Here is a 57,170-nt window from a genome sequence, read left to right as displayed (position 1 = left end):
AAACGCCGAGCTGACCACTTGCGCGCCGCCGGCCATGCCGAGGTAACGGTTAAGGATCGGGCCGAGGATAAAGCCCATGAAACCCGTCAAGGCAAACGCCGACACCAGACCCCAGGCCGAGTCACGCAGCTTGTTGGTCAGGAAAAACAGACCGTAGAAACCGATCAACACGACAAAGATGTTCGGGTAGCCAACGCGCATTTGCTGCGCTACATACGCCATTACGCCGCTGAATGCGAGGGTAAGGGCGAGCAAGCCGTACGTATTGCGCAACACGCGGCTGACTTCAAGCTGCTCAGCCTGCGCGTTACCATTCACTGCGTAATTCTGTTCGCGCATGGCGACACTCCTTCAGTTTTGAAACGTTCAGTCGCAAAGATCATAACAGACGCTCTGTAACAAGCGATGCCGAGAGTTTGACAGTGTGTTTCATTCGGGTATTATGGCGCCCGCTGACACGGGATGGGCTACTATAATCCTGTGATGCAAAAGGGAAATTGGCAGAGTGGTTGAATGCACCGGTCTTGAAAACCGGCGAACGTTAATAGCGTTCCCAGGGTTCGAATCCCTGGTTTCCCGCCAAGATTTACACAAAAGCCTCGCGAAAGCGGGGCTTTTGCGTTTCCGGGGTTTGAGAATCAAGCAGCCTAGCTACTGATCGTTTTCGCATCATTTCAGGCGGTTTCCGCAACTCATTGCAAATTGCGGTCAGCGGGTCGGCTTAACGATCTGCCCGACGCGCTGATAAACCATCTCTGTTATTCGCTTGTCCGTGTGCCCGAGCAGGTGGCTGGCGTCGCACTGCTTTAATTTACCTTTCAGGCCCGGCAGTCAAATGCTGGGCCCATCCGCCGCATCGGCATCAGCGCACTCATTCGGCTGTTCGACGCGCGGCGATCACGACGTAGCGGGCTGTCACTGATCTTCGAATGCATGGCGATTCTAGGCAGGAACTAAAGCCCTCGCTTACCATTCGTGGCTTACCGCCAACATTTGGTGGGAGAGTGGAGGACGTGCAAAATCAGCACAAACCGTTTGATTGACAGTCTTGCAGTGTTGATCATCAAGCGCTGGATCAGAATGGAGCAGTTATGACTCGAGTATGGAAGATTTCAGCACTTGTCTGGTTGGCGCTCCTTAGCGCTTGCACGATCACAGGGCCAACATTTACACCTCTTAAAAACGTGGATTCACAACAGGGTGTCATCTATGTCTACAGGCCCAGTAACTACGACATGGGCTTAATGTCTGCCTTGATTTCTTTGGATGGCAAGCAAGTAGCGTCTCTGGAGAACGGTGGTTACATAGCCGTACCTGTTGCACCCGGTGAGCACAGGGTCACTCAGAAATGGAAAGCTGGAATCCTGGGGAATTCTGATCTTGAGGGCGGCACCACCGCCGTTGTCATCGACGTTAAAAGCTCAGATGCCTCGTACATCAGCCTCACGTCCAGCAGCGCCAGAGTGCGTGTAAACCAATCAAACGCTGTCAAGCTGCATTGGCAGCTTAATAAAATCTCTGCCGACCAGGCATTGCCCGAGATTTCTCAATGTAGAAAGGTTGAGGCGATCTAGTTCCAATCGGGTCGCAATATCAACAGCCAAATTGCGCGCAAAGAAAAGCCCGCGATGGGGATCAGCGGGCTTAAAGGGATGTTCACCAGGAGCTTGGGTTAACCATAGGCGCTTGACTGTGAAAAGTTTGTGAGTGTCTGGCGAGGTCACTGCCTGGATTGCGATATAACGGCAATGGCGTCCACCTAAAATCCGTGGGCAGCCATGCCAAGGGCTTTAGGCGGCCTACGGTGCAACACCGCGCCGTGATGACATAAAGGCGTTATTCTGGGGACAGGCGACGCAGCGTGGTGCCGCCGCTTCGCTTGTATCTGCCGGTTAGCATCAGGAGATCCTGTGTCCACTTCCAAGCTGACTTCGCACATCTTCAGCACGCCCCGTCATACGACGCACTATGTGGCGTCGGGACCTGCCGAGGGGCCATTGATGATGTTCCTGCACGGCTGGCCGGAGCTCGGTCTGATCTGGCGCGCGCAGATGCAAGCGTTCGCTGCCCAGGGCTGGCACTGCGTTGCACCCGACATGCGCGGCTATGGTGGCTCTTCGGTGCCGGCGGACACTCACGCGTACACCATTGAAAACATCGTGGCGGACATGGCAGAGCTTCATGACCATCTCGGTGGAATGCCCGCCATTTGGGTGGGCCACGATTGGGGCAGCGTTGTGGCGGGTGAATTGGTCGCTCATCAGTCCCAACGCAGCCGCGGCGTTGTGCTGATTTCGGTCCCGTACTTCCCCACCACCAACGCGTTGCCGACGCTCGTCCCGCTGGTTGACCGGACAATCTATCCGGCAGACGAGTATCCAGACGGTCAATGGGACTACTACCGCTATTACAACACGCACTTCGCGTCCGCCGTTGCCGACCTTGATGCAGATAAAGGCGCATCACTGGCTTCGATCTATCGACGAGGCGACCCTGCGAGCATCACTAAAGTCGCATTAAACGCCCAAGTCACCAGCAAAGGAGGGCGGTTTGGCGCAGCGCACCGAGCCCCGCCCACCCAGCCCGACCCTGCGCTCTGGCCGCAGGCGGACTTCGCGGCACTGGTGCGCAGTTTTGAGGAGCATGGTTTCCGCGCGCCCTGCGCGTGGTATTTGAACGACGATGCCAACATCGCTTATGCCCATCGAGCGCCCAATGGCGGCCGCCTGTCCCTGCCCGTACTGTTTGTGAACGGCGACTACGACCCGATGAATACCATCAAGGGTAATCAGTTGGGCGAGCCAATGCGTGCGGCCTGCGCAGACCTCACTGTGACGAGCTTATCTGGCGGCCATTGGTTGCCGGTGGAGTGCAAGAACGAACTTGTTGAGGCAATCAGTACCTGGCTTCAACGCAGAAACTTACGATGAGTATCGAGACATTGATGTTGCGGTGCGCCGGCTAAGGTTTGTGAACGTTTCGGCATGGCTCGTGAACACGGCCATGATCACCGGCCGGTTATTGACAGGCCTCACTACCCGGCAAACTGCGCGTCTGCCGGGCTTGAAGAGCGTTTAAGGCATCAAGACCGAGTCGACAACGTGGATCACGCCGTTGGACTGCATCACGTCTGCGATGCTGATACTTGCCTTGCCGCCTTTGGCATCTATCACCCAAAGCTTGCCGTCGTGCAGCTTGATATTCAGCGACTCACCTTGAACTGTTTTCAGCATAACGGTGCCGCCGTTCTTTTTGGCGTCGGCCTTAAGTTGTGCCGATGTATGAGTGCCGGGTACGACATGGTAGGTCAGGATTTTAGTCAGGTCGGCTTTGTGTTCAGGCTTGACCAGCGTATCGACGGTGCCTGCGGGCAGCTTGGCAAAGGCTTCGTTTGTCGGCGCGAATACGGTGAATGGGCCTTTGCTATTAAGCGTATCAACCAACCCGGCAGCCTTGACTGCTGCAACCAGCGTTGTGTGGTCCTTTGAATTGACCGCGTTTTCCACGATGGTTTTACTGGGGTACATCGCTGCGCCTCCGACCATCACAGAGTCGGCGGCGAAGCTTGCGGTTGCAGTTACGGAGAGAATAGCGAAGCAGGCTGCTGCAGCAATTTTTTTGTAAAAGGCGTGCATGGTGTATCTCCTTGGCTCGTATGCCCTCCGAGTGAGGGTATTGAATCTACGCGCCAGCGATCAAAGTGGATGCACCCGTTCATACAATATTCTTGTGAGCGTCTCGCGTGTTCGCTCAAGTTTCTTCCTGACGTGGCAGCTAATGGCCGAAGACTTCAAGGTTTGAATGCCGAACGAATATTTTCCGCTGTAGTACAACCCTCGCCAGGAGCGCGTGTTTTGAGATTACAAAACCGACTTTTCTGAGCGGAACAAGGTTTCTATAAGGACCTTGGCTGGGCGTAAAACACACTCAGTAGTTGGCTTTTCTGTAGCGCTGCTCGCCGATAGGGTTTGGCGCGCTCACCCGGTCGAATCCGGCGGGGGGCAGGGGCGCCTGCAGCGTGTCGACCCGTTGCGCACCCTACGCAGGTGGTGCCCGACAGATGCGTTTTTACCCAGTACCTGCCCATCCAACTGCGCCATGAAAAGGCATGAGAACTGCTGTCAGGCCGTTCCCGCACTCTTGTACTGCGCTGCCAACCGCTACATAATCCCACCGCTGAGGTTGATGTCTTTAGCAGCAAGGACGAAGACTGTGCCGCTTATGAGTCGTGCATTTTTCGAGCTGCGCCGATTGCACTGCCAAGCATTTATATATTGAAGAAATCAACGCTACACACATTGACGCCCCTCAGGAAAAAACATGTACAAGATGATTGCGGCACTGAGCTTTCTCGCTATAACTTCAGCGACAATGACTGGATGCAATGAAAAGGAAGGAAGCAAGGAAAACGCGGCAGCTACCAAAACCACTTATAACCCATCTGATAAATGCGCCATTGACACCATCGCCGGAAAGACCGGTGCAAGTATTTACGTTCCGCGCAGCGTTGTTCAATTCAACGGCTGGGCTTTCGATAGCGTGAACCAAAGTGCTTCGAAGGAAATCAAACTTCGCCTGAACGGTTATAAGGGCGATCCTGTCGCATTCAAGGATCATACTGTTATTGATCGGCCGGACGTGGCAAAGGCATTCAACAATCAGAAGCTCTTGAAGTCAGGTTTCTCCTTCAATGCTGATTTGTCTTCGTTGGAACCAGGTGGCTACAGCATCTCCATTGAGATCCCTGGAGAGAACTCCTCTCTGCTATGCCAATCCAAGGTCTTGCTTGTAATCGAATAACCCCAACATTCGCTGCCAGCCTCGAAGCCACTTCAAATGAAGCCGTTCAAATGAAGTCGCGAGCATGAGCGTTGAGGCTCGCAGCGCTTGATCTAAAAGTCTTCAGCCGATTGAAAAGCTGAATTCAGCACGACAAAAACGCCCTCCTGGTACGCGTAATATTGCTCACTTAAGCGCAGCAATCCTACGATCCCGCCTCGGACGGTCCTTCAGAAGCGTCCCGCTTACACCGACCCACAGCCTTCACCATTCGCAAAAATAGTATTGCTGCGGTTTCAAAGTGCATGAGAAAGGCTCTTGCTTGACTCATACAAAAGCCCCGTTCAAGCGGGGCTTCTGCATTTCTGGGATGAAAGACGCTCGACGCAGGAGCCTCCGATTATTTCTTCTTACTTGAACAAACCACCGATGGCATTGATCGCATCCGCAGCCTTGTTCACGTTTTGCTGGCGTTGAGGGTGGGTGTCCACCTGCGCCTGAGCGTTGTAGTTGGAATTACTGCAGCTTTTGTTGGTTTGCGTCAGCGCCGCCTGGAAGGCCGTCGCGCGCAAGGTGTCACCCTTGGCATTGGCCGCGTTTATGTTTGCCTGCAGGTCGCGGATCTGTTGCTGGCAGGAGGCGTTAGTGGTGTTGAGGGTGTTGCTGTTGCTGGCGCCGCCCAGGGCAGACGACAGGGCGCCCGTCAGGGCGGTCAGGTCGGCAGCGTGGGTGGGCAGGGTAAACAGGCTGAGCAGGGTGGCGGCTGGCGCGAGTTTGGAAAGACGCATGGCAAACCTCAATGTTTGATTGCCTGCGCTCAAGTGGGGACCCGAGCTGGCGCAGAACAATATCCGTATAGAGTGAGCGCTCGGGTGAAGCGAAATATAGGTTGGTCAATTATTGACCTTCAATATCGGCGTTGCATAAATGTGAGTTGTTTCACGTTGTGCGTCGCCATCGCTGGCGGCCCACCAGGTTTAAAGCGGCTCTACCTGCGTGCGGTAGTAAACATCCAAAGCTGAAAGCCTGAATGCCGAGCGCTGATCGGCACCATTCGTCTAATGCTTTGCACTCTGAATGCTGCGCCGTCTCTCAAGCTTAAGTGCGCATTTCCCGTGCGCCAAAGCGGAGAGTCATCATGGAAATCAACGAGAAGGCGCCAGGAAACCTTTCCCAACAAGCCGTGACGCGCGGCACAGACAATGAAACGGGCCACGATCCGCGCCAAGATGAGGGCGCGCTCCCATTGCCGCCTGACGACGACGCGCCGCTGGAAGAGGATATGTCGGATGTGGACGCGGCTGATTCAGTCGCGAGTGAACACCCCGATAATTGATCATTTCACTTCAGCGAACCCGGCCACTGTGCCGGGTTTTTATTGCCTGCAGAACGTGATCACCCATGCAACCCGTCTAGATCAATGGTTTTAAGCCGACTCGGGGTTGCCAGGCGTGGTTTTGGCGATTAACCTGAAAATGTTCGAATTGTTACGAATAATTTCGGGTGCGACCGATTTCGGTTTGCACGACTTCAGGATGAGGAACGAAAAATGTTTTCACACGAAGGTCCCGCACTAGAGCTGTTACTGTTCGTTTTTGGCTTGGCTGGCCTGCTTCTGGTCGTCTGGTTCTGTCATCACCAATACGAGCGAAAAACCGGGAAGGGCGTTAAAAAACAACAAAATCGTAACGAAAGCCGCTCGAACTAGGGTGATCAACGCGGTGCCAGCGGTCGGCCATTAAGCCTGACCGCCGGCAAAATGCAGCGTTACGCGACGGTGCAAATCCAGCGGTGATTTTGCCGATACGGCGCGCGGGTGAAGTGCACATCTGAAACCAGATTCAGGCCGCGCTCCTGAAGCGCTTCGGTCAATGCTACGAGTGTCTCTGCTTGGATAGTCATTGCTGTTACCTCGTCAGATTTACTGCGTTCATAGTTCTTGACCGGGCGGGCAACTGACTAATTCAAATTATCTATGCGCGTGCTTAACCTCTTGCGCTGGGTGGCGATTGGTTCAGCGTCATCGCTCATTCATCCAGTTCAATAAACAGGTGAAATGGAGCAAAAAAACCGCGCAGCCAGTGCTGTGGTACGACGATAAGGCGAGTATCCAATGAGAATCGCAGACAAAGAAAAGCCCACGATGGGGGCGCGGGCTTAAAGGTGTTCACTTAGGAGCTGAGTTGAGCCTATGCGCCCGACTGTGAAAACCGTGTGAAATGCGCTCCTCGGTTAGGCTTTTTTGCACCTTGGCGGCGTGCTCACGTACTGTGCGGCTTCCTTAATCAACCTTTGCGGTGGTGTTTGCATGTCAGATGAAGTGCGGCTTGTCGTCATTATCAATACGCAGCCCGGCAAGGGCGCCGAGCAACGTGCAGCGTTCGCCAAACTGGCCCCATTGGTCAGGGCTGAGCAGGGCTGTCTGCAGTACGATTTGCACCCCGTGGTCGGCAAACCCGACAGTTTTGTCTTGATCGAAAAGTGGGCTTCGAAGGACGCCCTGACCGCCCACCATGAGGCCGCTCATATGGTCGAAGCAGCCAGGCACAATCCGTCTTTTCGCGCCGGCCCCGCGACCGTTCTGCTGTTAGAGGATGCGCTCTAGCCTCATAGCTGCACCCGCCGCAGCCTGCCACTGAGCGGCGCCACAGTGCCGTCGGGTGTCGGCAGCGGTCGGCCCGTCAAGCCCATGCCTTCGCTCACCACTACCGCGTCCTGCACCACACACAGGTTGGACGGCGTATCCAGCCCGCGCGCGAGCACTTCCACTGTTGCGTTGCGCAGGTCACAGCGCAACAGTCGCCCGGTAAAGCGGGTAAAGCCTCCGTGCAGCGGCTCGCCGTTCCAATCCGGCAGCAAGGGCTGTTGCAGATGGCTGCACAGCTCCAGCACCAGCAGATTGCCTTGCGGGCACAGCGCCAGCCCGGTGGGCAGTTGCAGGCCGCGAATCACCACTTCGATTTGCCCACTGGCCGGGTGAACTCGAATCACTTGCCCGGCGTAGTCGGCAAAGTCGATGCCTTTGCGCCCGGGGTCGCCGTGCAATTCCCCAGAGAACAGGCTGATCAACACGGCGTCTGTGTGCGGCTCGTACACCAGGGTGACAGGAACAGCTTCCTGATCCTCATCCAGAACGGGCAATTGCGCGAGCACACGTTCTTGCTCGCCGTGGCTGAACTCCACCAGTTGATTGGTATCCGGTTTCACCGCCAGCCAACTGCGTCGCGTCGGGTGGTAGCACAGCGCGTTCAGGTTGCCACGGCTGTGGAACACCGGCTCGGGCGGGCTGTATTGCAGGTCGAGCAGTCTGGAACCGCCGACGTAATCGGTTTGGCTGGCCAGGCAACGTCCGTCACCACAGGCGATGTCGGACAGGCCCATGATTTCATCGCGTAGCATGCGCGCCTGCAGGTTCATGCTGCGAAAACCCTGGGCGAGCACTTCGCCGGGCAGATAGGCCCCAGGCCTCAGCGGGTCGGGCTGCAGTCGACTGATGCGACTGCTGAAAGGCTGGTCCGCCGCGCCTGAGCCGGCTTCGGCCACCCACAGGCTGCCATCGGCTTGCAGGCACATGCCACGCGGGTTGAGCAGGCCTTCGGCGATAACGCTGCTCGGACGCAAGGCTTCGATGGGCTGTGCGGGAATATGAAGTGTCATAGCGTTTGCTTCCTATTGCGGTGGCTGCCACGGGCTGCCGGTGAGATAGGCCCGCAGCAGTGCGCGCTGAGCGGGGGACATCGAGCGCACCACCGGCATGAACAGCGTGGTGCCTTTGTAGGCGTCCGAGGTGCGCGCGAGGATGGCGTTCTTCGCGCCCATGATCGCGTCAGGCTGGTTCAACGGCACGTAGCGCGACATGGCGGGGAAGGCCAGGTAGTGAAAGCGCAGCACATTCGGGTACACCTGTTGCCAGGTAATGACGCTGCCCTTGGCGATGCCAAAGTCGGTCTGAGCGTATTTTCGGAAGTTGGTGAAAAAGGCGCCGTTGTCCACGCCATTGGCCGTGTAGGTCAGGGCCACGAAGCCCGCCTGGGCGGCGCTGCCGGACTTGAGCGTAACGGGGAAACTCACCGTCTGTTGGCCAGCATTCACCGTCAGCGAGGCCGGAAAGTTGAGAAAGTCCGTGTATTGCTTCTGCTCGTAAACGCCCGGTGCACTCGCTGCCAGGCTGACTTTGGTGGCGCTGGGCACCGGCCCGCCCAGGTAGCGAACCTGCAAGGTGACCGTCAGGCCGTTGGGGTAATCCTCCAGGTACACGTTGCGCTGATCCGCATACACCCGATAGGTCGACTCGGTCGCCTGCAACTGAGTCCCGGCCACCTGGCCAGGGGCGTTGATCGCCAACGGCGTGGTCCTGACGGCCTGCTGCTGGCTGGTGGTCAGCGCCACATCGACGATGCCGCCATACACGTAGTAATTGACCAGCGGGCTGGCAGTCGGGTTGAGGGTGATCAGCGGCGCGGCACCGGCCGAAATGGTCACCGGCCCATAATTCGCGTTCGGCCCGATCGGGCTGGTGATGTCGTCCCGTACCGCGCGGAAGGTTTGCTTGGGAATCACATTGACCATGTCCAGGCTCAACAGCCCGTTATTGCCCAGCGCCGCATAGGCGGCGTTGTTCGTGGCCGCATTGACCAATTGCCGCCCCGGCTGGCAGCTCAGCGGCTCGCCGGCAAACGCCGGGGCCAGCGTACCGATGACCCGGCCGATGCTCGGGTTGGGCGTGTATTTACCGGCAGCATAATCGGCATCGAGCTGCGCGGTGGTCATCTGCGGGCACATCTCGAACATCACGAAACGCAGGACGATGCCCGTCGCGCCCGGCGCCTGGATGATCGCCTTGAGGCCGCTGCTGTTCGGGTTCCAGCTGACGATACTGCTCAGCGGGAACGTCAGCTGGAACGTGCCGCTGGCATGGAACGATCCCGGAGCGTCCATCTTTGCCGGCTCGAGCACGCGCCCGGTCACGTCGAAACTGCTGCACACCGCATTGCAGCGAATCAGCAGCTGGATATTGTCGTTGCTGCCGATTTGCAGGCCGCCGACAAAAATCTGCGTGGTGGTCGAGGCGCTGGGGTCCAGATCCACCATCATCGGCCCGGACACCGGTGCCTGGCCGCTCACCGGGTCCACCGAACCGAGCAGGTACACCGGCTGACCGACCTGGTCACCCGTGGTGCTGATATTGCCGGGGCTGCCTTGGGAACTGATCAAGGCGTTCTGCATGTCCACCACGTGCTGGCCGTAGTGGTTCCAGCCGCCGGCGGTGTAGTAGTTGCCGTCGGGCGCGTTGATCATGCTGTTCAACTGGTCATCGGTGTAAGACTGCGCGCCGGGTGCCAGGGTCGACGTGGTCAGGTCGAAGAGCGGCCATTGCTTGTTGCCATTAAAAGGAATGGTCGGCGAGTTGTTCGGCAAGCTCACGTCCGTGCGGATGCCGCCCCAGAAATTCAGTCGTGGTCCGTTGAGGATGCTCATGGTCTATTCCTTGCCCGTGGCGTGTGGGGTGATGGGGCTGTTGGCAAATTTGAACAGGTAGGAGAAGTCGGACTTGAACGGGCTCTTCACCGGTGTCGCCATCGAGTGGCAGTTCATGCAACTGCTGGTGGGCTGGATATAGCTTTCCATGGTCACGTTGGCCGACAGCGCGGGGGTCGGCTGGCCCAGTGGGTTGCCTGGGTTGTTCGGCATCAGCGGGCGCTGGGTGGTGATCAACTGGTAGTACTTCAACACGCTGCGTTGCAGGCCTGGATCGTTGCGGTAATTGTTGTTGACCCAGCTCGTCACATCCGCAATGGGCGTCACGCGGTTCAGCGGGTTGGGCGTCTGGAACGTGGTGCCGGGCTTGGGCACGCAGACCAGCTGGGCGCCTTGTGTTTGCCAGTTGCAGGGTGACTGGTTCAGCGCGGCGGCGGGCGCGGCTGCATTGAAGTACGAATAGGCCGTGCCGGGCGCCGGTTGATCGACCCATTGACCGTTGACTTTGGCTTTGGGCGGCACGTTCTCGACCTGCTCGAAGGTGGACCAGATCCACTGCGGGTAACCGTTGACCTTGGTGATGATGTGCAAGCCCACCAGGCCCAGGTACGCCTCGCCGACGCCAATGCGCTGCCCCTGGCTGTTGAACCGCGCCACGCGGGCAAACTGCGTGAGGTAATGGCTGGCATTGTCACGGGCGGTGAGCACGCGCCAGCTGGATTTAACCTCGATCACGCCATTGGGGAAGTTGATGGTATTGGCCCTGGACACCACATTCGCGTTGTAGAAGTTATTGCCGACGATGTAGTTGTAGGACGCCTGGTTGGCCGAAATATCGTAGTAGGTCGGGTTGCCTGCCTGATCGATCAACCAGCCGCCCACCGCCTGGTCGATGGAGTTGACCAGTGAGCTGTTTTTCAGCGCTGCGATGTTGATGATGCCCAGGCTTCTGGCGGTCAGCGGGCTATTCCACGGTCCGGGGTTGGCGGCCCCCGGCAGGAAAATTTCGCTGACGGTCTTGTAGGTCTGCCACACGGTGTAGCCGGGGTCGCCGGGTTGTTTGCTGCAGTTGGGCGCGCCGCGCTGCCCGTCCTGTGCTGGCCAGTTCAAGGCAACAAAAAGCTGCCAGCTGTATTGATCGAACTGGTCCTGGCTGGCAGTGGTCGCGGGCGCGCTCGTGGGCGGCTGGCAATTGAGTTGCGTGGCCAATGCCGAGGGCTTGCCGCTGTCGTCCCTGGCAAAGGCGCCGGGGCTGAGCAGCATCAGCAATAGCAACAGTCGGCTCAAGAGGCTGGCGTTCATAACACACTCCTTTGAAAACCGGGTGACAGGGGCGTCACCCGGTGGTCCTGTGCGTGGCTTACGCGTAGTCGTTCATGCTCAGCGGGACGGGTGGATAGTTACGCTTCACCAACGCCTGCGCCCACAGTTCCAGCACGGCGCGACGGCTTTGCGGCATGTCCCGCGTGATGGGCATCGCCAGCGTGCTTTCCTCCTGATACGCCTTGCTGATCAACACGATCAGTTGGTCGACGGCGCCCTCGATGCGCGTCAGGTTATTGAGCGGCATGTACTTGCTCATGATCGGGTAGAGGTAATAGAACGGCTGCAGGATGAACGGGTAGATGAAGGTCTCCCAGATCAGCTGGCCGGCATTTTCACGCTGATAAATCAGGTTCCAGGCGTCGACGAAATCCTGCTGCATCTGCGGTTCCAGCGGCAGCACACGCAGCGGCGCGAGAAAATCGGTAAAGGCCTGGTTGAGCGGAAAGCTGAAAGGAATCTCCGGTTCCTGCTGGCCTTCCTGGACAAAGAAACGCAAGGTCGGAAAGCCCGGCGCCTGGGCCGTGACCGTCAGGTTGGCGATGCCATTGGCGTCGGTCTGGATCTTGGTCAGGCTAAATTGCACCGGGCTGTTCAGCGGGTCTTGCAACGTGCGTTGCAGGGTGATCGGGTTGGCGAACGTCAGCGTCGGGCTCAGGGCGACAGCGGCGGGCGTCGGCAGAAATTGCTGGTAGGTCACCGGCACGGTTTGATCGGCGGGCACCGCCAGCCGGGTTGCCATGAGCTGGCGGCCCGTGCCTTCAGTGATCTGGCCGGCCAGGGTCTTCGCACCGACGAATTGCGGCAGGCAGGGGCTGTTGTTGGCCGGGTTCTGCGGGTCGTTGTTGAACAGCGAAAAGTCCGCTGCGTTACTGAACGCCAGGTAGTAATCGGTGGTGCACAGCATGTAGGCATTACCGTATTCGGCCACCCACAATGTGGTGCCGGCCGGTGCGGGCTGGCCGTCGTATTGCACCATCACCTGCAACGTCTTGGTGTCGCCCACGTCGATAAAGCTGGCGCTCTCTACCACCTCGGCGGTCCACAGTTGCTGGGTCGCGGCGATGACCGGCGTGGTGCCTTGCTGTTGCAGTTCCAGCGTGCCGGATTGCAGCTGCGCCTGGGCCTCGACGGTGAGCGGCAGGTCGAGGATGCCGGCGCGCTTGTCGAACGCCAATTGCTGGTAATCGTCATAGCCAAAGCTGGCCAATGGGCTGAATTGCGTGCCTTGGCGGATACCGATCTGGTAGTTGCCGGCCTGGTACTTGGCCGCGACCGGAATGTCGGCTTTGCTGTCGATGGGGTAGAACGGAAAGGCGTTGCCCAGGTCCAGCGACAAGGTATTGCCATGGGCCTGGGCCGAGATCACGCCCAGTTGAACCTGGCTGGTGGTGCCCGGTGAGGTTTTGTAGATCGCCACCTTGGCGGCCGGCACCAGGCGCCTGCCTGCCGGCGCGGTGGGAAATTCATCCTCAAACCACAACCCCAGGCTGCCGACGGTACGGCTATAGGCCGGGTTGAAGAAAATATCCCCGACGTTATCCAGCGCCTGTTGATACATGGCCTGTACCTTGGCCTGGGCTTCGGGCGTGGCGCTGTGGGTGTTGATGGGTGGATAGTTGTTGAAGATGCCGTTCTTGTCGTAGCAGGTCAGGTAGGTGGTAAAGCGGAACATCAGCCCCTTGGCCTGTTGTTGCGCCATCTGCGCCTGCAGGTTTTGCAGCAAGGCCGAGTTGCCGATCACCCACGTCAGGTTTTCTTTCGGGAAGCAGGTCTGCCAGGTGGTGGTCACGTACGCCAGGCCGCCGAGGTTGGCCCAGTTGAAATTGAGGAAACGGTCGAGCATGCGGTGCTCGCGGTTGAGCGTCAGGCCGCATTGCGCATTGCCCAGCACCAGCTTGTCGAAGTACAGCGCGGTGAAAGTGTTCTGCCACGGGCTCACGTCGACAAAACGCGCCGGCGACGTCGGCGCGCCGCCAAACGGATTGCCGAGCAGCTGATAACTTTGATTGATCAGCGGGTCCTGGCTGACGTAACCACCGTCGGGCAACTCGCCGCCGGTGATCACCGACTGGGTCTGGTTGTAGCTCACGGTGCCGCAGGCGTTATCGCCGAACAGGTTCCATTCGCCGGGAATCATGGGGGATGCCAACTGCCCGGCATTGCCCGGCACCTGCATCACGTAGTCCGGCACGGCGGCCGGCGCCAGTGGCGCGATGGTCCACGGCAGCAGTTGGCTGGCAGCGTTCAGCGGCGTGATCTTGAAGGCTTCCAGGAACCGCCAGTTCATCTGCATTTTGACCGCATCGTAAAGCGGGTACATGTCGTTGTTGTTGGCGGTCGGCGGGTTCCAGAACATATGGCCGCCCAGGTAGATACGCGGGAAATTCAATACGCTCATGTGAGGCTCCTTAGCGTTGCCACTGGGCGCGTTTGAGCGACCAGACAAAGTCCAGTTTGTGATACCCGACAAAGTCGGAAGCCGGCAGTGCGGCGGTTGGGTAGACGATGCCGCCGTTTTGTTTGAGGGCGAAATTGAAGTAGCCCTTGGTCGGCGAATACGCGGCGGTGCCGTGGCAGGCGAAACACGACGACTGGTTCTGGAACGCCGATTCCAATTGGGAGTTGGCGAGCAGCGTGGGCGTGGTATTGGATTGCACGCCGATCAACTCGTATTGCGCCAGCGTCGGGTTGCTTGCCTGAAAACTCGTATTGACCGGTTGCGCCGCCGGGGTCGGCCCGGTGCTGTTGGTCATCGGCGTGGGCGGGATCGCGTTGGTCACGGTGTACTTGCTGTTGTTGCGGTTTTCGAAGGTGGTCCACACCCAGTCGGGGTTCAACTTGTTGATCACATGCAAGCCGCTCAACGCGGCATAGCCGACCACGTACTCACTGCCTTGCTGGTAGTAGGTCTGGGCGATGTAGTAGCCATCGTTGGTCAGTTGCTGCTGGTAGGTCGGGTTGTTGCCGATCCACAGCCAGGCGGCCTTCAGTTCCCAGGCCGTGGAGGGAAAGTTGAGGTCGCTGGTCAAGGCGGCCTGGCCATTCACGTTGTAAACCTTCTGCTGCACGATGTAGTTGAAGGTGTCCGGGCCCATCAGCAGCTGAAACCGCACCGCCTGGCCTTGCTGGGCTTGCGGCACCTGGCCGCCCATTTCCAGGATCAGCCCGTCCACCTGTTGCGTGGCGTTGAGGTTGTGAAACAGACGATTGACGTTCATGCCCATCGCCTGGGCTTGCGTCAGCACCGCAGCGGGCACGGGTGTGCGCTGGGCGTAGGGCAGGGGTTGCGTGCCATTGGCCAGGTAAACCTGGTCTGAAGGCTTCATGGTTTCCCAGGCCCGATCAGGGCTTTGTGCCGCAGCCGGTTGGTTGAGGCAGACAAACCAGTTCCAGGCCAGGGTCTCGGGGCTCTGGGTGAAGGTGGCTCGCGTCTTGTCGAGGTTGCCGCCAAACTGCAGAAAATTCGTGCAGTCGAAGGCCGTGCTTGCGCCTTGGGCCTGGGCCAATCCGGCCAGTGCACTCAGGACAGTGATAGATAAGGCTCGCCGCATGGAAGCTCCTTGGCATTGGCCAGTTCGAGGTGTGGGCGCCCCAGGAAATGTTCCAGGAGCAGTTGCTTGACTGCCGTCGCCGCAAGCTGCTGCGGTAACGCCAGGTCGCAATTGGTGATCAGCAATGGGCCGGTCTGTGCGCTGCTGGGCAGGCGGCCGTGGCTGCCACGCACCAGCGTGGTGTCCAGCGCGATCAGGTCCATGTAGTAGCGAAAGCCGAGCTTTTTTTGCAGCAGGCGGCGCGCCATTTTCAGTTTGGGGAAGCGAATCGCCGGGTCGATGAACAGCTCGACCGGGTCGTAGCCAGGCTTGCGGTGGATGTCCACGGTGCGCGCAAAGTCCGGCGCCTTGCGCTCATCCAGCCAGTAGTAGTAATCGAACCAGTACCCCGCGGCGGCCACGGCCACCAGCTCGCCGCTGCGCGGGTGATCGAGCTGCCAGGTGCGTTGCTCGGCTTTATCGAGCACCTGCTCGATACCGGGCTGGCGCTGCAGCAAGGCTTTGATCCGCGCAATGTCCTGTGCCTGCTTCACGTAGATGTGCGCAACCTGATGATCGGCCACCGCAAACGCCGCACTGGCGCCCGGGTCGAGCAATTCCCAGCTCAAGGATTGGCGCACCTGCAACAGGCCTTCGGCGCGCAGCACGCGGTTGATCGACACCGACTGCTCGACCGCTTCGATGCCGTACTCGGACAGCACCATCACCGCTGCCCCCTGCGCCTCGGCGAAGGCCAGCAGGCGCCCCACCTCGGCGTCGATGGCGCGCACTTCATCGGCAATCGAGGGGTGCTCAGGCCCCACGCGCTGCAAGCTGTAGTCGAGGTGAGGCAAGTAGATCAATTGCAGGTGAGGGCGATTGATCTGGAACTCGGCCATTGCGCAATCGACGATCCAGCGGCTTGATGCAATGCCCGCCGCCGGCCCCCAGAAGCCATGGAAAGGGAACTCGCCAATCTGCGCCTCGATCTGCTCATGCAGGCCGGGCGGTGACGAATACAGGCCGAACTGTTTGCGCCCATCGGCCGGGTAATGCGGGCGCGGGGTGATGGCGGCGTCTACGTCGGCGTACATGTTGTACCACCAGAACAACTGGCTGCAGCGAAAGCCCGGCAGCTCGCGCTTGAGCGTGTGCCAGACCTTTTCGCCCTGGATCAGCGCGTTGGGTTGCAGCCAGAAACGCACCTCGGCCTGATCGCGAAAGTACCAGCCATTGCCGACAATCCCGTGCTGCGACGGCGGTACGCCGGTGAGGATCGAAGCTTGCACCGTCGAGGTCACGGCGGGGAACACCGGTTGCAGGCTGGCCAGCTTGGCGGTCTTGAGCAGGGTGTTGATGTGCGGCGTCGCTTCGCCCAGCAGCGAGGGCGTCAGCCCGACCACATTGATCAGCAGCAGCGGTTGTTCAGAGGGCATCGGCGTAGGCCTCCCGCACATGCAACAGGTTGCGCTGGCGCAGTTGCTCTTCGACCCAGCGCAGTTCGGCGGCGATGCCGGCCAGTTGAGCGGCCTCGGTTGCGGGCCGCAATTCGACGGGCAGCACGCCCCAGCTGTAGGTTTCCACCTCCAGCACCGGGCGAAAATCGGCATGCGCCGCCAGGTAATCGAAGGTCTGCGCCAGGGCAACCTGGCTGCCGCTGAGTTCGGGCAACAACAGGTGGTCGCTGAACAGCGGGATGTGGAAGTGGATGCGCAGTTCGTCGAACCCGGCGCAGTCATTCAGGGCGGCCGGCAGGTCTGGCCAGGCCACTCGATGGCCCTGGGGCGTGAGCGCTTTCACCTGGTGCAAGTAGGTGAGTTCGGCGAAGGTGCTCAGGGTCTTGAGCACGTGTTCGCGCCGGCTGGCATCGTCCGATGGCAAGCGGCAAATCATCGCGTTGGACAGCTGGACCTTGCCCACCGGCACCCCGGCCGCGCGCAGCCGTTCCAGCGACTGGTAGCAGTCTTCGAACATCACCGCCTGGTGGCACACATCGAAGCACAACGCCAAGTAGGCATGGTTGGGGTCCATGGCGTGTCGGCGCTGGAAAAACGCGATGGCCTGCTCGGTGTTTTCCAGCACGCAGTCCGGTTCCATTTCCAGGCAGAACACGATTTTCTTGCCGGTTTGCCAATGCAGGTGGGCGAGTGCGGCGGTGAGTTGGCTCAGATGCTCGTCGGCGCGCGCCTGCAATGCCGGCGTCCAGGTGGCGGCATAGCCCAGCGGTACCGTGGAAATCACGCCGTGGCGGCAGTCGTTTGGCAAGGCATCGGCGAGGATGCGCGCCAGGTCCAGGCTGTAGACCAGGCGTTGCGGGTCGGCCCAATTGGGCAGGTAGACGTCGGCTTTGACGGCGCCCTGATGAAATTCGCCATAGGGAAAACCGTTCAGCGAGGTCAGGCGCAAGCCGCTTTGCGTGAGCAATGCCAGGAACGGCACGCGCGCCGATTCCTGCTGCAGCTGCGCCGCCGCATGAGCGCAAATCCACAGGCCGCTGTCCTGTTGCCGCAGCCCGCGCAAACTGCGCACGCCCTCAAAGTGCTGCTTGATCGAGGCACGTAACCCGGCCAGGTCGCGGGTCGGGTGCACATTGCTGCAATACCCGAGTTGGGCGGCCGTCCAGCCGCTGCCGGCACTCATTTGACCACCGGTTCCTGGCCGCGCAGGGCGGAGTTTTCCTGCCATTGCTTGCGCTGGTCGATGGGCAGCGGCGTGCTCACCAGCGCCTTGTCGAGCTGGCCACTTTGGGCAAAAAAATCCACCGGGTTATGGAACAGCACCTGCTCCACCTGGGCTTCGCTGAAGCCTGCGGCCAACATCGCCTGGCCGGTCTTGGGCACTTTGAGTGGGTCGCTGATGCCCCAGTCGGCAGCGCTGTTGACCACCATTTTTTCGGTGCCGTATTCCTTGAGCAGCGCGACCATGCGCTGCTCCGACATCTTGGTGTTGGGGTAGATGGAATGGCCGCGCCAGCACTCGCTGTCGAGCACCAGCGGCAAGGTCAGTTCGTTGAGGTGGTCGATGATCACCAGGTGCTCGGCGATGCCTACTTCACGGATCACCGCGAGGGTGCGTTTGGTGCCGCCGATCTTGTCGCGGTGCGGCGTGTGCACCAGCACCGGCAGGTTGAATTGCTTGGCCAGCTCCAGCTGCGCGGCGAGAAAACGGTCCTCTTCAGGGGTGATGTCGTCGTAGCCGATTTCGCCCACCGCGACTACGCCGTCCTTGACCAGGTAGCGCGGCAGAATCTGCAGCACTTCATTGGCGATCGACAGGTCATTCGCTTCTTTGGGGTTAAGGCCGATGGTGCAGAAATGATGAATGCCAAACATGCTCGCGCGAAAGCGTTCCCAGCCCAGCAGCGTGTCAAAGTAGTCGACAAAACTGCCGACACTGGTGCGCGCCTGGCCCTGCCAGAACGCCGGTTCGATCACGCCGGTGATGCCGGCGGCGGCCATGTTCTGGTAGTCGTCGGTGGTGCGGCTGACCATATGAATATGCGGATCGAAGTACTTGAGCATGGTGAATCCTCGTCAAGGGCAGGGGCGGCGTTGTGCGGTGTCAGTTCAGGCAGGCGCGCCATTGCGGCGGCAGGTTCAGGCTTCGCAGGCGCTGGTGTTGCGCCGGGCTGAGCAGGTCAAAGGCGATGACGGTGGGCAGCCCGGGGGACACGGTTCGCTCGGCCGCGAGCTGTTCATCGAGCAGGTCAAGGGCCAGCTGGTTGAGCGTGACGCCCTGGCGCTGCGTGAGGCCCATCAAGCGCCCGACGTCGAGGCCCATGCCGAGCGCTTTGAGTACCAACTGGTGAAAGGCGCGCTCCGGGTAATGGCGTGACGGGTAGGCCGTGTCGAGGGCAAGGGCGGCAAATACCTGCGGGTTGCTGGTGCGCCCGGCCTGCAGGGCGAGCTCCACGCAAAGGCCTTCGCTGTCGAGCCAGTCGAGCGCACCCAGCAGGGCGATTTTTTCCTGGTCATCACCCCACAGGAACAGCTGGCGCAGCAACGGTACCTGCTCGGTGGCCGGGGTGTGTTCGAGTGCCTTGGCCGCTAACAGCGCACGTGCCAACTCGACGGCCGGCGGGGGCAGCAGGCGCTTGCATTGGCCGCTCAACAACGCCGCCAGTGTGGCGCTGGGTTGCTGGGCAAGCTGCGCCTGCGCCTGCTGCCACCAATCCAGTTCGGCGGCGTTCAGTTGCTGGGTCAGGGCTTGAAGGTGTGCGGCGAGGCCATCCTGGCGCATGTTCATGTCGGCTTGATCCAACGCTGAAAATGGGGAAGCAGGAAAAACACCAGCACACACAACAGGCTGCCCAACGGTTGGTTGGCCACCGCCAGCACCAGCGCGTCGAACAGCGGCAGGGCGGCCAGGCCAGCGCCGATAAAGGCACGCACCTGGCGTTGTTGCGGGTTGGCCAGGTGTTTCCAGTAATGCCAGCCCAGCCAGCCGAGCCACAGCAGCAATACCGGCCAGAACCACAGCGTGTTGGAGTAGAACGCCAGGGCCAGTGGGCTGAGCATCAGCAGCAATGGCAAGCGGCTGATCAGCTGGTTGCGATGCTCCTGGCGCGCCAGGTAGGTCAGGCCGCTGATGTACACCCCAAGCAGCATCGCGCACAGCCAGATCGGCTCCGGCGGCACCGCCAGGCTGGCCGCTGCCGTGAGGTACAGCGCCGAGCGACAGGCGCCCATCAGCCACACGCTGTGGGCGTATTTCTTGTGCAGCAGGTTGTAGCCGACGATGCAGCCCACCAACAGCACCACGCTGCCAAGCAACCAATGCGGCTTGTCGATCAAGCGGCTCAGGCCCAGTACCGCTGCGGCGGCGAGTATCAGCAGCAGCGCTGTGGCCAGGCCGACTTGTTGCCGGCTGGCCAAACCCAGGGTGATCGGACGCGGGTTGTGGTGTTGCCGATCCCAGTCGGCGTCGAGCCAGTCGTTCAAGAGCATGCCGGCCAGGTACAGCAGCGACAGCGTGATCAGCAGCAACCCCCACACCAGCGACGACGGCGGTGCCAGGGCGCCGGCGCTGCTGGCGAGCAGGGCCGCAGCGAGGGTGTTGGTCCATACCGTGGGCAGGTTGGAGACGCGGCCCAGGGTCATCCAGGTTTTCATCGGGCTCATTGTGCGTAACCCTCGCCCAGCGTCAGCGCTGCTTCGCTTGCGGTCGACAACCGTTGCAGCGCGACCTCCATCGTCGCGCTGTCGATTTCATGCAGGTCCACCGACTGGCCGATGCGGTTGAGCATGGGGATCGACAGTTGCCCGCCCAGGTGCTGGCGGAACTCCTCCAGCCCCAGCAACAGCGGCGAACGACCCTGCGCATCTTTCAAGGCCAGCTCCGGTGGGCACAGGTTGAAGCCCAGTTTGCGCAGCAGGCTCATCACACGCTCAGTGTCGGTATCGCTCAACAACCCCAAGGCATTCGCATACAGCCCATCCAACGCCATGCCCACCGCGACCGCTTCGCCATGGCGCAGCCGGTGGTGGCTGAGGTTTTCCAATTTGTGCGCGGCCCAGTGGCCGTAATCCAGCGGCCGGCCGTTGCCGCGTTCGAACGGGTCGCCGGCGCCGGTGATGTGCGCCAGGTGCAACTCGGCGCAGCGGCGAATCGCATGGCGGCTGGCCGGGTGATCAAAGCGGGCGAGGGCATCGGCGTGTTGTTCCATCCACGCGAAGAACGCCTGGTCCTTGATCAGCGCCACCTTGACCGCTTCGGCCAGCCCGGCGATCTGGTCGCGGCGGGTGAGGCTGGTGAGCAGTTGGAAGTCGTTGATCACCGCCGTGGCAGGGTAGAAGGCACCCAGCAGGTTCTTCTGGCCGAAGGCATTGATGCCGTTTTTCACGCCGATGCCGGCGTCGTTCTGGGCCAGCACCGTGCTGGGGATACGGATCAGGCGAATGCCGCGGTGGAAGGTGGCGCAGGCGTAACCCACCGCATCCAGGACCGCGCCGCCGCCCAGGGCCAGCACGTAGCAATGCCGGTCCAGGCCATGTTGCAGCATGTCGGTGTAGAGCTGCTCCAGCACGCGTGAGGTTTTGCTCAGTTCACCCGCCGGCACGGCAATGGGGGCGGTTTGCAAATGCAGGTCTGCATGGGCGGCGAAATAGGCGTCGATTTGCGCCAGCAACTGTGGGGCGCTGTGCAGCAGTTGCGCATCGGCGAACACCATCACCGTCACCGGCGCCTCGTGCTGGGTGACGAGCGCGCGGTGCAGGCACGGGTTGAGCGGATCAAACACGTGATCGGTGAACATCACCGGGTAGTCGTAACTGACCTCGAACCGTCCGCGTAGCGGCTGCTGCCCACCGGGTTTGCGTTTGAGCAGGCTGTAACCGGCCATAAACCCCAGCGGCAACACCATGCTGGCGAGGAGGGTGACCAGCAGCGAGTTCTGCTCGATCAGCAGCGTGCCGATGGCGGTGTAAGCCAGTGCCAGTCCGGCGTTGGCCAGGGTGGTGATCAGCAAGAATGCGCGCAGCGGGTAGCGTTGCATGCCGGCGGCCACCACCGAGGTTTCCGCCAGCACCGGCACGCCGCGCAGGCAAATCAGCGACAACGTGCCCAGCCGATACGCCAACTGCCCAGGCTGGCGCTGAGGCAAGCCAAGGCGGCCGGACAGCAAGCGCAAATAGCCGGCGCCAAGCGCATAGCCCAACCCGGCGCCCAGGCACAGCCCAATGAAAATCACCAGGTAACCGCCAAGGCTGCCGAGCATGGCCACCGCCAGCAACGCCACCAGGCTTGACGGCACCGGCAACACCACATCGAGGGCGAGCAGGGCGAGCAACAGCAGTGCCAGGTTGAATGCCTGGGCAGGCGTCGAAGGTTGGTACAGGTTGAGGTGAATCAGGAAGTCCTGGATCTGTTGTTCAAACAACAGGAAGCTGGCGATCACCAGCACGGCAAAGCCTATCAACGACAGCCAAAAATGTTCGGCTGGCCCCTTTTTCGAGAACGCACGGTACCACCGGCTGCGCTTCATCAAAGCATCCCTTTTGAGAGTTAAGACTAAGTTCCGTGTCAGTGTTAAGCGCTGTTTTCAGAGCAATAGAGTTCCTCGCCCGTCGGGCTGGTTGTGTGCGTAATGGCTGATGGCTTTCACGGTATTCATGAACGTAGCCGGTTGTGGTTTTTTTGCAAGTTTGCGCCGCAAGGAGTTTAAAACCGGCAGGTTGGCGAGGTTTACGCAGCGATATTTATCTACGTTTTACAAGTAGTTGTATGGCTTTTTTTAAAGCGTCAAGAACCCGTTGTTGCAGGCGTTGGCAAGTAACAAGTTCAATACAAGGTCTTAACGTTGGTTATTTAGATTATTGCCGCTGGCTATAAGTCGTTCGGCACTAAGTGCTTGTCGAGAATGGTTCCGCTTAAGTCGTCTGCATAAGTGCGTTACTTACCCATGAACCGAAAACCGCCGGACAACTTATCCTTTAGATAGCCAACTAACGTACTGACCGATTTAGGTACATGGGGCGAGTACGGTCGAATCAGGTATATCTCATCGGCAAACGCGCCCTTAAGCGTCCAGCCCTTGAGCACCTGCACCAACTTGCCATCGGCCAGTGCGGCCTGCGCGCTGAAATCCGGGAGCAGGGCGATGCCCAGGTGGTTCACCGCCGAGTCGCGCAGCGCTTCACTGTTATTGGTCGAAAAACTCCCAGCGATCGGCACGGTCAGCCGTTCAACCTGTTTGCCGCCGCGTTCAAAGGTCCATGCCGGCTGGTCGGTGCCCCGCGGGTAGTACAGGCAGTTATGCGCGGTGAGGTCGCCAGGTTCGCGCGGTTCGCCGTGCTGTTGCAGGTACTCGCGCGTGGCGACCAGCACCGAGCCGGTGTCGCACAGCTTCCACGCCACATGGGTTTCCGGTACCTGGAAGCCGTGCCGTACCGCCAGGTCGTAGCCTTCGGCCGCCAGCGAACTCAAGGCATCCGAGACGTCCAGCTGGATGCGCACCTGCGGGTAAAGCTGCAGGAACTCGGACAGGTGCGGCACCAACTGCTGGCGGGCAAACGCCACTGGCGCGGTGAGGCGCACCAGGCCGCGAATTTCCCCGGCAGCGTCGCGCACCGACGAGAAACTACGCGCGATGTGCGCATAGGCGCTGCGCACTTCGCGGGTCAGTGACAGGCCCGCATCGGTCAGCCGCACGCTGCGCGTGGTGCGGGTGACCAGCCGGGTGCCGGTGGCTTTCTCCAGGTCTGAAATGCGCTGGCTGACGGCGGACTTGCTCACCCCCAAGCGTGCGGCGGCGGCGGTGTAGGTGCCTTGCTCCTCAAGCACCGACAGCCAATGAATGTGGGTCCACAGCCCTTCGATCTCAGCCTTTTCCATGATTCTATTGTTCGCCTGTGAGGACAATAAGTTCTGGATTCTGCTCTGGTTCGGAACAAACTGAAAGCCTATCGTGGGCTCCAACGTTACCGACCTGGGACCAATTGCCATGCGCACCATCGAGCATTACATCAACGACCAGCGCGTTTCCCGCGATGATCGCTATCAGGACGTCTACAACCCGGCCACCGGTGAGGTGACCGCTCGCGTGGCCTTGGCCAGCCGCCAGACCGTGGGCGAGGCCGTCGCCGCCGCCCAGGCCGCCTTGGCCGGTTGGGCCGACACCCCGCCGATCCGCCGTGCCCGCGTACTGTTCCAATACCTGCATCTGCTGCGTGAACGCAAAGACGACCTGGCGCGCATCATCGTCGCCGAACACGGCAAGGTGTTCACCGACGCCCAGGGCGAAGTCGACCGGGGCATCGACATCCTCGAGTTCGCGTGCGGCATTCCCAACCTGCTCAAGGGCGAACATTCCGACCAGGTGTCGCGTGGCATGGACAACTGGACGATGCGTCAGCCTTTGGGCGTGGTGGCCGGCGTGACGCCGTTCAATTTCCCGGTGATGGTGCCGATGTGGATGTACCCGATCGCCATCGCGGCGGGCAACACCTTCATCCTCAAGCCCAGCCCGACCGACCCGAGCGCGTCGCTGTTCATGGCTGAGTTGCTGCGCGAAGCCGGCCTGCCCAACGGCGTGTTCAACGTGGTGCAGGGCGACAAGGAAGCGGTGGATGCCCTGCTCGAACACCCGGACGTCAAGGCCGTCAGCTTTGTCGGCTCCACGCCGATTGCGCAATACATCTACGAGACCGGTGCGCGCAACGGCAAGCGCGTGCAAGGCCTGGGCGGCGCGAAAAACCACATGGTGGTGATGCCCGATGCGGACATCGAAAAAACCGTCGACGCGCTGATGGGCGCCGCCTACGGCAGTGCCGGCGAGCGCTGCATGGCGATATCGGTGGCGGTGCTGGTGGGTGATGTGGGCGATAAAGTCATCGCTGCCTTGACCGAGCGCGCGAAGACATTGCGCATCACCGACGGCCGCGATTTGAAAGCCGAGATGGGCCCGATCGTCTCGCGTGCCGCACTGGAACGCATCAGCGGCTACATCGAACAAGGCGTGCAGGCCGGCGCGCAATTGCTGCTCGATGGCCGTGACTACGTGCCCACCGAACCGGGCCTGGAAAACGGCTTCTGGCTCGGCGCAACCTTGTTCGACCACGTGACGAAAGACATGAGCATCTACCGCGAAGAAATCTTCGGCCCGGTGCTGGCCTGCGTGCGCGTGAATGACTTCGGCGAGGCGATCAAGCTGGTCAACGACCACGAGTTCGGCAACGGCGTCAGCTGCTTTACCCGCGACGGCAACATTGCCCGCGAGTTTGCACGGCGTATCGAAGTGGGCATGGTCGGCATCAACGTGCCGATTCCGGTGCCGATGGCCTGGCACGGCTTTGGTGGCTGGAAGAAGAGCCTGTTTGGCGACATGCATGCCTACGGCACTGAAGGCGTGCGCTTTTATACCAAGCAGAAATCGATCATGCAGCGCTGGTCGGAGAGCATCGAGCAGGGCGCGGAGTTTGCGATGCCGGTGTCCAAATAGTTCGATAACACCGTAGATCAACTGAGGGAAATCCACTGTGGGAGCGGGCTTGCTCGCGAAGGCGGTGTGCCAGCCAGCTCATGTGTCACTGACCCAACGCATTCGCGAGCAAGCCCGCTCCCACAATTTGACCGAGTTCAACTGCCAGCCCCGTGGTGCTCTGCTTTTCTGTGGGAGCTGGCAAGCCAGCTCCCACACTTTTTTGACCGCGTTTATTCAGGCCGTGGTTTTTGTCGGGTTCAGGCACTCAATGGAGCGATCCACCGTCGTCCTGGCCATCTCCAGCAAATGCCACACCGCCAGAATCTTCGCCCGCTCGGGGTTTGGCAGCAGCTCGCTGCAATTGAGGGTGGTGGCCGACGCGCTGTCGAGCAGGCTCGCGGTGTAGAGCAGGGCGTCTTCGAAGCTCAAGTCTTCGATGGGAACACCCTGGGCGGGCAGGTAATGGTCGATGGCGCGGTTGAATGCGGCGCGGGCCTTGGCTGAACTGAGGGGTGGGTCGGGGACGACTTTATTCATGGTGTAACTCCGTAATGGCTTAGGAGTCGACACCCGTCGCGACTAAACGAATGGGTGGCGGCTGTACGCAGGTTAGTCGACCGGCCATCACGGAAAATCCGGCGCACCCGAAGGTGCCCTACGCACAGCCACCATAAAACTGATGGAAGACCGTGCACGTGATGAAGGTCGGGCGACTAAACCCGATCACTGATGAGCAGCGACGGACCGCAGACTAGCCACCGATTCCAACAGGCACAAGGCGGCGGGGATTGTCTAGGAAACGTCCTGCGATTAAAAGCGACGCGCCTTGCTGGCCTTTTAAAAACCAGAAAAAAAGCTATTTCCTACTCATTGGTGGTGCTCGTGGGTTGACCGCGTACTGAATGTCCACTACTGTATATAAACACAGTGTTTAAGCGCTGATCAGCCAAACCCGGCATTACCAGCCATGCCGAACACTGTGTGCAAGTTAACGGATTAACTTGAATCACCGGCTCGCACTGTCGAGCCGCTTTTTATGAAAGAGAGGGAACTCATGTCGTATCCAGAAAGCAAGCTCATCGGCTTGACCGGTTTCGCCCTTGCGGCAAAAGTCACTGGTGGCTGGGCGGGCCAGGTGGTCAGTATCACCACGCTGGACCAACTCAAGGCCAATATTGGCGACACCACCCCGCGGGTGCTGGTGATCAACAGCAATATCTCGGCGTCGAGCCTGACCAAGGTGAACATGGGCGCCAACAAGACCCTGATCGGCTCCTTCCAGAACCGTACGCTGGAGAACATCCACCTGCGTGCCACGGCGCAGTCGCAGAATATTATTCTGCAGAACATTATCTTCAAGCATTCGGCAAGTATTAAGGCCAATGACGATATCCAGGTGTACCTGAACTACGGCAGTAAATACTGGATCGACCATTGCTCTTTTGTCGGCCACACCTGGTCCACCACGGACGGCAGTGAAGATAAACTGGTGTATATCGGCGAAAAGGCCGACTACGCCACCATCAGCAACTGCTTTTTTGGAAACCACAAATACGGCTTGATCTTCGGCCACCCAGCCGATGACAACAACGCAGCTTTCAATGGTTACCCGCGTCTTACGCTGTGCCATAACCGCTTCGACAACATGGAAGTGCGCGCGCCGGGTTTGATGCGTTACGGTTATTTTCACGTGTATAACAACTACGTGAATAACTTTCACCTGGGTTTTACCCTGGCGCAGAACGCCAATATCCTTTCTGAAAGTAATTACTTCGGCGAGGGCAGCCAGAATAACGGCATGTTGGACGATAAAGGCACTGGTACGTTCACCGACACCAACAGTGTGCCCAGCATCACCAACCAGAAGTCGCCTAACGCCCAGTGGACAGCGCGTTCCAACTATAACTACACCTTGAAAACCGCAGCGCAGGCCAAGGATTTCACGCAAAAGAATGCTGGGGCTCAGGCGGTAGCGCTGGTGTTTGGTAGTTGAGCAGCTCACTGTCTATTGATCGATCATTTATGAAGCGTGCCACTGTATTTATATCAAGGATATAAATACAGTGGTGGCACTTGTGACTTAAATAATTCTTAATGTTGTCATCAATAGGCTTCATGTTAAACCTTGTTTCGCACATATAGAGCCAACTACGGCTCGCTCTTTTCAGTCGCAATGCAGTTGCCGGCTGTCAGTATTATTTAATCTTCGCTTGTCACTAAAGCGTCAGTAAAAGGACATCATCATGAAACCTGCGAATCACACACCCACTCGTTGGACTCGGGCCGATGCGCTAAAAGTTAATGAAAATGACCCGACGACTACACAGCCGTTAGTGAGTCCTGACTTCCCTGTCATGAGTGACACCGTGTTTATTTGGGACACCATGCCATTGCGTGAACTGGACGGCACGGTGGTATCGGTTAATGGTTGGTCGGTTATCTTCACGTTGACCGCAGACCGTCGCCCGCATGATCCACAATTTATCAATGCCGATGGCCGTTACGATATCAAGCGTGATTGGGAAGACCGCCACGGCCATGCGCGCATGTGCTACTGGTATTCGCGCACCGGCAAGGACTGGATCTTCGGTGGCCGCGTGATGGCCGAAGGGGTTTCGCCGACCACCCGCGAATGGGCAGGTACGCCGATCCTGCTCAACAACCACGGCGATATCGACCTGTATTACACCTGCGTAACGCCGGGGGCCACGATTGCCAAGGTCAGGGGCCGGGTCGTCACGTCGGACAGCGGCGTTACGCTTGAGGGCTTCACTGACGTCAAGTCGCTGTTCGAGGCGGATGGCACGTATTACCAGACCGAAGCGCAGAATGCGACGTGGAACTTTCGCGACCCCAGCCCGTTTATCGACCCCAACGACGGCAAGTTGTACATGGTGTTTGAAGGCAATGTCGCGGGCGAGCGCGGTACTCACGAAGTAGGCCCGGATGAACTCGGCCTGGTGCCACCTGGCCATGAAGGCGTCGGCGGTGCGCGGTATCAGGTCGGTTGCATTGGCATTGCCGTGGCCAAGGACCTCAACGGTGACGAATGGGAAATCCTGCCGCCACTGGTGACGGCGGTGGGCGTGAACGATCAAACCGAACGCCCGCATTATGTGTTCCAGGACAACAAGTACTACCTGTTCACCATCAGCCACAAGTTCACCTACGCCGACGGCGTGACGGGGCCGGATGGCGTCTACGGGTTTGTTGGCGATCATCTGTTTGGTCCCTACACGCCGATGAATGGCTCGGGGCTGGTACTTGGCAACCCACCATCGCAACCTTTCCAAACCTATTCCCACTGCGTGATGCCCAATGGCCTGGTGACGTCGTTTATCGACAGCGTGCCCACCACCGGCGATGACTACCGTATCGGCGGCACCGAGGCGCCCACCGTGAGGATTGTATTGAAGGGGGACCGTTCGTTTGTGCAGGAGGCCTACGATTACGGTTACATCCCGGCAATGCGTGATGTTGTGCTGAGCTAGACCGGCCAAAAAGAAGCCACTCATTCGAGTGGCTTTTTTTATGGCTGTGATTCAGCGCCGCCCGGCCCGCGTACTCACATCCACCCACACCGCCAGCACCAGAATGCTGCCCTTCACAATCATCTGCCAGTAACTGTCCACATCCAGCATCGACATGCCGTTATCCAGGCTGGTAATCACCAGCGCGCCGAGCAGCGCGCCATACACCGTGCCCGAGCCACCGCGCATCGAGGTGCCGCCGATAAAGCACGCGGCGATGGCATCCAGTTCGCCCATGTTGCCCGCCGACGGTGAACCCGCCGCGAGGCGCGCGGTGTTGACCAGGCCGGCGAGGGCGCACATCACGCCCATGATACCGAAGATCCACAGTTTCACCGCCTGCACGTTGATGCCCGACAGGCGCGTGGCTTCCATGTTGCTGCCCACCGCATACACGCGGCGGCCGAACACGGTCTGGCTGGTGACGTAGCTGAATACGCCGAGCAGCACCAGCAACAACAGCACCGGCACCGGGATGCCGTCGTAGCTGTTGAGGGTGGTGACGAACCCGGCGAGCACCGCGCCGATCAGCGCCACGCGCAGCCCATCACGCATCAGGGAGTGCGCCGCCAGGCTGTGCAGGGCGCGGTTACGCCGTTGTTTCCAGGTGAGGAACAGGGTCAGAGCGAACAGCAAAATCCCAAGGCCGATACCCACGCTGTGCGGCAAATAGCCTTGGCCCACATACACCAGCGACGGTGACACCGGCGCGATGGTGGTACCGCCGGTAATCCCCAGCAGAATCCCGCGAAACGCGAGCATGCCGCCCAGGCCGACGATAAACGACGGGATGCGCAGGTAGGCGGTCATGTAACCGTTGGCCAGCCCGAGCATCAGGCCGCAAAGTGCCACCAGGCTGAGGTTGGCCAGCAGCGGGATGTGATAGACCACATCCAGAATCGCCGCGAGCCCGCCCAGCAATCCGAGCAGTGAACCCACCGACAAATCGATCTCGCCGCTGATGATCACCAGCACCATGCCGCACGCCAGGATGCCAGTTATCGACATCTGCCGCAGCAAGTTGGAGAGGTTGCGTGGCGTCACGAAACCGCCCTCGGTCTGCCAGCTGAAAAACAGCCAGATAAACGCTACGGCAATCACCAGGGCGAGCATTTTGTAGCGGGTAAACAGCTGTTTGACGTGGTTCATCTACGCGGTCTTCCGATCATTATTGTTATGGCTGAGCGCGGCGGCGAGCACCTGTTCCTGGGTGAGGCCCTGGTTGATGAAATCACCGCGCAACTGGCCGTCGCCGATCACCAGCACGCGGTTGGAAACCCCCAGCACCTCGGCCAGCTCCGAGGAGACCATGATGATCGCCACGCCTTCGGCCGCCAGCGCGCACATCAGTGTGTAGATCTCATACTTGGCGCCCACGTCCACCCCACGCGTAGGCTCGTCGAGGATCAGCACCTTGGGCTTGGTCATCAGCATTTTGGCCAGCACGGCCTTTTGCTGATTGCCCCCGGACAGGCTGGTGATCGGCAAAAACGGGCTGGCGGTCTTGAGGTGCATACGCGCGATTTGCTGGTCGATGCTGCCCAGTTCGGCCTCGGCGTCGATGCGGGTCAGGTGCGCATAGGTATCGAGCACCGCCAGGGTGATGTTCTGGCCCACACCCAGGTCGGGAATGATGCCTTGGCGCTTGCGGTCTTCGGGCACCATGCACAGCCCGGCGCGGATCGATTTGAGCGGTGTGCGCGTGTCGATCACCTGGCCATCGAGCCACACTTCGCAGCTGTAGCGGCCGGGGTACGCGCCGAACAGCGCCGACACCAGCTCCGTGCGCCCAGCCCCCACCAGCCCGGCAATACCGAGGATTTCCCCGCGCCTGAGCACAAAGGAAATATCGTCGACGCGTTTGCGCTTGGGGTTGTCCACGTCATAGCAGGTCACGTTACGCGCTTCGAAAATCACCTCGCCGACCTCGTGCGGCTCGGTGGGGTAGAGGTTGCTCATCTCGCGGCCTACCATCTGGGTGATGATCTGCGGGATATCCATGTCGGCCATGGCGGTGGTAGCGATGTGTTTGCCATCGCGGATCACCGCGATGGTGTCGCACACCGCTGCCACTTCATCGAGCTTGTGCGAGATATACACGCAGGCCACACCCTTGGCTTTGAGGTCACGGATGATGTCCAGCAGTACGTCGATTTCCGAACGGGTCAGGGCCGAAGAGGGCTCGTCGAGGATCAACAGGCGCGCCTGTTTGTTCAGGGCCTTGGCGATTTCCACCAGTTGCTGGTAGCCGCCGCCGTACTGTGAAACCGGCAGCGCCACGTTCATGTCCGGCACCTTGAGTTCACGCATCAGTGCCTGCGCACGATGAATCATCGCCGGGTAGTTCATGCGCCCGCCGGGCAGGGTCAGTTCGTGGCCCATAAAGATGTTTTCGGCCACCGACAGGTCCGGCACCAGCGTCAGTTCCTGGTGGATGATGACGATGCCCGCGGCCTCGGTTTCGCTGATCGACTGGGCCTTGAGTGGCTGCCCATCCCAGAGGATTTCACCGTCCCAGGTGCCATACGGGTAAACCGCCGACAGCACCTTCATCAAGGTGGATTTGCCCGCACCGTTTTCACCGCACAGGCCGACACATTCCCCCGGCCGTACCTTGATATCGATGCCGTTCAGCGCCTTGACACCGCCAAAGGTTTTGACGATGCCGTTCATTTGCAGCAAGTAGTCGGCCATGGCGGTCACTGCCCGGCAATCTGCTCTTGGGTATAGAACCCGTCTTTCTCCAGCAGATCGATATTGGCCTTAGTCAACGGCGTAGGCGTGAGCAGGATGGTGTCGACCTTCTTGCTGCCGTTGTCGTATTGCGAGCTGTAGGTGGGTTTCTCATTGCGCGCCAGTTGCACCGAGAGTTTCGCCGCTTCTGAGGCGATCAGTTTGAGCGGCTTGTACACGGTCATGGTCTGGGTGCCGTCGATCACGCGCTTGACGGCAGCGAGGTCGGCGTCTTGCCCGGAGATCGGCACTTTGCCCGCGAGTTTCTGCGCGGCCAGGGCCTGGATCGCACCGCCGGCGGTGGCGTCGTTGGAGGCGACGATGGCGTCGATCTTGTTGTCGTTTCGGGTCAGGGCGTTTTCGACAATGCTCAGGGCTTCGGTGGGGTTCCATTCCTTGACCCACTGCTGGCCGACAATCTTGATGTCGCCCTTGTCGATGGCCGGTTGCAGCACTTTCATCTGGCCTTCGCGCAGCACCTTGGCGTTGTTGTCGGTGGGCGCGCCGCCGAGCAGGAAGTAGTTGCCTTTGGGCGCCGCTTGCAGCACGCCGTTGGCTTGCATCTCGCCGACTTTTTCATTATCGAAGGAGATGTAGGCGTCGATATCGGCGTTGAGAATCAGGCGGTCATAGGACACCACCTTGATACCGGCCTTCTTGGCTTCGGCGACGGCGTTGGTCAGCACGGTGGCGTTGAACGGCACGATAACGATCACATCGACGCCTCGGGAGATGAGGTTTTCGATCTGCGAGATTTGCTTCTGTTCATTGGCATCCGCCGACTGTACGAAGACCTTGGCGTCGAGTTTTTCGGCCGCGGCGACGAAGTAATCACGGTCACGGGACCAGCGTTCCAGGCGCAAATCGTCAATGGAGAAACCGATTTTTGGATGGGCGGAATCGGCCATCACCGGCAGGGCGAGCAGGGCCAGAGCGGTGGCGAGCAAGGTGCGTTTAGATGACTTCATGGTGATGCGTCCTTTTATTGTTGTTGGAAAGACACGGTGTGACGACTGTAGGCGAACAGTGTAGTTGTGGCGAGCGGGCTTGCCCTGCGTTGGGCGGCGCAGCAGTCCCATTCCAGGCGACCCGTTCTACCTGAAATACCGCGGTGTCAGGTTTCAGGGCCGCTTCGCGCCCCAACGCGGGGCAAGCCCGCTCGCCACAACAAGCCCGCTCGCCACAGGCAGACACCCTGTCAGGTATAGATAAACCGGTTGACCACGCCTTCAAGCATCTCCTGCCGGCCACTCACGGCCTGCGGGTTCAGCTCGTGTGCAAAGGCATGCTCGGCCAGCGACTCCAGGCTGAACTCACCGGCCAATACCGCCCGGCCCAATGGCTGGTTCCAGCCGGCATAACGCTGGTCCTTGAACTGCTGCAGCCGGTCGTTCTGCACCATTGCCGCTGCGCGCTCCAGCGCCAGGGCCAGCACATCCATGGCGGCGACGTGGCCGTGGAACAGGTCGACATCGTCCAGGCTCTGGCGGCGGACTTTGGAATCGAAGTTGTAGCCGCCGTTCTTGAACCCGCCGGCCTTGAGGATTTCGTAGGTGGCCAGGGTCATCTCCTCGACGCTATTGGGGAACTGGTCGGTGTCCCAGCCGTTCTGCGGGTCGCCACGGTTGGCGTCGATACTGCCGAAGATCCCGAGGGACACGGCGGTGGCGATCTCATGATGAAAACTGTGACCGGCGAGGGTCGCGTGGTTGGCCTCGATATTCACTTTGATCTCGTGTTCCAGGCCGTACTCATGCAGGAAACCGAACACCGTGGCGCTGTCGTAATCGTATTGGTGTTTGGTCGGCTCCTGGGGCTTGGGCTCAATCAACAGGTCGCCCGTAAAGCCGATCTTGTGCTTGTGCTCCACCACCATGCGCATAAAGCGTCCGAGCTGTTCGCGCTCGCGTTTCAAGTCAGTATTGAGCAGGGTTTCGTAGCCCTCGCGGCCGCCCCACAGCACATAGTTGGCACCCTTGAGCCGCAGCGTGGCGTTCATCGCGCTGAATACCTGCGCGGCGGCGTAGGCGAACACCTCCGGGTCCGGGTTGCTGGCAGCGCCGGCGGCAAAGCGCGGGTTGCTGAAGCAGTTGGCGGTGCCCCACAGCAATTTGATGCCGGTCTGTTCCTGGTGGCGCTCCAGGTGGTCGACCATTTGCGCAAAATGGTTGCGGTACGCCTTGATCGAGGTGCCTTCGGGTGCGACGTCGGTGTCGTGAAAGCTGTAGTAGTCGATGCCCAGTTTGGAGAAAAACTCGAACGCCGCTTCCGCCTTGCCGATGGCCAGTTCCATCGGGTCGCCGGTGCGCTGCCAGGGGCGTTTGAAGGTGCCTACACCAAACATATCCGCCCCTGGCCACACGAAGGTGTGCCAATAACAGGCTGCCATGCGCAGGTGCTCGCGCATGGGTTTGCCGAGGATGATTTTGTTGGCGTCATAGTGGCGAAAGGCGAGGGCAGAGTCGCTGCTGGGGCCTTCGAAGCGAACCTTCTCGACACCGGGGAAGTACGGCATGGCGATTTCCTTATTGTTCTTGGCGGTGACTCGATACTAGCAACGGCATCGGGACTGCCGATTATGAAAATCACCAAGCCATGGTGCGATTTTGACTAGAGAGGTCTAGGCTGTGGCGACCGGCTTCAAGGATAAAAACAATGAAAACCCTACCGCCTGTTCACCGCATCGCCTTGCTGTTCAATGGCAGCAAGATCTACGACCGGGGCATCATCACCGGCATCGGCAATTACCTGAGCAGCACGCGCGTGTCCTGGGACCTGTTTCTTGAAGAGGACTTTCTGTGTCGCCTCAAGGGCATCGAACGCTGGCAGGGCGACGGCATCATCGCCGACTTTGACGACCCGCTGATCGGCGAGGCGCTGGCCGACATCAAGCTGCCGGTGGTGGCGGTGGGCGGCTCCTATCAGGATGCGCGTGCCTACCCGAAGGGCATTCCCTATGTCGCCACCGACAACCGTGCGTTGATGAAGCTGGCGTATGAGCATTTGATCGAAGCAGGCCTGCGCCGTTTTGCCTGTTTCAGCCTGCCGGAAGCCCAGGCCAATCGCTGGGCCCAGGAGCGTGAGAAAGCCTTCCGCCGTCTGTTGCAACGCGATGGCCTGCACGTGGAGGTCTACCGCGGTCTAGGCACCAGCGCACCGTTGTGGGACAGCGCCGTGGAACAGCAGATTGCCTGGCTGCACAGTTTGCCCAAGCCCATCGGCATCATTGCCGTCACCGACGCCCGCGCACGGCAGTTGCTGCAAGCCTGCCTCACTGCCGGCATTGCCGTGCCCGAAGAAGTCGCATTGATCGGCATCGACAATGACCCGCTGACTCGCACGCTGACGCGCGTGCCGTTGAGTTCAGTCATCCAGGGCACCGAGACCATGGGCCGCACGGCTGCGGCGCTGCTGCACCAGATGCTGCACGGCAAACCCTGCGCGGGCACACAGATTCTGGTGCCGCCGGATGCGATCAATGTGCAGGCGTCCAGCTTGCATCAACCGTTGGGTAACCCGTACGTGATGCAGGCGCTGTTGTTTATCCGCCAGTACGCTTGCCAGGGCATCAAGACCGCCCAAGTGGCGGCCTATGTTGGCGTTTCGCGCTCCTCCCTCGAATCACACTTTCGCAAGGCGCGCGGCTGCAGCGTGCACGATGAGATCCTGCGCTTCAAACTTGCGGCCGCCGCCAAGGGCCTGGAAAACCAAACCCTGGCGATTGCCGACATCGCGGCGCGCTGCGGCTTCAAATCGGCGCAGTACCTGCACACCGTGTTTCGGCGGGAGTTTGGGTGTACGCCGCGTGAGTATCAGCACACAGCGGCTTCATAATGTCGGCAGACGCGGGGAAAGGGATAAGGACATGCGGTATTACTTACTCAGGCCGGATCACTCAGTGCCGCACAAATGGGTGCTTGGAGACATACGGCACGTTAATAACTGGCACTTCAGTAATCCGCCGCCCAATTACATGGAGCCTGGCACGTACACCCTCGACGTCAGGTTCGAAGGGGTTGAGGTTGATTACGCGCTGGCGGGTTATGGCAGTGTTCCGGTATTGAGCAGAAGAGCACGTGATGCATTAGTGGGCTTGCCGGAGGTGGATAAGCCTTATCACCATCTCGTACTTGAGCCGGTGCACATCGCGAACACGCACGTTGAACAGGACTATTTCGTGATGATCATCGAGACGCAGGTTGAGTGCGTTGATCAACAACGCTCGGAATATCAGCGGTATGCCGTGGATGACCCGGTGCGGCCGGACCGGGCGGGGGATTATCGCGGCTTTACCAGGCTCGTTATTGATCCGGTAAACGTGGGTGGCCGAGATATTTTCAGGCTTAAGCACTATCTGGGTGCAATCATCGTCAGCGAAGAGGTAAAGCGTCGCTTCGAGAGCGCAGGGGTAGTCGGGATGGCGTTTGATTCGGTAAATGGTGACACAACCACTGTGACCTGACAGGCGCGAGACGCAGCTGGCGCTCGCGCCTCGGCCCTTATCCGGTCAGAAAGTGGCCTTCACCTGTAAACCCACTACCAGCGCGTTGTCGATGTTCTCACCGGAAAACGCCCCCGGCTCGATGATGTATTGCACATCCGGGCGCAACGTCAGCCACGGCGTGGCCTGGTAGCCGTAACTGAGTTCGATCAGTTGCTCGGCATTGTTCAGGTTGGGGTAGTCGGTGCCCGCGTTGAACGCCGCCAATTCCTGCACATCCCGACTGCGCGGGTTCGGCACCGCACGGCCATAACCCAGGGCGACGGTGTCGCGCGGGCGGCCTTCGAACGGTTTGTACAGCACCACGCCCGCGCCATACCACTTGCTGAACGGCGAGGCAGCCTCGCTGGCGGCCGAGTATTGGCCGAAGGCGTGCAGCACGCGACCGGCTGATGTGCTGGACGCCCACACGGCCTGGTCGATCAGCAGGTAGTGACCGCCGCGCCCGCTGACTTCTTTGTTGCTACCGATGCGTTTGACGTCGGAGCTGTCGTAGTAGTAACCCAGCTTGTATTCACCCGGCAGCGTGCCCGCGTGTTTGTAGACCAGCTCGATCGGTACCACGGTGCCGGTGGTGCGTTTAGGGTCCAGGTGCCAGGCGCGGCTGGAGTTGCCGTTACTGTCCGGGTCGACATTGAACGCTGCCACGCGCAGTTGCCAGGATGGCGAGAAATCGTATTTCACCCGCGCGCCGAGGCGCGCATTCGGGTAGTTGGTCCAGCCGCTGCCGCCGGACATGTTCAGCGGGTGCCCACAGAAACCGGCGTTCATGAAGTTGCACAGGATGCCGCTGTCGAGGCCGCCGAGGTCATTGCCCATGGCCATGTAGCCCAGCTTGACGTTCAGCGCGGGGGTGAACAGCGTGCTTTCGTAGCTCAATTCGGTGAGGCGCGTGTAGAGGCCGCCGTAGTTCTCCTGGATCGGCAGGCGGTTGCCCACCAGGTCTTCGGAGGCGCTGTTGCCGCGCCGGTCGTTGATGGTCAGCTGGATGCGGTCGCCGTTGTTGAAACCGTAGAGCTTGCCCAGGTCGAACTGCACGCCAAGCTTGATGTTTTGCGAGTACCGCGCCGAACGGTGTTGGCCGCCGTCGGCGTTGTAGGCGGTTTCGCCGCTGTAGTCGCCGGTGAAGCGGATGCCTTGCTCGTCGAGTTCACGGCGCAGGCCGCCCCAGTCGCCGGTCAGGGTGGTGTCGTCGGCTTGCACGGGCAGGGCGGCAGCAAAGGCCAGGCCCAGCACCAGGCGGCCAAGGGGCAGATGAGAAGTGGGGGTCATGCGTGGTTTTCCAGACAAAAAGCGCGGTGCCGGAGGGCGACACCGCGCGAACACGGGTTATGGCAGGGCGTAGGCGATCACGTAGTCGCCACGGTCAGTGGACTGCCGCGCGCCGCCGGCGGTGATGACGATGTATTGCTTGCCGGTTTTCGGCGACACATAGGTCATCGGGCCGCCTTGGCTGCCTACCGGCAGGCGGGCTTTCCAGACTTCATCACCGTTGCCGCTGTTGAAGGCGCGCAGGTAGAAGTCCTGGGTGCCGGCGATAAAGATCAGGCCGCCCTGGGTGGACAGCGTGCCGCCGAGGGTCGGCAGGCCAATCTTGATCGGCAGGTGCATGCGGATGCCCAGCGGGCCGGTGTCTTCAACCGTGCCCACCGGCACTTGCCAGGCGATCTGCTGGGTCTTCATGTCGATGGCGGTCAGGGTGCCGAACGGCGGCGCCTGGCACGGGATGCCGGCCACCGAGAGGAAGCGGTTTTTGTTCACCGCATACGGCGTGCCCTTGAGCGGTACGGCGCCCATGCCGGTGTTCAGCGCTTCGCCACCGGACGAGGCCTGGGCCTTGTTCTGCGACGGGATCATCTGGATCCACAGGCCCAGGCGCATGTCATTGACGAAGATAAAGCCATGCACCGGGTCGGTGGAAATACTGCCCCAGTTCATGCCGCCCAGCGAGCCTGGGAAACTCAGCGATTTATCGGTGCCCGGCGCGGTGTACAGGCCTTCGTAGCGCATGCCCTTGAAGTCGATACGGCACAGCAACTGGTCGTAGGGCGTGGCGCCCCACATGTCCGATTCGTTCAGGGTTTGCGCGCCGATCTGCGGCATGCCCACCGATTTAGGCTGGGTCAACGAGTACGGCTCGTTGGGAATGTTCGCGGCCTTGACCGGCACTTCCTTGACGTCTGTCAGCGGCTTGCCGGTAGCGCGGTCGAGCACGTAGATCTGCCCGGCCTTGGTGCCGATCACTACAGCCGGTACTGCCTTGTCGCTGCCCGGTGGGGTGAAGTCGATCAGGCTCGGCTGCATCGGCAGGTCGAAGTCCCACAGGTCGTTGTGGACGGTCTGGTACACCCACTTTTCTGCGCCGGTGGAGGCGTCCAGCGCCAGCACCGATGCACCGTATTTGTGATTCAGTTGGGTACGTTCAACGCCATAGATATCGGTGGACGAGCTGCCCATCGGCAGGAAGACGGTGTTCATCAGCGGGTCGTACGACATCGGCGCCCAGCTGTTCGGCGTGCTGCGCACGTAGGTGCTGCCCGCGGCTGGCGCTTGTTTGTCTTCGGGGTTGCCCGGGTCGAAGGCCCAGCGCATTTGGCCGGTGATCACGTCGAAACCACGGATCACGCCGCCTGGCATGTCGGTTTGTACGTTGTCGGCGACGCGGCCACCGACGACGACGGTGGTGCCGGCCATCAACGGTGCCGACGACAATTGGTAGTAGCTGTCCGGCACATCGCCCAGGCCGGCTTTGAGGTCCACTTGGCCGTGGGTGCCGAAGTCTTCGCAGAATTTGCCGGTGTCGGCATCCACCGCGATCAGGCGTGCATCAATGGTGTTGGTCAGCAGGCGACGCTGGCACTGGGCACCGGCCGCCACGCTGGCAGCCATGATCGGCGAGCTGTTGGGTTGGGTCGGCTGGGCAATGGGCGCGGTGGCGTCGAAATACGCCATGCCACGGCAACGCTGCCACACCGCCGATTTGGCGTTGACTTCGTTCTTCCACAGCTCTTTGCCGGTGTCGGCGTCCAGTGCGATCAGGTTGTTGTGCGGTGTGCAGATGAACACCTTGTTGCCGATCTGCAGGGGCGTCAGTTGGTCTTCGGCACCGTTGCCGTCGCTGATGGCAACGTCGCCGGTGTGGTAGGTCCACGCCACTTTGAGCTTGTTGACGGTGTCGCGGTTGATCTGGTCCAGCGCGGCAAAACGGCTGCCGCCTTCGGTGTTGCCGTAGTGCGCCCAGTCTTTCTGCGCGTCGGCGGCAGCCACCGGCGTGATGCCCGGGCCTTTACCGGTAGGCGCCACGCTTGGGTGCGCCACGAACATGTTGCCTGCAGCGACGGCCACGCCCACTGCCAATACGGCAGCAATGCCATACGCGCCGCGAGCCGGCTTGCCGGCCAGCAGCGGATACACCAACGCGACCACCACGCCGATCACCGCAAACATGAATAGCCGCGAGAACAGCGGCCAGTACACCAGCCCTACATCCGCCACCGCCCAGACCGCCGTGCCCACCAGAAAGGCGGCGAACAACCACGCGCCAGCCGGGTTGCGTCGCGCGATCAACAGGCCGGAAACGGCCATGGCCACGCCACCGATCAGGAAGTACCAGGAACCGCCCAGGCTGACCAGTTTGGCGCCGCCAACGGCCAGGGCCACGCCGAGCAGGGCAATGATGATGCCCAGGCCCAGCAGGAGATATCGTGAGGCGCCAGCGGCGCGGGATGCTCGTTTCATGTCGACAGGACTCGAAGGTGAGTGACTAAAGGTCGAATGTTAGCAAGATAAGTAACTGGTTAGTACATTCTACTGGGTAATAGTCTGTTACAGGCTTTGGGATGATGGTGTTGCAAACCGCCTTGAAGTGGCAAGCAGGCTTTTGTGTGGCGAGCAGGCTTTGTGTGGTGAGCAGGCTTGTCCTGCGTTGGGCTGCGAAGCGGCCCCAATAAAAACACCGCGGTCTGCCAGCCAGAACGCGGTGTTTGTTTTCAGGACTGCTTCGCAGCCCAACGCAGGGCAAGCCTGCTCGCCACTCTTCATTCCAGGGAGGCGAGAAACTCGGCTACACACGCCATGCACGCTTCACGCTCTTCAACATGCGGCATATGGCTGGACTGCTCGAAAATCTGCCAGCGCACGTCGCGGATGCCGTCGGCAAACGGCTGCACCGTGGCCGGTGTGGCTTCGTCGAAGCGCCCGGAGATCAGCAGCGTGGGCACCTGGATACGCGCCAGGCGATCAATGATCGTCCAGTTGCGCATGCTGCCGATCACGTGGAACTCAGTGGGACCATTCATCGCGTGGTAGACGGTGGGGTCTTCTTCGATGGCGGCATTGGTGCGCTCAACTTCGGCCGGTATCGGTTGGGTACGGCACACATGGCGCGCGTAAAACACTTCCGCCGCGGCGAGGTATTCAGCGGTGTCGGTGGTGCCGGCGGCTTCATGGCGCAGCAAGGTGGCCTGCACCTCGGGCGGCAGCGCTTGGCGCAGTTCATTGGCCGCTTCACACCACAAGTCCATCGAGGCTGGCGAGTTGGCAATAATCAATGCTTTCAAGCCGGCAGGCTGGCGCACCGCGTGCTCGGCGCCGAGCATGCCGCCCCAGGACTGGCCCAGCAGCGCGTAGTCGCTGATCTCAAGGTGCTCGACCAGGTTGTCCAGCTCTGCCAGGAACAGTGCCACGCTCCAGAAATCGACAGAGGCGCCGGGTAAGTGGGTCGAGCGGCCATTGCCGACCTGATCGTAATGCACCACCGCGCGGCCCGTGGCGGCCAGGTCTTTGAAACTGTCGACGTAATCATGGGTGCAGCCCGGGCCGCCGTGGGCGACGATCAAGGGCAGGCGCCCTGAATTCAAGTCGCCGGTGACCCGGAACCACGTCCGATAGCCACGGAAATCGGCATAACCTTCGCGAACCTGCATGTTCTGTACCTCATTGGGATCGATGCGGTACAGGCTAGCCAAAACGGCGCGTCAGGTGCACTGGTAAAAGTGATAGGTTCTCAAACTTCCACCAGCCGGTAATGCAAACCACGCGCCACGGCTTCGACGCGATTGCGCGCACCCAACTTGCGCGCGGCGGCGACCAGGTGCAGGTTGACCGTCGCCTCGGAGCGGTTGAGGGCGGCTGCAATGCACTTGGCCGACAGCCCCTTGGCCGAATGCTGCAGGCACTCGCGCTCGCGCCGGGTGAGGTGAACATGCGTGCAACAGCGCTGCGCCGGTGCCAGCAGTTCGCTGGCCCGGGCCTGGAAGGTGTGCGCCAGTCCCAGCATGTCACCAAGACTTTGCCGGGCCTGCTGCTCGGCTTGCGCCGGGGTGCCGTCGATGATCGCGGTGAGCGTGGCAAAGCCGCCATCCGGCAAGTGCAGCGGCACCGTCAGGCCGGTGCTCAGGCCGTAGTCGCGGACATAGTGGGCCACCGGGCGATGGGCGTCGGTCAGGGCGACGTTCCACGGGGTGTCGCTGCCGAACGACCACACAAACGGCGTGGTTCTGCGCGCGGCGCATTGCTGCACCGGGTCGATCTGGTAATAGCCGCCCGTGCACCACAGGTCGTGCATGTCCAGCGGTGCATTCAGCGCCTTGAACACCGACGGGGTGATCAGCGCGCCTTCATGGCTGACCGGCACTGGCGCAAAGTCGTAGATCAGCGTGTTGAACCCCAACCGGTTGGTCACCGCCTGCACATGCGCCAGGCACGCATCCAGGCTGGTCAGGTGGGCGAGTTGCTCGCTGAATGTCATCAGGTCGGTGTGCATGACGCCTCCGGGCGGTGGGATGCGCGGTTTCTCCAGCAAACGCCATACCAACGGTTGTCATGCGGGCCTTGGCGCATCGCGCGCCGAACCGGCGGTGGCAGGTGAAATGCGCCTGACAAGCACCACCTGCCTTCGTGAGCCTGTTGATGCGCTCAGCCGATGCGCTCGCCACCCAACGCATCGCGCTGCATCGACTGCAGGTTTTTCTCGATGGTTTCGCAGATGCTTTCCATCTGGATCTGGTGCTCGCTGGAGTGAAACGGGCTTTGCAGGTCGGTGCCGATACGCTCGATCGCCAGCAGCATAAAGCCCACCACCGTCGAGGCCAGCGGGGTGAACCAGCCCAGGGACTCCACCAGCCCGACCGGCACGATCAGGCAGAAGAGAGAAATAAACAGCCGTGGAAAATACACGTAAGGGTAGGGCAACGGCGTATTGGCGATGCGCTCCATGCCACCTTGGGCGTTGGACAAGTCCACCAGGGTTGACTCCACTCGCGACAGGCGGATGCTGTCCAGGTGGCCGGCCTTGTACTCTCTGGCCAGCAATGCCGCCGAGCCGGTAAGGATGTCATTGGCGAAGTTGTTGGTCGCACCGTTGCGCGCGAACTCCTCGGCCGGGATGAACGCACGCACCTCGTCGGGGCACGGCTTGCCCCTGAGGTGCGCCGCCAGGCAATTCACATAGGCCACGTGACGGCGCAGCAGCGTGGCTTTGGCCGGGTTCACTTCGCCGTCCGGGTCGTCCAGCAGCGTCAGCACCTGTCGGGCAAAACTGCGTGAGTTATTGACCATCGCGCCCCATAGCGTGCGGGCTTCCCACCAACGGTTGTAAGCGCTGCTGTTGCGAAAACTGATCAGCACCACCAGCGCCGAACCCAGCAAGGTCAACGGCATCAGCGGCAAATTGATCTTGGTGGTGAGAAACAGCATGAAATCCACCGTCACGGCAACATCCCACAGCAACAGCCAGAACAGGGCCCAGCCCACATAGCCCATGGTCTTGATGATCAGACGGTATTTTTTGATGATGGCGGCTTTCAAACGAGGTCCTCGCGGCGAGCGGTAAGCAACAATGCCTTAGCTCGGACGCTGGTTTGGGGGGAAGGTTCGCTGATGACCTGAATCGTTTAAGGCGAGTGCGGTCAATGTTCATAACCCTGAGGAGGCTCTATGAAAATTGGCGTGATTTCCGATACCCACGGCTTGCTGCGGCCTGAGGCGATCGCGGCGCTGCAAGGCTGCGAGCAGATTATCCATGCGGGCGATATCGGCGGGCCGGACATCCTTGAACACCTGGCGCGGATCGCGCCGGTGCATGTGGTGCGCGGCAACAATGATCAGGACGCGGCCTGGGCGCAGCAGGTGCCTGACCATCTGAGCATTGATCTTGACGGCTGGAAAACCCTGGTCGTGCATGACATTGCCGACGTGCCCGCGTTACTCGGCCCGCACACACGGCTGGTGATCAGCGGTCACTCGCACAAACCCTTGATCGCGTGGCGCGGCGCAACGTTGTACGTCAACCCCGGCAGCGCTGGCAGGCGCCGGTTCAAACTGCCGGTGACACTTGCGGTGCTTGAGATCGTTGAGGCGTCGATTGAGTCGCGGCTGATTTCGCTGGTGGACGCTGTTCAGTAGCCGATTGGCTCAATCAAGTGACGCCCGTCGTGCATTTACAACGGGGTCAGCACGTTCATCACCGTGTCCAGCGCCACGCGTGTGTCGTCCAGTTGCACCAGCGAAGCGTGGCGGGCGCCGAGTGCGTCGCGGTTCTGGATCGCCGTGAGGATTGCCTTGTGACGCGGCAGGCTCAGGCCCTGGATGTCCGGGCGGCGGTTGGTGATGTTGATCGACTCGCGCAACGGCAGCGAGAGCATGTTGCACATATAGGCAAGCAGGTCATTGCGGGTGGCGTCGGCAATCGCACGGTGGAAGTCCAGGTCGGCCTGCAGCAGGTCGTCGTGGGTCTTGGCGGTTTCCATGCCCAGGTAGGCTTGTTCGATGGTGGCAATGTCTTCATCGGTGGCGGTGGTCGCGGCCATGGCGGCGATTTCCGGTTCGAGGATGCGCCGCACGCCGGCCAGGGTGTTGAAAAACTCACTGTGAGGCGTGGTCTGCATCAGCCAGGACAACACATCAGGGTCGAGCAAATGCCATTTCAGGCGTGGCCGCACCACCGCGCCCACCCGGGGTTTGGAATACACCAGGCCCTTGGCGCTGAGCACGCGCGTCGCCTCGCGCAACACCGACCGGCTGACCTTGTACTCCTCGCACAGCGTGGCCTCCATGGGCAGGCGTTCTTCGGGTTTGAAGCGACCGGAAACGATGTGCATGCCCAAGTCCTGAACGATCTGGGCATGCATGCTCTTGCGCGGCTTGGACGGCTGGTGATCCATAACGAACGGGAGGCCCTGGCTAAATAGGCGGCATCATAGCATCCCAATTAGTGGGAATGACGGGGGACTTCAGCCCCACGGCAACCCACCAGAAAGTCAAAGTCGCAGCCTTGGTCGGCCTGCAGCACATGGTCGATGTACAGCTGACGGTAGCCGCCGACGATCAGCTTCTGCGGTGGCGGCAGCTCGGCCATGCGTGCCGCCAGCTCTGCGTCGGGGATGTCCAGGTGCAGGCGGCCATTGGCGCAGTCCAGTTCGATCCAGTCGCCTTCCTGCACCGTGGCCAGCGGCCCACCGGCGGCGGCTTCGGGTGCCACGTGCAACACCACCGTGCCGTAAGCGGTGCCGCTCATGCGCGCATCGGAAATACGCACCATGTCGGTCACGCCCTGGGCCAGCAGCTTGGCCGGCAAGCCCATGTTGCCGACTTCAGCCATGCCCGGGTAACCCTTGGGGCCGCAGTTTTTCATGACCAGGATCGAATTGGCATCCACGTCCAGTTCCGGGTCATTGATGCGCGCCTTGTACATGTCGAAGTTCTCGAACACCACCGCGCGGCCGCGATGCTGCATCAACTCGGGGCTGGCGGCCGATGGTTTGAGCACGGCGCCCAACGGCGCCAGGTTGCCGCGCAGCACGCAGATGCCGCCGTCGGCGCGGATCGGGTTGTCGAGGGTCCGGATCACTTCGTCCTGGCCGTAGATCGGCGAGTCCTTGGTGTTCTCGCCCAGGGACTTGCCGTTGACGGTCAGCGCATGCGGATGCGGGATCAGGTTGGCTTCGCCCAATCGGCGCAACACGGCGGGCAGGCCACCGGCATAGTAAAACTCCTCCATCAGGAAACGCCCCGACGGCTGCAGGTCGACAATGGTCGGCACGCCGCGGCCCATGCGCGTCCAGTCATCCAGGTCGAGTTCGACGCCGATGCGCCCCGCGATGGCCTTCAGGTGGATCACCGCATTGGTCGAACCGCCGATGGCCGCGTTCACGCGGATCGCGTTTTCAAACGCTTCCTTGGTGAGGATCTTCGACAGCTTCAAGTCTTCGCGCACCATCTCTACCGCACGCATGCCGGACATATGCGCCAGCACATACCGGCGCGCATCCACCGCCGGGATCGCCGCGTTGTGGGGCAGGGAAGTGCCCAGTGCCTCGGCCATGCAGGCCATGGTGGAGGCCGTGCCCATGGTGTTGCAGGTGCCGGCCGAGCGCGACATGCCGCCTTCGGCCGCGAGGAAATCGTCCAGGGTGATGGTGCCGGCCTTGACCTGTTCGCTGAGCTGCCACACCACCGTGCCCGAGCCGATGTCCTGGCCTTTGTGCTTGCCATTGAGCATCGGCCCGCCGGTGACGACGATGGCCGGCACGTCGCAACTGGCCGCGCCCATCAGCAGCGCCGGGGTGGTTTTGTCGCAGCCGGTGAGCAGCACCACGCCGTCGATGGGGTTGCCGCGAATCGCTTCTTCCACGTCCATGCTCGCCAGGTTGCGCGTGAGCATGGCGGTGGGGCGCAGGTTGGATTCACCATTGGAGAACACCGGGAATTCCACCGGGAAGCCACCGGCCTCGATCACACCACGTTTGACGTGCTCGGCGATCTGGCGGAAGTGCGCGTTGCACGGCGTCAGCTCCGACCAGGTGTTACAGATACCGATGATCGGTTTGCCATGGAACTGATGGTCGGCGATGCCCTGGTTCTTCATCCAGCTGCGGTACATGAAGCCGTTCTTGTCGGCGGTGCCAAACCACTGGGCGGAGCGGAGGGTGGGCTTTTTATCAGGCATGGTGGTCTCTCTTATTGTATGACTATATGTTCTATATACGGCTAAACATAAGCGCAAAATCGAGGCTTTGGAAGAGTTGTTTTGTAAATAGTCATACTATATAGTCGGCTTCAAATGAGGTATCGCCTTGCCTGAATTTGGCCGGCGGTAACCCCGAGCTTCTATAAAAACAACAATCGGAGATCGACCCATGAGCCAGGAACTGCGGCTTATTCGGCGCATCACGCTGAAACTGATTCCCTTCCTGATCCTGCTCTACCTGATCGCCTACGTGGACCGCTCGGCGGTGGGTTTCGCCAAGCTGCACATGGGCGCCGATGTCGGCATTGGCGACGCCGCTTATGGTTTGGGCGCGGGGCTGTTCTTCATTGGCTACTTCCTGTTCGAGATTCCCAGCAACCTGATGCTCGACCGCTTCGGCGCCCGGCGCTGGTTTGCGCGCATCATGCTGACCTGGGGCGCGATCACTATCGGCATGGCCTTCGTGCAGGGGCCGCACAGTTTCTACGTGATGCGCTTTCTGCTCGGCGCGGCGGAGGCGGGGTTCTTTCCGGGCGTGCTGTACTACATCACCCAGTGGTTCCCGGTGCGCCATCGCGGCAAGATCCTCGGGCTGTTCATCCTTTCCCAACCCATTGCGATGATGATCACCGGCCCCGTGTCTGGCGGCTTGCTGGGCATGGACGGCATCCTCGGCCTGCATGGCTGGCAGTGGTTGTTCATCGTCATCGGCACGCCGGCGCTGTTGCTGACCTGGCCGGTGTTGCGCTGGCTGCCGGACGGCCCCCAGCAGGTCAAGTGGATGAGCGAGGACGAGAAATCCTGGCTCACCGGCGAGCTGAATAAAGACCTGCAAGCCTACGGCCAGACCCGCCACGGCAACCCGCTGCATGCGCTGAAAGACAAGCGAGTGCTGCTGCTGGCGCTGTTCTACCTGCCCGTGACCTTGAGCATTTATGGGCTCGGCCTGTGGCTGCCGACGCTGATCAAGCAGTTCGGCGGCAGTGACCTGGTTACCGGTTTCGTCTCGGCGGTGCCGTATATTTTCGGCATTCTCGGCCTGCTGATCATTCCGCGCAGCTCCGACCGTTTGAATGATCGCTACGGCCATCTCGCGGTGCTGTATGTGCTGGGCGCCATCGGGCTGTTCTTGAGTGCCTGGCTGAGCTTGCCGGTGCTGCAAATAGCCGCATTGTGCCTGGCGGCGTTCGCGCTGTTCTCCTGCACGGCGGTGTTCTGGACCCTGCCGGGGCGCTTTTTCGCCGGCGCCAGTGCGGCGGCGGGCATTGCGCTGATCAACTCGGTGGGCAACCTCGGCGGCTATATCGGCCCGTTCGTGATCGGCGCGCTCAAGGAGTACACCGGCAACCTGGCCTCGGGCTTGTACTTCCTGTCGGGTGTGATGGTATTCGGGTTACTGCTGACCGGCGTGGTGTACCGCGTGCTGGAACGCAAGCACGTGCTGCCCACCGAGCAATTTGCCGCCAGCGCCCGGGGTGCCACGCGGACTTAATCAAGGAGACATTTCATGCGTTTAGTTCAGTTTGAGTTACGCAACGGTGAGCGCCGTGTCGGCGTAGTAGAAGGCACCAAGCTGCGCGAAGTGCAGACGGCCCGCAGCGTGCGTGAACTGGCGTTGGCGGCCATCGAGGCGGGCGTCAAATTGGCGCAGCAGGTCGACAAGCTGGGCCTGGGCGACAGCTACGATTACCGCGCATTGCTGGCTGACCTGAAAATCCTGCCGCCGCTCGATCACCCGGACCCGGCCCACATGTTGATCAGCGGCACCGGCCTGACCCACCTGGGCAGCGCCTCGGCGCGGGACAAGATGCACCAGCAGGCCGGCGACGACAGTGCGATGACCGACACCCTGCGCATCTTCAAATGGGGCGTGGAGGGCGGCAAGCCCGCGTCTGGCCAAGCGGGTGTGCAACCGGAGTGGTTCTACAAAGGCGACGGCAGCATCGTGGTACGCCCGGGCCAGGCTTTCCCGGTGCCGCCGTTTGCCGAAGACGCCGGTGAAGAGCCGGAAATCGGTGGCCTCTACGTGATCGGCCACGACGGCAAACCCTATCGACTGGGCTTCGCCATGGGCAACGAGTTCTCTGATCACGTGATGGAGCGCAAAAACTACCTGTACCTGGCCCACTCCAAGTTGCGCAGTTGCAGCTATGGTCCGGAGTTACGCGTAGGCGAGTTGCCGCAGCACCTGGCGGGCACCAGCCGCATCCTGCGTGACGGCAAAGTGATCTGGCAAAACGAATTCCTCAGTGGCGAGGCCAATATGTGCCACAGCCTCGAAAACCTTGAGTATCACCACTTCAAATACAGTCAATTCCTCACACCGGGTGACGTGCACGTGCATTTCTTCGGCACTGCTACCTTGTCATTTGCCGACGGTATACGTACTGAACCGGGCGATGTGTTCGAGATCAGCCAGGCCGAATTCGGCGCGCCGCTGGTCAACACGGTCGGCAAGGCCGACGCGGTGTTCGAGCCCGGCAATGTCATCACCCTTTAAGGAGATCAACATGACCCAATTCCTCGGCCACAACTACATCGGCGGCCAGCGCAGCGCCCTCGGCAGCGTGACCCTGCACAGTGTCGATGCCAGCACCGGCGAAGCCTTGCCGCAGGATTTTTTCCAGGCCACCCCCGAAGAAGTCGACGCCGCCGCCACGGCGGCCGCCGCGGCTTACCCGGCATACCGCGCGTTGAGTGCCTCGCGGCGCGCGCAGTTTCTCGACGCAATAGCCGACGAGCTGGACGCGCTGAGCGATAACTTCATCGCGCTGGTGTGCCGCGAAACGGCACTGCCCGCCGCGCGTATCAAAGGCGAACGCGGGCGCACCAGCGGCCAGATGCGCCTGTTTGCCACCGTGCTGCGGCGTGGCGATTTCTACGGTGCACGCATCGACAAAGCCTTGCCCGAGCGTCAGCCGTTGCCGCGTCCGGACCTGCGCCAATACCGCATTGGCCTGGGCCCGGTTGCAGTGTTTGGCGCGAGCAACTTTCCGCTGGCATTTTCCACCGCCGGTGGCGACATCGCAGCGGCGCTGGCGGCGGGTTGCCCGGTGGTGTTCAAGGCCCACAGTGGGCACATGGCTACGGCTGAGCAGGTCGCCGATGCAATCCTGCGCGCGGCCCAGGCCACCGAAATGCCGGCGGGCGTGTTCAATATGATCTTCGGCGGCGGCGTCGGTGAGGCGCTGGTCAAGCACCCGGCGATCCAGGCGGTGGGTTTTACCGGCTCGCTCAAGGGCGGTCGCGCCTTGTGCGACATGGCCGCAGCCCGGCCGCAGCCGATCCCGGTGTTTGCCGAGATGTCGAGCATCAACCCGGTGATCGTATTGCCGCAGGCATTGCAGGCGCGGGCGCACACCATCGCCCGCGACCTGACGGCCTCGGTGGTGCAAGGCTGTGGTCAGTTCTGCACCAATCCAGGCCTGGTGATCGGCATCGCATCACCGCAGTTCAGCGCATTCACCCAGCAGGTGGCCAGCCTGATCAATGATCAGCCCGCGCAAACCATGCTCAACGCCGGCACCTTGAGCAGCTATGGCAAAGGCCTTGAAAAGCTGCTCGCGCACCCGGGCATCCAGCATCTGGCGGGCAGCGCTCAAGCAGGCAACCAGGCGCAGCCGCAGCTGTTCAAGGCCGACGCCCGCCTGCTGATCGACGGCGATGAAGTGCTGCAGGAAGAGGTGTTCGGCCCGACCACGGTGGTGGTTGAAGTGGCTGATCAAGCCCAACTCAGCGCCGCCTTGCAAGGGCTGCACGGCCAACTGACGGCGACGATTATCGGCGAGCCGGCCGACTTTGAGCAGTTCACCGAACTGACGCCGTTGCTGGAACAAAAAGTCGGCCGCATCCTGCTCAATGGCTACCCTACCGGCGTTGAAGTCTGCGACGCGATGGTCCACGGCGGGCCCTATCCGGCCACCTCGGACGCGCGCGGCACCTCGGTCGGTACCTTGGCCATCGACCGCTTTCTGCGTCCCGTGTGCTTCCAGAATTACCCTGATAGCCTGCTGCCCGACGCGTTGAAAAACGCCAACCCGTTGCGCATCCAGCGGCTGGTCGATGGCACGCCATCGCGCGAGCCGCTGTAAAAAACAGGAGGTCACATGCCGTTTAATGCCGTTACCGCACACCGTGCACAGTTGGGCGAAGGCCCGTTTTGGGATGCGCCGACCCAGGCGCTGTATTGGGTCAATATCATCGGCAAACAGGCGTTGCGCCTGATGGACGGGCAGTTGCAGATCTGGCAGCTGCCCGAGCACGTCTCGGCGTTTATTCCCTGTGAAAGCGGCGATGCGCTTGTGACCTTGAGCAGCGGCGTATACCGGCTCGACCTGGCGACCGAAGCGCTGACGCTGCTGTGTGTGGCCGACCCGCAACCCGGCAACCGTGGCAATGAAGCGCGCTGCGATGCCCAGGGCCGCCTGTGGCTGGGCACCATGCAGAACAACATTGGCGAGCGGGGCGAAGACCTGCCGATCACGCGACGTTCCGGTGGCCTGTTTCGCATCGATGCCGATGCGCAGGTCACGCCGCTGCTGCGCGGCCTGGGCATTCCCAACACCTTGCTGTGGAGCGAGGACGGCAGCCAGGTGCATTTCGGCGACAGTCTGGACGGCACGCTCTACCGGCACGTGATCCAGGAGGGCGGCCAACTCGACCCGGCGCACGTCTGGTTTGGCCCGCATCCACGCGGAGGGCCGGACGGCTCGGCGATGGACAGTCAGGGTTATGTCTGGAATGCACGCTGGGACGGCAGTTGCCTGCTGCGCCTGACGCCCGACGGCGCAGTGGACCGCGTCATCGAACTGCCCGTCAGCCGCCCCACCAGTTGTGTTTTTGGTGGGCCGACTCTCACCACGCTCTATATCACCAGCGCCGCCAGCCCGTTGGATCACCCCCTGGATGGCGCGGTATTGGCCATCGAGGTCGATGTGCCCGGCACACCCTGTCACCGCTTTGCCGGTTAAATCCTGACATTCAAAAACAACAACAAGGAGTCACCCGTATGAATCGTCGTCGTGGTTTGCGTTCCCTGTGCTGCGCCGCTGTGGCGGTGTCAGCCCTGAGCCTGAGCGGCCTGTTGCTGGCTGCTGAAGAAGTGAAGATCGGTTTTCTGGTCAAGCAGGCTGAAGAGCCGTGGTTCCAGACCGAATGGGCGTTTGCCGAAAAGGCCGGCAAGGAACATGGTTTTACCGTGATCAAGATCGCCGTGCCCGATGGCGAGAAAACCCTGGCGGCCATCGACAGCCTGGCGGCCAACGGCGCCAAGGGCTTTGTGATCTGCCCGCCGGACGTGTCCCTCGGCCCGGCCATCGTCGCCAAGGCCCGCGTCAACGGCCTGAAAGTGATTGCCGTGGACGATCGCTTTGTCGATGCCAAGGGCAACTTCATGGAGGACGTGCCATATCTGGGCATGGCCGCTTTTGAAGTCGGCCAGAAGCAGGGCGCGGCAATGGCGGCTGAAGCGAAAAAACGCGGTTGGGACTGGAAGGACACTTATGCGGTGATCAACACCTTCAACGAACTCGACACCGGTAAAAAGCGTACCGACGGCTCGGTCAAATCCCTGGAAGATGCAGGCTTTCCCAAGGATCACATCCTGTTCACCGCCGCCAAGACCCTCGACGTCCCGGGCAGCATGGACGCCACCAACTCGGCTCTGGTCAAGCTGCCCAGCGGTGCGAAAAACCTGATCATCGGCGGCATGAACGACAACACGGTGCTCGGCGGCGTACGCGCTACCGAAACCGCCGGCTTTGCCGCAGCCAATGTGATCGGCATCGGCATCAATGGCACCGACGCCATCGGCGAATTGAAGAAAGCCAACAGCGGCTTCTTCGGCTCAATGCTGCCCAGCCCGCACATCGAAGGCTACAACACCGCGAAGATGATGTTCGACTGGGTCACCACCGGCAAGGAACCACCGAAGTACACCGCCATGGATGAAGTGACGCTGATCACCCGCGAGAACTTCAAGCAGGAACTGGAAAAAATCGGCCTCTGGAACTGAGCAGTGGCCAAACCGATGAACCACTGCTGAGCCATGCTCAGTGAGCACTGAATGTGGGAGCGGGCTTGCTCGCGAAAGTGGAGTGTCAGTCACTGCGTCTGGCACTGAACCACCGCTTTCGCGAGCAAGCCTGCTCCCTCAGTTCAATCGGCGGAGAACTTGAACACGGTGTTCTGGGTGTAGGTCTGCCCAGGGTTCAACCGGGTCGATGCAAATGTTGGCTGGTTGGGTGCGTCCGGAAAGTGCTGGGTTTCCAGGGTAAACGCGCTCCAGTGCGCATACGCCTTGCCGGCCTTGCCCTTCACCGTGCCATCCAGGAAGTTGCTGGTATAGAACTGCACGCCGGGCTCGGTGGTGTAGAGCTGCAAACGTCGGCCGGAGGCGGGGTCGTGTACGTCGGCGGCGAGTTGCTTGATATCGCCTTTGGTATCCAGCGCCCAGTTGAAGTCAAACCCACCCTGTTTGGGCTCGGCGAACTTGAGCTGCGGATGGTCGTCCTTGATGTGCTGGCCGATCGGCGTGGGTTTGAGGAAATCCATCGGCGTGCCTTTGACCGGAGCCAGTTCGCCGGTCGGAATCAACGTGGCATTTACCGGTGTGTAGTGGCTGGCATGCAAGGTCGCCACTTGCTTGAGGATGTCGCCATTGCCTGCGCCGGCGAGGTTGAAGTAGCTGTGGTTGGTGAGGTTCAGCACCGTCGGTTTGTCGGTGGTGGCCTTGTAGTCGATGTGCAGTTCGTTTTTATCGTTGAGGCTGTAGGTGACCTCGGTCTTCAGGTTGCCGGGGAAGCCCATTTCACCGTCCTTGGACAGGTAGCTCAGCTTCACGCCGACCGAATCCTTGCCCTTGACCGGTTCGGCCTGCCACACGTGCTTGTCGAAACCCTGGGCACCGCCGTGCAGCGAGTTGGGGCCATCGTTGAGCGGTACCTGGTAACGCTTGCCATCGAGTTCGAACGCCCCGGCGGCCAGACGGTTGCCGAAGCGGCCGATGCTCGCGCCGAAAAAGGCCGTACCGCTCTGATAGCCCTGCACGTCGTCGAAACCGAGTACCACGTCATCGACCTTGCCGTTTTTATCCGGCACTTTCAGCGACTGCAAGACGCCGCCGTAAGTGATTACCGTGGCTTGCATGCCATGGCTGTTGCGCAAGATATATTGCTCGACGGCGGTGCCGTCGTTGGTTTTGCCGAAAGGCTTGTGTTCACTGCTAAGCCCGGCGGCCTGGGCGCCACCGCTGGCAACCAGCATGGACAAGGCGAGGCCTGAAAGCAGGTGTCGAGGGTGCTTCATGGTCGAACTTCCTTTTGTTGTTTTCAGTGGAATAGTTCTACTAATGTGCGATATTTCGTCGAGTTGACAGCGAATTTATAGCCTTAAACCCCAGATACGCCAAATAAAATAAGACTAATTAATCGAGGCAAGCGTTATATGAGTACTGCACACGCCGTTTATCCCGACCTGAAGGGTAAGACCGTACTGATTTCCGGAGGTGCCTCGGGCATCGGCGAATTCATGGTGCGCGCCTTCGCCGCGCAGGGCGCCAAGGTGGCCTTTGTGGACCGCGCGCAAAGCCAGGGCGAGCGGCTCGCGGCGGTGTTGAGTGCCCAAGGGCATAGCGTTGAGTTCGTGTGCTGCGACATCACTGATGAAATCGCCTACAAAGCGGCGATCGCCCGTTTTGAGCAAACGCTGGGGCCGATCACCGTGCTGGTGAACAACGCAGCCAACGACGTGCGTCATACGCTGCAAGAAGTCGATTCGGACACGTTCGACAGGCTGATCGCCGTCAACCTCAAACACGCCTTTTTTGCCGCCAAGGCGGTGGTGCCGATGATGAAAAGCGCGGGCGGCGGGGCGATTATCAACCTGGGCTCGGTCGGCTGGATGATGGCGTCGGCGGGCTACCCGGTGTACGCGGCCAGCAAGGCGGCGGCCCATGGCATGACCCGAGCGCTGGCGCGGGAACTGGGCCCCAGCCGTATCCGCGTCAACACCCTGGTGCCTGGCTGGGTCATGACCGAAAAACAGCTGGCGATGTGGGTGGACGATGCGGCCAGGGAACTGATCAGCCGCAGCCAGTGCTTGCCAGGCAGTGTGCTGCCGGAACACATCGCCAACATGGCGCTGTTTCTTGCCTCCGATGCGTCGGCGATGTGTTCGGCACAAAACTTTATTGTGGATGGGGGCTGGGTCTAGGCCAGTTATTCGATGGGGTATTTCCTGAACGCCGGATGCTGCTCCAGCTGATTGGCGTGGCGTTGCAGGTTGGGATACGCCTGGGCCTTGAGCAGCGTCGGCAGTTTTAACTGCGTGAACGACCAGGCGACGGCCGCCGTCAGCGCGGCCTGGTTCAGGCGTTCACCGCTCGCCTGGGCCAGGTGTGTTTCCAGCAGCGAATAAGCGGCCAGCAACTGCCCGGTTACGCGATCGAGCCACGGTTCATGCAGTTTTTCTGCTGGGCGCAAGTGGTGCTCGTAGACGATCTGCACGGTTTTCTCACACGCCGCCAGGGCCAGGCCGAGCACTTGCAGCTCTTTGGCGCGTGCGCCGGCGTTGTGTGGCAGAAGTTTTTTGTCGGTCGGCGCCAGGGTTTCGAAGTAGTCCAGGATCAGGCTGGAATCCATCAGCACCGTTCCATCATCGAGCACCAGCGTGGGCGCCTTGACCACCGGGTTGATTGCAGAAAATTCAGCGTAGGTGCTGAACACCGAGAGCGACTCGTGTACGAAATCCACGCCGTACAGTTCAAGGGAAATTGCGACGCGACGAACGTAAGGCGAGTCCAGCATGCCGACCAGTTTCATGAAGCCTCCAAGGCTCTCAGGGTGTTTGGCTCAAGAGATTAAAGGCACCGGGCCGGCCTGCGCAATGGCCGCGCGCAGCGGCTGATAGGCGTGCACGAGTTGCTCCAGGCTGAACGCCAGGTTGCGCCCGCTCGGGTTGGGCAACACCCACACCGAGGCGCCGCCCAATAGCTGCGGCTGCAGCCCCCAGGCGATCTCGCGCTGGCCGGACAACGCGCTGTAACCAACCTTGCCCAGGAACGCCACACACCGCGGCTGGCAACGACGGATCTTGTGTTCAAACGCCGTCGCCGCTTCGGTGAATTCATGTCGCGCCAATTCCCCCGCGCTCGCCGTCGGGCGCTCGACCAAGGTGGTCAATCCGCAGTGATAGTCGAGCAGGCTGCGTGCATCCTCCGGGCGGATTTCATGTGGGGTAAAACCCGCCAGGTGCAACGTGCGCCAGAAGCGGTTGCTGCGATTGGCGAAGTGCAGGCCGAGGGCGGCAGAGCCCTTGCCCGGGTTGATGCCGCAGAACACCACATGCAGGTGGTCGACGAGGATGTCTTCGAGGCGGATGGCTTAATCGTCCTTGGCCAGGAGCGTGCGGGCAAACTCGTCGGAGGCGATAAAATCCAGGGTCTGGCGCAGCTGCGCCGCCGCTTCACGGCCAAACGCCTGATCAAAGCGCTCGGCCATTTGCGTCGAGATGCGCTTGGCGGCCGCGTGCGTGCGCTGGCCTTGCTCGGTCAGCAGCACGCGGCGGGTGCGGCGGTCGAATTCGTCCACGCGCAGCTCTACCAGGCCATCGCGCATCAATGGCTTGAGTGTGTGGCCCAGGGCGGACAAATCCATCACCAGGGCTTGCGCCAGTTCGCCCATCTTCGGCGTGCCGGCCTTGGCGATGCGGTTGAGCACCGCGTATTGAGTGGCTTTCAACCCGCAGGGCGCATACGCCTCGTCATAGATCTGGCCCAGGCGACGGGACGTGCGGCGCACGGCACCGTTCACGCAGGCGCTGGGACTCTCGGAACAAGGCGGGGCAGATTTCAAGGGCAGATACTCTCTGATACAAAACACGACGCGGGTGATTATGCCTGCGCGACCTGTCAGGACAAGGCCTTTCAGACCGAAGATGGCTTGCAGATGAAGACTGAGACAGCTTGAAACAAATTAGTTGCGTACGCCACTAAATTAGATATCGTGGCATATGCCTCTTTGTGACCGGATGTCGTTACAAACTCCCCAGGAAACGCGTGGGGCGAGGCGGGAAAACGGCACGGCTCTGCCTGCTTGATCATCCAACCCCTGTCTGGATCACCTCCTATGCTGAGCCTCGTGCGCATCGCGTTGCGGCGCCCCTATACCTTTCTGGTATTGGCTATTTTCATCCTGATCATCGGCCCGCTGGCGGCCTGGCGAACGCCGACCGACATCTTTCCCGAAATCCGCATTCCGGTCATCGCGGTGATCTGGCAGTACACCGGCCTGCCGCCCGACCAGATGGCGGGGCGCATCACGTCGCCGTTCGAGCGCGTGCTGACCACCACGGTCAACGACATTCGCCATATCGAAGCGCAGTCGATGAATGGCTACGGCATCGTGAAGATCTTCTTCCAGCCCGGCGTCAACATCAGCACGGCCAACGCCCAGGTCACGTCGGTGTCCCAGGCGATCCTGCGGCAACTGCCGCCCAGCACCGTGCCGCCGCTGGTGCTCAACTACAGCGCCTCCACCGTGCCCATCGTGCAGCTGGCCCTGTCGGGCGCGGGTTTGAGCGAGCAGCGCCTGGGCGATATTGGCCTTAACCAGGTGCGCCTGATGCTCACCACCGTGCCCGGTGCGGCGCTGCCATACCCATTTGGCGGCAAGAGCCGCCAGGTGCAGATCGACCTTGATTCGGCGCGCATGCAGGCGCGCGGCCTGTCGGCGCAAGACGTCGCCACCGCCCTGGCCACGCAGAACCTGATCACGCCGGTGGGCACGCAGAAGATCGGCAGCTACGAATTCAACCTGCAACTGAACAACGCGCCGTCGGATTTCCATGACCTGGAAAACTTGCCGATCAAGACCGCCGACGGCACCACCGTGTTGATCCGCGATGTGGCCACCGTGCGCGACGGCAACCCGCCGCAAACCAACATCGTGCACGTGAACGGCAACCGTTCGGTGCTGCTGCCGGTGCTCAAGACCGGCTCGGCATCGACCTTGGGTGTGATCGCCGGGATCAAGGAAAAGCTCGCGGACAACAAGGCCGCCTTGCCGCCTGACCTGAACATCGACCTGATCGGCGACCAGTCACTGTTCGTGCGCTCGGCCATCAGCGGCGTGGCCCGTGAAGGCGTGATCGCGGCGGCGCTGACCAGCCTGATGATCCTGCTGTTCCTTGGCAGCTGGCGTTCGACGGTGATCATTGCCACGTCGATTCCGTTGGCGATCCTGGCCTCGATTGCCACGCTTTCGGCTCTGGGCGAAACCCTCAATATCATGACCCTCGGCGGCCTGGCGCTGGCGGTCGGCATCCTGGTGGACGACGCCACGGTGACCATCGAGAACATCAACTGGCACCTGGAGCAGGGCAAGCCGGTGGAGACCGCGATCCTCGACGG

Annotated in this window: 49 protein-coding genes, 1 tRNA gene and 1 pseudogene (2 of these 51 cut by a window edge); 19 read left to right on the top strand and 32 right to left on the bottom strand. The window is 60.9% G+C overall.

The window, feature by feature from the left end:
• Positions 1–339: the 5' portion of a Bax inhibitor-1/YccA family protein gene (locus ABWL43_RS17030; protein ID WP_145164757.1), read on the bottom strand. The gene continues 333 nt to the left of window position 1, outside the view; 339 of the gene's 672 nt are visible here — the first part of the coding sequence; the start codon lies at positions 337–339; its stop codon lies beyond the left edge, outside the window.
• Between the two features lie 152 nt (positions 340–491).
• Between ABWL43_RS17030 and ABWL43_RS17025 the strand changes: the two genes are divergently transcribed.
• A tRNA-Ser gene (locus ABWL43_RS17025) sits at positions 492–582 on the top strand.
• Positions 583–708: 126 nt separating this feature from the next.
• On the opposite strand, the pseudogene ABWL43_RS17020 reads toward ABWL43_RS17025, so the two are convergent.
• Positions 709–795: pseudogene (locus ABWL43_RS17020) on the bottom strand (integrase); the annotation flags it as partial.
• A 296-nt stretch (positions 796–1,091) separates the two neighbouring features.
• Between ABWL43_RS17020 and ABWL43_RS17015 the strand changes: the two are divergent.
• A complete protein-coding gene (locus ABWL43_RS17015; RefSeq protein WP_404483232.1) occupies positions 1,092–1,574 on the top strand; it encodes a DUF2846 domain-containing protein in 483 nt (160 codons plus the stop codon).
• A gap of 336 nt (positions 1,575–1,910) precedes the next feature.
• The gene (locus ABWL43_RS17010) at positions 1,911–2,930 is read left to right on the top strand and encodes an alpha/beta hydrolase (RefSeq protein WP_404483230.1); all 1,020 of its coding nucleotides are present in this window, start codon (positions 1,911–1,913) and stop codon (positions 2,928–2,930) included.
• 144 nt (positions 2,931–3,074) lie between these two features.
• Here ABWL43_RS17010 and ABWL43_RS17005 read toward each other — a convergent pair whose 3' ends face one another.
• Positions 3,075–3,635, bottom strand: coding sequence for a fasciclin domain-containing protein (locus ABWL43_RS17005; protein WP_369303007.1), 561 nt, complete (start codon positions 3,633–3,635; stop codon positions 3,075–3,077).
• Between the two features lie 685 nt (positions 3,636–4,320).
• On the opposite strand from ABWL43_RS17005, the gene ABWL43_RS17000 reads away from it, so the two are divergent.
• Entirely contained in the window at positions 4,321–4,800 is a 480-nt protein-coding gene (locus tag ABWL43_RS17000; RefSeq protein ID WP_242198585.1) for a hypothetical protein, read from the top strand.
• A gap of 389 nt (positions 4,801–5,189) precedes the next feature.
• On the opposite strand, the gene ABWL43_RS16995 is transcribed toward ABWL43_RS17000, so the two are convergent.
• On the bottom strand, positions 5,190–5,567 hold the full coding sequence (locus tag ABWL43_RS16995; RefSeq protein WP_404483228.1) for a DUF1090 family protein: 378 nt from the start codon (positions 5,565–5,567) through the stop codon (positions 5,190–5,192).
• 350 nt (positions 5,568–5,917) lie between these two features.
• On the opposite strand from ABWL43_RS16995, the gene ABWL43_RS16990 reads away from it, so the two are divergent.
• Both ABWL43_RS16990 and ABWL43_RS16985 read left to right on the top strand, forming a co-directional pair.
• Entirely contained in the window at positions 5,918–6,115 is a 198-nt protein-coding gene (locus ABWL43_RS16990) for a hypothetical protein (protein ID WP_145164776.1), read from the top strand.
• A 972-nt stretch (positions 6,116–7,087) separates the two neighbouring features.
• Entirely contained in the window at positions 7,088–7,384 is a 297-nt protein-coding gene (locus tag ABWL43_RS16985) for a putative quinol monooxygenase (RefSeq protein WP_145164780.1), read from the top strand.
• A gap of 2 nt (positions 7,385–7,386) precedes the next feature.
• Here ABWL43_RS16985 and ABWL43_RS16980 read toward each other — a convergent pair whose 3' ends face one another.
• The 12 genes from ABWL43_RS16980 to ABWL43_RS16925 form a co-directional block, all read right to left on the bottom strand.
• A complete protein-coding gene (locus ABWL43_RS16980) occupies positions 7,387–8,436 on the bottom strand; it encodes a hypothetical protein (protein WP_404483226.1) in 1,050 nt (349 codons plus the stop codon).
• A gap of 12 nt (positions 8,437–8,448) precedes the next feature.
• The gene (locus ABWL43_RS16975) at positions 8,449–10,257 is read right to left on the bottom strand and encodes a hypothetical protein (RefSeq protein WP_404483224.1); all 1,809 of its coding nucleotides are present in this window, start codon (positions 10,255–10,257) and stop codon (positions 8,449–8,451) included.
• Positions 10,258–10,260: 3 nt separating this feature from the next.
• The gene (locus ABWL43_RS16970) at positions 10,261–11,559 is read right to left on the bottom strand and encodes a hypothetical protein (RefSeq protein WP_404483222.1); all 1,299 of its coding nucleotides are present in this window, start codon (positions 11,557–11,559) and stop codon (positions 10,261–10,263) included.
• 58 nt (positions 11,560–11,617) lie between these two features.
• Positions 11,618–13,981 (bottom strand): hypothetical protein, encoded by a 2,364-nt coding sequence (locus ABWL43_RS16965; RefSeq protein WP_404483220.1) that lies wholly within the window; start codon positions 13,979–13,981, stop codon positions 11,618–11,620.
• Between the two features lie 10 nt (positions 13,982–13,991).
• Positions 13,992–15,134 carry a hypothetical protein gene (locus ABWL43_RS16960; RefSeq protein ID WP_262207314.1) on the bottom strand — a complete coding sequence of 381 codons (1,143 nt, stop codon included), beginning with the start codon at positions 15,132–15,134 and terminating at the stop codon, positions 13,992–13,994.
• Positions 15,104–16,549: an alkaline phosphatase family protein gene (locus tag ABWL43_RS16955; RefSeq protein WP_262207312.1), complete on the bottom strand. Its 1,446-nt coding sequence runs from the start codon at positions 16,547–16,549 to the stop codon at positions 15,104–15,106. The genes ABWL43_RS16960 and ABWL43_RS16955 overlap by 31 nt, the downstream gene beginning before the upstream one ends.
• Positions 16,539–17,753, bottom strand: coding sequence for a metabolite traffic protein EboE (gene eboE, locus ABWL43_RS16950; RefSeq protein WP_262207311.1), 1,215 nt, complete (start codon positions 17,751–17,753; stop codon positions 16,539–16,541). The genes ABWL43_RS16955 and eboE overlap by 11 nt, the downstream gene beginning before the upstream one ends.
• A complete protein-coding gene (locus ABWL43_RS16945; protein ID WP_145164796.1) occupies positions 17,750–18,634 on the bottom strand; it encodes a TatD family hydrolase in 885 nt (294 codons plus the stop codon). The genes eboE and ABWL43_RS16945 overlap by 4 nt, the downstream gene beginning before the upstream one ends.
• A gap of 40 nt (positions 18,635–18,674) precedes the next feature.
• Positions 18,675–19,358 carry an EboA domain-containing protein gene (locus ABWL43_RS16940; RefSeq protein WP_262207309.1) on the bottom strand — a complete coding sequence of 228 codons (684 nt, stop codon included), beginning with the start codon at positions 19,356–19,358 and terminating at the stop codon, positions 18,675–18,677.
• The gene (locus tag ABWL43_RS16935) at positions 19,355–20,224 is read right to left on the bottom strand and encodes a UbiA family prenyltransferase (RefSeq protein ID WP_145164922.1); all 870 of its coding nucleotides are present in this window, start codon (positions 20,222–20,224) and stop codon (positions 19,355–19,357) included. The genes ABWL43_RS16940 and ABWL43_RS16935 overlap by 4 nt, the downstream gene beginning before the upstream one ends.
• A 5-nt stretch (positions 20,225–20,229) precedes the next feature.
• Entirely contained in the window at positions 20,230–22,095 is a 1,866-nt protein-coding gene (locus ABWL43_RS16930) for a 3-dehydroquinate synthase (RefSeq protein ID WP_404483217.1), read from the bottom strand.
• A 407-nt stretch (positions 22,096–22,502) separates the two neighbouring features.
• On the bottom strand, positions 22,503–23,444 hold the full coding sequence (locus tag ABWL43_RS16925; protein WP_404483215.1) for a LysR family transcriptional regulator: 942 nt from the start codon (positions 23,442–23,444) through the stop codon (positions 22,503–22,505).
• Between the two features lie 109 nt (positions 23,445–23,553).
• Between ABWL43_RS16925 and ABWL43_RS16920 the strand changes: the two genes are divergently transcribed.
• Positions 23,554–25,050: a CoA-acylating methylmalonate-semialdehyde dehydrogenase gene (locus tag ABWL43_RS16920; protein WP_404488440.1), complete on the top strand. Its 1,497-nt coding sequence runs from the start codon at positions 23,554–23,556 to the stop codon at positions 25,048–25,050.
• Positions 25,051–25,266: 216 nt separating this feature from the next.
• Here ABWL43_RS16920 and ABWL43_RS16915 read toward each other — a convergent pair whose 3' ends face one another.
• Entirely contained in the window at positions 25,267–25,569 is a 303-nt protein-coding gene (locus ABWL43_RS16915) for a DUF6124 family protein (protein ID WP_145164805.1), read from the bottom strand.
• A gap of 517 nt (positions 25,570–26,086) precedes the next feature.
• On the opposite strand from ABWL43_RS16915, the gene ABWL43_RS16910 reads away from it, so the two are divergent.
• Together ABWL43_RS16910 and ABWL43_RS16905 are read left to right on the top strand one after the other, a co-directional pair.
• The gene (locus tag ABWL43_RS16910) at positions 26,087–27,025 is read left to right on the top strand and encodes a pectate lyase (protein WP_145164807.1); all 939 of its coding nucleotides are present in this window, start codon (positions 26,087–26,089) and stop codon (positions 27,023–27,025) included.
• A gap of 250 nt (positions 27,026–27,275) precedes the next feature.
• Complete coding sequence (locus tag ABWL43_RS16905; protein ID WP_404483213.1) at positions 27,276–28,523, top strand: glycoside hydrolase family 68 protein; 1,248 nt, start codon at positions 27,276–27,278, stop codon at positions 28,521–28,523.
• Positions 28,524–28,574: 51 nt separating this feature from the next.
• Here the strand turns inward: ABWL43_RS16905 and ABWL43_RS16900 are convergent, their stop codons facing one another.
• The 4 genes from ABWL43_RS16900 to xylA form a co-directional block, all read right to left on the bottom strand.
• On the bottom strand, positions 28,575–29,711 hold the full coding sequence (locus ABWL43_RS16900; protein WP_404483211.1) for a sugar ABC transporter permease: 1,137 nt from the start codon (positions 29,709–29,711) through the stop codon (positions 28,575–28,577).
• Positions 29,712–31,256 carry a D-xylose ABC transporter ATP-binding protein gene (gene xylG, locus ABWL43_RS16895; RefSeq protein WP_404483210.1) on the bottom strand — a complete coding sequence of 515 codons (1,545 nt, stop codon included), beginning with the start codon at positions 31,254–31,256 and terminating at the stop codon, positions 29,712–29,714.
• A 5-nt stretch (positions 31,257–31,261) separates the two neighbouring features.
• Positions 31,262–32,263, bottom strand: coding sequence for a D-xylose ABC transporter substrate-binding protein (gene xylF / locus ABWL43_RS16890; RefSeq protein ID WP_404483208.1), 1,002 nt, complete (start codon positions 32,261–32,263; stop codon positions 31,262–31,264).
• Positions 32,264–32,493: 230 nt separating this feature from the next.
• The gene (xylA, locus tag ABWL43_RS16885) at positions 32,494–33,810 is read right to left on the bottom strand and encodes a xylose isomerase (protein ID WP_145164817.1); all 1,317 of its coding nucleotides are present in this window, start codon (positions 33,808–33,810) and stop codon (positions 32,494–32,496) included.
• Positions 33,811–33,950: 140 nt separating this feature from the next.
• Between xylA and ABWL43_RS16880 the strand changes: the two genes are divergently transcribed.
• Together ABWL43_RS16880 and ABWL43_RS16875 are read left to right on the top strand one after the other, a co-directional pair.
• Positions 33,951–35,129 carry a XylR family transcriptional regulator gene (locus tag ABWL43_RS16880; protein WP_145164819.1) on the top strand — a complete coding sequence of 393 codons (1,179 nt, stop codon included), beginning with the start codon at positions 33,951–33,953 and terminating at the stop codon, positions 35,127–35,129.
• A 31-nt stretch (positions 35,130–35,160) separates the two neighbouring features.
• Positions 35,161–35,757, top strand: coding sequence for an imm11 family protein (locus ABWL43_RS16875; protein WP_262207295.1), 597 nt, complete (start codon positions 35,161–35,163; stop codon positions 35,755–35,757).
• Positions 35,758–35,802: 45 nt separating this feature from the next.
• On the opposite strand, the gene ABWL43_RS16870 is transcribed toward ABWL43_RS16875, so the two are convergent.
• From ABWL43_RS16870 to ABWL43_RS16850, 5 genes are all read right to left on the bottom strand, one after another.
• Positions 35,803–37,068, bottom strand: a complete 1,266-nt coding sequence (locus ABWL43_RS16870; protein WP_404483205.1) for a carbohydrate porin — start codon at positions 37,066–37,068, stop codon at positions 35,803–35,805.
• A gap of 57 nt (positions 37,069–37,125) precedes the next feature.
• A complete protein-coding gene (locus ABWL43_RS16865; protein WP_404483203.1) occupies positions 37,126–39,534 on the bottom strand; it encodes a glucose/quinate/shikimate family membrane-bound PQQ-dependent dehydrogenase in 2,409 nt (802 codons plus the stop codon).
• A 299-nt stretch (positions 39,535–39,833) separates the two neighbouring features.
• On the bottom strand, positions 39,834–40,721 hold the full coding sequence (locus ABWL43_RS16860) for a proline iminopeptidase-family hydrolase (protein WP_404483201.1): 888 nt from the start codon (positions 40,719–40,721) through the stop codon (positions 39,834–39,836).
• Positions 40,722–40,801: 80 nt separating this feature from the next.
• On the bottom strand, positions 40,802–41,560 hold the full coding sequence (locus ABWL43_RS16855; protein ID WP_145164830.1) for a LuxR family transcriptional regulator: 759 nt from the start codon (positions 41,558–41,560) through the stop codon (positions 40,802–40,804).
• A 152-nt stretch (positions 41,561–41,712) separates the two neighbouring features.
• Positions 41,713–42,603, bottom strand: a complete 891-nt coding sequence (locus ABWL43_RS16850; RefSeq protein WP_145164832.1) for a bestrophin family protein — start codon at positions 42,601–42,603, stop codon at positions 41,713–41,715.
• Between the two features lie 129 nt (positions 42,604–42,732).
• Here ABWL43_RS16850 and ABWL43_RS16845 point away from each other — a divergent pair, with 129 nt between their 5' ends.
• The gene (locus ABWL43_RS16845; RefSeq protein WP_404483198.1) at positions 42,733–43,200 is read left to right on the top strand and encodes a metallophosphoesterase family protein; all 468 of its coding nucleotides are present in this window, start codon (positions 42,733–42,735) and stop codon (positions 43,198–43,200) included.
• Positions 43,201–43,235: 35 nt separating this feature from the next.
• Here the strand turns inward: ABWL43_RS16845 and ABWL43_RS16840 are convergent, their stop codons facing one another.
• The gene (locus tag ABWL43_RS16840) at positions 43,236–43,958 is read right to left on the bottom strand and encodes a FadR/GntR family transcriptional regulator (protein ID WP_145164836.1); all 723 of its coding nucleotides are present in this window, start codon (positions 43,956–43,958) and stop codon (positions 43,236–43,238) included.
• 47 nt (positions 43,959–44,005) lie between these two features.
• Positions 44,006–45,742, bottom strand: coding sequence for an IlvD/Edd family dehydratase (locus tag ABWL43_RS16835; RefSeq protein WP_262207283.1), 1,737 nt, complete (start codon positions 45,740–45,742; stop codon positions 44,006–44,008).
• Between the two features lie 190 nt (positions 45,743–45,932).
• Between ABWL43_RS16835 and ABWL43_RS16830 the strand changes: the two genes are divergently transcribed.
• Genes ABWL43_RS16830 through ABWL43_RS16810 form a run of 5 tightly spaced genes read left to right on the top strand, consistent with a single transcriptional unit; the run spans position 45,933 to position 51,776 of the window.
• A complete protein-coding gene (locus tag ABWL43_RS16830) occupies positions 45,933–47,255 on the top strand; it encodes an MFS transporter (RefSeq protein WP_404483196.1) in 1,323 nt (440 codons plus the stop codon).
• A 15-nt stretch (positions 47,256–47,270) separates the two neighbouring features.
• Positions 47,271–48,263: an AraD1 family protein gene (gene araD1, locus ABWL43_RS16825; RefSeq protein WP_404483194.1), complete on the top strand. Its 993-nt coding sequence runs from the start codon at positions 47,271–47,273 to the stop codon at positions 48,261–48,263.
• Positions 48,264–48,273: 10 nt separating this feature from the next.
• Complete coding sequence (locus tag ABWL43_RS16820; protein ID WP_404483192.1) at positions 48,274–49,854, top strand: aldehyde dehydrogenase (NADP(+)); 1,581 nt, start codon at positions 48,274–48,276, stop codon at positions 49,852–49,854.
• Between the two features lie 15 nt (positions 49,855–49,869).
• Complete coding sequence (locus ABWL43_RS16815) at positions 49,870–50,733, top strand: SMP-30/gluconolactonase/LRE family protein (protein WP_404483190.1); 864 nt, start codon at positions 49,870–49,872, stop codon at positions 50,731–50,733.
• 38 nt (positions 50,734–50,771) lie between these two features.
• Complete coding sequence (locus ABWL43_RS16810; RefSeq protein ID WP_242198523.1) at positions 50,772–51,776, top strand: substrate-binding domain-containing protein; 1,005 nt, start codon at positions 50,772–50,774, stop codon at positions 51,774–51,776.
• Between the two features lie 143 nt (positions 51,777–51,919).
• On the opposite strand, the gene ABWL43_RS16805 is transcribed toward ABWL43_RS16810, so the two are convergent.
• Positions 51,920–53,068 (bottom strand): aldose epimerase family protein, encoded by a 1,149-nt coding sequence (locus ABWL43_RS16805; protein WP_369302977.1) that lies wholly within the window; start codon positions 53,066–53,068, stop codon positions 51,920–51,922.
• Positions 53,069–53,206: 138 nt separating this feature from the next.
• Between ABWL43_RS16805 and ABWL43_RS16800 the strand changes: the two genes are divergently transcribed.
• A complete protein-coding gene (locus ABWL43_RS16800; protein WP_369302976.1) occupies positions 53,207–53,974 on the top strand; it encodes an SDR family NAD(P)-dependent oxidoreductase in 768 nt (255 codons plus the stop codon).
• A 5-nt stretch (positions 53,975–53,979) separates the two neighbouring features.
• Here the strand turns inward: ABWL43_RS16800 and ABWL43_RS16795 are convergent, their stop codons facing one another.
• The 3 genes from ABWL43_RS16795 to ABWL43_RS16785 are packed head-to-tail and all read right to left on the bottom strand — an operon-like array spanning position 53,980 to position 55,560.
• Positions 53,980–54,582 carry a glutathione S-transferase family protein gene (locus ABWL43_RS16795; RefSeq protein WP_369302975.1) on the bottom strand — a complete coding sequence of 201 codons (603 nt, stop codon included), beginning with the start codon at positions 54,580–54,582 and terminating at the stop codon, positions 53,980–53,982.
• 30 nt (positions 54,583–54,612) lie between these two features.
• Positions 54,613–55,140 carry a G/U mismatch-specific DNA glycosylase gene (gene mug / locus ABWL43_RS16790; RefSeq protein WP_404488439.1) on the bottom strand — a complete coding sequence of 176 codons (528 nt, stop codon included), beginning with the start codon at positions 55,138–55,140 and terminating at the stop codon, positions 54,613–54,615.
• Between the two features lie 3 nt (positions 55,141–55,143).
• Positions 55,144–55,560 (bottom strand): MarR family winged helix-turn-helix transcriptional regulator, encoded by a 417-nt coding sequence (locus ABWL43_RS16785; protein WP_404483187.1) that lies wholly within the window; start codon positions 55,558–55,560, stop codon positions 55,144–55,146.
• A gap of 327 nt (positions 55,561–55,887) precedes the next feature.
• On the opposite strand from ABWL43_RS16785, the gene ABWL43_RS16780 reads away from it, so the two are divergent.
• Positions 55,888–57,170 carry the beginning of an efflux RND transporter permease subunit gene (locus ABWL43_RS16780; RefSeq protein ID WP_404483185.1) on the top strand. 1,897 nt of this gene lie beyond the right edge of the window, so only the first 1,283 of its 3,180 coding nucleotides appear in the window; its start codon is at positions 55,888–55,890; the stop codon falls past the right edge of the window.

It is taken from the genome of Pseudomonas sp. HT11 (assembly GCF_044875395.1).
In the GTDB taxonomy this organism is placed as follows: Bacteria; Pseudomonadota; Gammaproteobacteria; order Pseudomonadales; family Pseudomonadaceae; genus Aquipseudomonas.
The sequence above is the reverse complement of the archived record's forward strand: the minus strand, read 5'-3'. Positions and strand labels throughout refer to the sequence as shown.

Bases quoted from the DNA above. Each gene is read 5' to 3' on its own strand.
- ABWL43_RS17015 (WP_404483232.1), top strand. From the start codon at position 1,092: ATGACTCGAGTATGGAAGATTTCAGCACTTGTCTGGTTGGCGCTCCTT.
- ABWL43_RS17005 (WP_369303007.1), bottom strand. From the start codon at position 3,635: ATGCACGCCTTTTACAAAAAAATTGCTGCAGCAGCCTGCTTCGCTATT.
- ABWL43_RS17000 (WP_242198585.1), top strand. From the start codon at position 4,321: ATGTACAAGATGATTGCGGCACTGAGCTTTCTCGCTATAACTTCAGCG.
- ABWL43_RS16995 (WP_404483228.1), bottom strand. From the start codon at position 5,567: ATGCGTCTTTCCAAACTCGCGCCAGCCGCCACCCTGCTCAGCCTGTTT.
- ABWL43_RS16990 (WP_145164776.1), top strand. From the start codon at position 5,918: ATGGAAATCAACGAGAAGGCGCCAGGAAACCTTTCCCAACAAGCCGTG.
- ABWL43_RS16985 (WP_145164780.1), top strand. From the start codon at position 7,088: ATGTCAGATGAAGTGCGGCTTGTCGTCATTATCAATACGCAGCCCGGC.
- ABWL43_RS16980 (WP_404483226.1), bottom strand. From the start codon at position 8,436: ATGACACTTCATATTCCCGCACAGCCCATCGAAGCCTTGCGTCCGAGC.
- ABWL43_RS16975 (WP_404483224.1), bottom strand. From the start codon at position 10,257: ATGAGCATCCTCAACGGACCACGACTGAATTTCTGGGGCGGCATCCGC.
- ABWL43_RS16970 (WP_404483222.1), bottom strand. From the start codon at position 11,559: ATGAACGCCAGCCTCTTGAGCCGACTGTTGCTATTGCTGATGCTGCTC.
- ABWL43_RS16965 (WP_404483220.1), bottom strand. From the start codon at position 13,981: ATGAGCGTATTGAATTTCCCGCGTATCTACCTGGGCGGCCATATGTTC.
- ABWL43_RS16960 (WP_262207314.1), bottom strand. From the start codon at position 15,134: ATGCGGCGAGCCTTATCTATCACTGTCCTGAGTGCACTGGCCGGATTG.
- ABWL43_RS16955 (WP_262207312.1), bottom strand. From the start codon at position 16,549: ATGCCCTCTGAACAACCGCTGCTGCTGATCAATGTGGTCGGGCTGACG.
- eboE (WP_262207311.1), bottom strand. From the start codon at position 17,753: ATGAGTGCCGGCAGCGGCTGGACGGCCGCCCAACTCGGGTATTGCAGC.
- ABWL43_RS16945 (WP_145164796.1), bottom strand. From the start codon at position 18,634: ATGCTCAAGTACTTCGATCCGCATATTCATATGGTCAGCCGCACCACC.
- ABWL43_RS16940 (WP_262207309.1), bottom strand. From the start codon at position 19,358: ATGAACATGCGCCAGGATGGCCTCGCCGCACACCTTCAAGCCCTGACC.
- ABWL43_RS16935 (WP_145164922.1), bottom strand. From the start codon at position 20,224: ATGAAAACCTGGATGACCCTGGGCCGCGTCTCCAACCTGCCCACGGTA.
- ABWL43_RS16930 (WP_404483217.1), bottom strand. From the start codon at position 22,095: ATGAAGCGCAGCCGGTGGTACCGTGCGTTCTCGAAAAAGGGGCCAGCC.
- ABWL43_RS16925 (WP_404483215.1), bottom strand. From the start codon at position 23,444: ATGGAAAAGGCTGAGATCGAAGGGCTGTGGACCCACATTCATTGGCTG.
- ABWL43_RS16920 (WP_404488440.1), top strand. From the start codon at position 23,554: ATGCGCACCATCGAGCATTACATCAACGACCAGCGCGTTTCCCGCGAT.
- ABWL43_RS16915 (WP_145164805.1), bottom strand. From the start codon at position 25,569: ATGAATAAAGTCGTCCCCGACCCACCCCTCAGTTCAGCCAAGGCCCGC.
- ABWL43_RS16910 (WP_145164807.1), top strand. From the start codon at position 26,087: ATGTCGTATCCAGAAAGCAAGCTCATCGGCTTGACCGGTTTCGCCCTT.
- ABWL43_RS16905 (WP_404483213.1), top strand. From the start codon at position 27,276: ATGAAACCTGCGAATCACACACCCACTCGTTGGACTCGGGCCGATGCG.
- ABWL43_RS16900 (WP_404483211.1), bottom strand. From the start codon at position 29,711: ATGAACCACGTCAAACAGCTGTTTACCCGCTACAAAATGCTCGCCCTG.
- xylG (WP_404483210.1), bottom strand. From the start codon at position 31,256: ATGGCCGACTACTTGCTGCAAATGAACGGCATCGTCAAAACCTTTGGC.
- xylF (WP_404483208.1), bottom strand. From the start codon at position 32,263: ATGAAGTCATCTAAACGCACCTTGCTCGCCACCGCTCTGGCCCTGCTC.
- xylA (WP_145164817.1), bottom strand. From the start codon at position 33,810: ATGCCGTACTTCCCCGGTGTCGAGAAGGTTCGCTTCGAAGGCCCCAGC.
- ABWL43_RS16880 (WP_145164819.1), top strand. From the start codon at position 33,951: ATGAAAACCCTACCGCCTGTTCACCGCATCGCCTTGCTGTTCAATGGC.
- ABWL43_RS16875 (WP_262207295.1), top strand. From the start codon at position 35,161: ATGCGGTATTACTTACTCAGGCCGGATCACTCAGTGCCGCACAAATGG.
- ABWL43_RS16870 (WP_404483205.1), bottom strand. From the start codon at position 37,068: ATGACCCCCACTTCTCATCTGCCCCTTGGCCGCCTGGTGCTGGGCCTG.
- ABWL43_RS16865 (WP_404483203.1), bottom strand. From the start codon at position 39,534: ATGAAACGAGCATCCCGCGCCGCTGGCGCCTCACGATATCTCCTGCTG.
- ABWL43_RS16860 (WP_404483201.1), bottom strand. From the start codon at position 40,721: ATGCAGGTTCGCGAAGGTTATGCCGATTTCCGTGGCTATCGGACGTGG.
- ABWL43_RS16855 (WP_145164830.1), bottom strand. From the start codon at position 41,560: ATGCACACCGACCTGATGACATTCAGCGAGCAACTCGCCCACCTGACC.
- ABWL43_RS16845 (WP_404483198.1), top strand. From the start codon at position 42,733: ATGAAAATTGGCGTGATTTCCGATACCCACGGCTTGCTGCGGCCTGAG.
- ABWL43_RS16840 (WP_145164836.1), bottom strand. From the start codon at position 43,958: ATGGATCACCAGCCGTCCAAGCCGCGCAAGAGCATGCATGCCCAGATC.
- ABWL43_RS16835 (WP_262207283.1), bottom strand. From the start codon at position 45,742: ATGCCTGATAAAAAGCCCACCCTCCGCTCCGCCCAGTGGTTTGGCACC.
- ABWL43_RS16830 (WP_404483196.1), top strand. From the start codon at position 45,933: ATGAGCCAGGAACTGCGGCTTATTCGGCGCATCACGCTGAAACTGATT.
- araD1 (WP_404483194.1), top strand. From the start codon at position 47,271: ATGCGTTTAGTTCAGTTTGAGTTACGCAACGGTGAGCGCCGTGTCGGC.
- ABWL43_RS16820 (WP_404483192.1), top strand. From the start codon at position 48,274: ATGACCCAATTCCTCGGCCACAACTACATCGGCGGCCAGCGCAGCGCC.
- ABWL43_RS16815 (WP_404483190.1), top strand. From the start codon at position 49,870: ATGCCGTTTAATGCCGTTACCGCACACCGTGCACAGTTGGGCGAAGGC.
- ABWL43_RS16810 (WP_242198523.1), top strand. From the start codon at position 50,772: ATGAATCGTCGTCGTGGTTTGCGTTCCCTGTGCTGCGCCGCTGTGGCG.
- ABWL43_RS16805 (WP_369302977.1), bottom strand. From the start codon at position 53,068: ATGAAGCACCCTCGACACCTGCTTTCAGGCCTCGCCTTGTCCATGCTG.
- ABWL43_RS16800 (WP_369302976.1), top strand. From the start codon at position 53,207: ATGAGTACTGCACACGCCGTTTATCCCGACCTGAAGGGTAAGACCGTA.
- ABWL43_RS16795 (WP_369302975.1), bottom strand. From the start codon at position 54,582: ATGAAACTGGTCGGCATGCTGGACTCGCCTTACGTTCGTCGCGTCGCA.